Origin of the sequence: Halorubrum saccharovorum DSM 1137, assembly GCF_000337915.1 — an archaeon.
Lineage (GTDB): Archaea > Halobacteriota > Halobacteria > Halobacteriales > Haloferacaceae > Halorubrum > Halorubrum saccharovorum.
Genome location: NZ_AOJE01000016.1, coordinates 1 through 55705 on the forward strand (window position 1 = coordinate 1; position 55705 = coordinate 55705).

Genomic DNA, 55705 nt, shown 5'->3' on the forward strand with positions numbered 1-55705 from the left:
ACGATGCTCCGGCGAGGAGACAGGACGATGCTCCGGCGAGGAGACAGGACGATGCTCCGGCGAGGAGACAGGACGATGCTCCGGCGAGGCGACGGGACGATGACCGGTCCCGACGCGGGGGAGCGTCCCGACCACGCCAACGCCGGTTTCCGGCAGCTGTTCGGTGACGACGGACTCACGTTCGGACTCGGCCTCCCGCTGACGGGCGAACGACGCGGAACGCCGGATCCCACCGAGGAGATCCGGCTCGCGGAGCGCGCCGAGGCCCTCGGCTTCGACGGGCTCTGGGCGCGGGACGTGCCGACCCACTGGCCGAAGTTCGGCGACGCAGGCGGGGCGTTCGACCCGTGGGCGCTGCTCTCGCACGTCGCCGCCCGTACCGACGAGGTCGCGCTCGGCACGTCGAGCGTCGTCCTCCCGCTCCGGCACCCGATCCACCTCGCGAAGTCCGCAGCGACCGTCGACCGGCTCTCGGACGGGCGAGTCGTGTTGGGGGTCGCCTCCGGCGACCGCGACCCCGAGTACCCGGCGTTCGGCGTCGACCCCGAGCGGCGGGGCGAGATGGTCCGCGAGCGGATCGCGGCGATGCGCGCGTGCTGGCGAGCTGAGTTCCCCGAGATCGGCGGCGAGTGGGGCGAACTGGACGGCGACCTCGACGTGCTCCCGAAGCCGACGACGGAGACGCTCGCGGTGCTGCCCACGGGCAACGCCCGGCAGTCGACCGAGTGGATCGCGGAGCACGGCGACGGCTGGCTGTTCTACCACCTCCCGGACGAGACGCTCCGGAGCTACGTGGCGGAGTGGCGCGAACAGGCGGGCGCGAAGCCGTTCGCGATCGCCGTCGGCGTCGAGTTCGCCGACGATCCGACCGCGGAACCCGAACACCTCCACCTCGGCTACCGCGCCGGCGCCGAGTGGTTCCGCGACTACTTTCGACGGCTCGACGAGTTCGGCGTCGACCACGTGATCGTCGGCCTGCGCGGCGACGACCCCGAGGCGGCGATGGAGACGTTCGCGGACGAGGTGTGTGGAGAGATCGGTAGGTAGCGGAGCGATCGGTCGCACCCAACGGGACTCAGTAGCCGGTTCCGACGCCGGTGACAGCGTGGCCGCGGTCGAGGGCTCGTTCGCGATTCGGTGCCCTGTTCGCCCGCTCGCACCGAGGAGGGGTACGCCCCTCGCGCTTGGGCGACCGCGAGCCGTCTGTCGACGCGAAGCGAGGGGCCGCGAAGCGAGCGGTCACCGTCCGATCGGCGAGAACGACCATCGCGGTTGCTTTATAACCTCCAGCGAGTATCTTCGAGCGTGGTGGCCATGACGATCCGTTACCCCCTCTGAGCCCCTTGTGACGATCAGTTTCCACCGAGCCACCACGTTCAAGCCGCCGAGCGACGGCGCTCGCGAGATACGTTTGCGGCCTCGTCGCCCGCGGCCGTGGCAACCGTGTCACGTCCGCGGTGAAAGTGGTTAAAAATGCCGATGAGCCGCCGCTGTCCCGCGGTCTCGACGAGAAACGGGAGGGTCGACCGCTCAGTACGACGCGGCGCGTTTATCGAGGCCGGCGGCCTCGATGTCCTCGCCGTCGACGGAGGTCCGGAGGGCGTCCATCCCGTCGTCGCGGTCGATGTCGAAGTTGCGCGCGTACAGCTCCTGGACCCGGTCGTACTCGGCGTCGGAGAGGGACGGTACGTCGCTCGCGGCGCTCCACTCGGCGATGTCGTCGCCGTCGCGGAACGTCGGCGTGACGGAAGCGACCTCGTCGTGCGCGAGCAGCCAGCGGATCGCGGCCTGCGCCATCGTGCGAGTCCCATCGGCGTGGTCGGGGTCTTCGAGGAAGCGGATCGCCTCGACCTTCTCCCAGCCGGCTTCGTACCACTCCGCCGGGCGGTGCGAGCGGTGGTCGCCGTCTTCGAGGACGGTGTCGGGCGTCACCTGCTCGTTGAGGAGGCCGGAGGAGTGCGGGACGCGGGCGATGACCGAGGTTTCCGAGTCGCTCTCGCGGACGGTGTCGACGAAGTGGCGCCCCGGCTCCTGTTCGAAGAGGTTGAAGACGGTCTGGACCGCGTCGAACTCGTCGTACTCGACGGCGGCGTCGCCCTCGGCGAGCCAGCCGATCGAGGGACCGAGAGCCCACCCGAGCGCGCGGACGCGCCCGTCGGCCTTCCACTCGCGGAGGAGGTCCCGAACCTCGGGGGTGACCTCGTCGACGTTGGCGTTGTGGAGCTGGAGCAGGTCGACGTGGTCGGTGTCGAGCCGGTCGAGCGAGGCCTCGAACGCCTCGGTGAGGTACTCCTCGGTCAGCTCCTTGGGGAGTTCGCCGTGGCCGGCCTGCGGGTTGTCGTAGAAGTCGTAGCCGATCTTCGTCGCGAGCGTCACCTCGTCGCGCCGGCCGTCGATCGCCCGCCCGATGATCTCCTCGCTGTCGCCGTGGCCGTACACGTCGCCGGTGTCGACGTAGGTGACGCCCGCGTCCAGCGCGTCCTCGACCATGCCGACCGCCTGTTCGTCCGAGCGGTCGCCCCACCAGTCGGTGCCGACGACCCACGCGCCGAAGCCGATCTCCGAGACCTCGACGCCGGAGTTCCCGAGTTCGCGGTGCTGCATACCCGTCCTTCGGGATCGGGACACTTAGCGGGTGCGGTCTCCCCCACGCGCCGGGACCGCGGATCGGATTTATAAGACCGACCGCTCCCGGATAGGACCGGCGTGACGCGCACGTCGCACAACCGAATCCCTTTGGGGCACGGCGACGAAGAAGCGACGATGACAAAGCGACACGTCTCCCTGCCCGACGGTGCGGAGGCCGGGGTCCGAGGGTTCATCGATGAGGTAGATGAGCGGCTCTCCTCGGAGGAGGACACCTGTGAGGTCGTCCGAGACACGCTGATCGACCTCCACGGCGACCGCGAGCGCTGGGAGGCGTGGCAGGACGGCGAGTCCGTGTCGAAAGCCGAGCGCGTGCGCCTGCAGGGGTACGACCCGTGTAACGCCACGCTGGAGTCGGAGTACTACGCCGAGAAGGACGAGGACCGGTTCCAGCGCTCGAAGCACCTCCAGTGGCTCTGGCGGCAGTTCGACGCCACGCCGATGGCCGACAACGTCGAGTTCGCGCTCCGGTTCCGCCAGATGCTCGGCAACCACCTGTTCGCCGAGTGCGGGGACGACTGCCGCTTTTTCAAGGGGATCTCCGTCACCTACGGCCACAACATCGAGATCGGTGACAACGTCGTGATCCACGACGACGTGCACCTCGACGACCGCGGGAAGCTGACGATCGGCGACCGCGCGTCGGTCTCCGACGGGGTCCACCTCTACAGCCACGACCACGACCTCGTCGACCAGACCGAGGTCCGGAACTTCCACACGATCGTCGAAGACGACGCGCGCGTCACCTACGACGCCATGGTGCGCGCCGGCTGCCGAGTCGGTGAGAACAGCGTCGTCGGCGCGCGTTCGGTCGTGCAGGGCGACGTGCCCGACCACCACGTCGTCGTCGGCTCTCCCGCCCGGAGCGTCCGCGTGAAACCGGGCTGGGAGGAGGTCGCCGACGAGCTGGAGGACGGCCGGCTCCCGGACAACCAGGACGAGCGCGAGATCGAGTACGACCTCCCCGACGACCTCGACCGGTTCGACGAGTTCCAGCGCGATCTGCAGCCGCCGACCCCGTCGCGGTGAGCCGGACACCGCTCCGCCGGTGACGCGCCGCGCGGGAACCCACTCTTAAGTCCCGGTCGCGCGCACGTCTCGGTATGCACGTCGACCTCGGCAACGCCTTAGACACGACACCGGGGCTCACAGAGGAGACCCTGGAGCGCCTCGACTCGCGGGTCGCAGGCGCACACGACCGGATCGCCGCCGGCATGGCCGACGACGAGTTCGGCTACGCCGCCCTGAACCTGCCGGAGACGACCGACCCGGACGCGATCCGGGCGGCGACCGACCGGTTCGACCGCCCCGAGGCGGTCCTGACGGTCGGGATCGGGGGGAGCGCGCTCGGGGCGGCGACGCTCGCGAACGCCCTCGACAGCGACGTGGACGCGTACTTCCTCGACAACGTCGACCCGGACGCGGTCGACGCGTTGCTCTCCGACCTCCCGCTCGCCGACACCGTCGTCAACGTCGTCTCGAAGTCGGGAACGACCGCGGAGACGCTCGCGAACTTCCTCGTCGTCCGCGAGGCGATGACCGAGGCGGGCGTCGACTGGACCGAGCGCACCCTCGTCACGACCGGCGAGGAGGGGAACCTCCGCGCGCTCGCCGACGCCCACGACCTCCCCGCGCTCGACGTGCCCGACGGGGTGCCGGGGCGCTTCTCCGCGCTCTCGACGGTCGGGCTCGCGGTGCCGGCGCTGCAGGGCCACGACGTCGAGGCGGTCCTCGCGGGCGGACGCGACGGGATGGCGAGCCTGTCGGGGTCGCTGTTCGAGACGCCCGCGTACGCCTACGGCGCGGCGGCGTACGCGCTCGCCGAGCGCGGCGCGCTCACCAACGCCGTGATGCCGTACGCGGAGTCGCTGGAGACGTTCGCGGAGTGGTTCGCCCAGCTGTGGGCCGAGAGCCTCGGGAAGGACGGGCTCGGCCAGACCCCCGCCCGCGCGCTCGGCGCGACCGACCAGCACTCGCAGCTCCAGTTATACCGCGCCGGCCCGCCGGACAAGCTCGTCTCCCTGATCCGGCCGACCGAGCGCGCCGAAAGCGAGATCCCGGAGACCAACCTCGACGGGCTGGCGTACCTCGGCGGCTCGTCGCTCGGCGACCTGCTCGACGCCGAGTTCGAGGCGACCGAGGCGAGTCTCGCGGCCGCCGACGTGCCGAACCTCCGAGTCGAGATCGACCGCGTCGACGAGCGGGCCCTGGGGGAGCTCCTGTACGGGATGGAGGCCGCCTGCGTCCTGTACGGCGAGCTCGCGAGCGTCTCGACGTTCACCCAACCCGCGGTCGAGTGGGGGAAGAAGGCCGCCCGTGGACTGCTCGGCGGCGGCGACTTCCCCGAGGCCGACGCCGTGGCCGACAAGCGCGAACTGCGCATCGACGGCTCCTGAAGTAGAGGTGGTCGATCCGATGCAATCGCGTGGGCTTCCGGAGCGCCTAACACACCGTGCGTCTAATCATCGCCGATGACAGACGACCTCTCGGTTCCGGCCGAACTGATCCACGCCGCGAGCGCCGTCTTCGCGCTCGTTTTCGGGCTCGTCGTGGGCGGCCTGATCGGCCAACTGGCCACTTCTGTCGCGGTCGGCGTCGGGATCGTCGCACCCGAGACGAACGCGTTCACGCTCCTCCAGACCGTCGCCAACTTCGTTGGATTCCTCCCCGCCGTGGTCGGCTACCTCGTGATCACGGACCAGCAGGACCTCGTGTCGGTCTCCCTCCCGTCGCTCCGGGAAGCCGGGCTCATCGTGGGGTCCGCGGTCCTCCTCTACGGCCTCCAGATCGGCCTCCTCCTCACGCTCCGCGAGTTCGGGTTCCGGACCGGAGAGAACCCGGCCACGATCGCCGCCGGCGACCCGGTGGTCTACTACACGGCGATGATCGTCGTCTCGCTTTTCGTCGTGGGCCCCGCGGAAGAGTTGCTGCTCCGCGGCGTCGTCCAGGGCGGGCTCCGACGGTCGCTTGACGCCGCTCCGGCGATCCTCATCGCGGCCCTCATGTTCGGAGTGCTCCACGGGAACGTCGAGGGAAGCACCGTCGAACAGGTCGCGTACATGGGCGTGACGGTGATCCTCGGCGCGATCCTCGGCGTGCTCTACGAGCGGACGCAGAACGTCCTAGTGCCGGGGCTCGCGCACGGCCTGTATAACGCGATAATCTTCGCGGGGCTCCTGCGGGGCGTGCTGTGACCCCTCGCTGAGAGGCCCCCGCCCGATTCAGTACGGCTCCTTTCCCCACCGCCGGTCGTCGTACGTCGCCTGCTGGTCGCTGTCGAAGCGCTCCTCGAACTTCCGACGGAGCGCGGCCTTCTCCGTCGCCGATATCCGCGCCAGTTCGTCGGCCTTGCCGACCGCCTCCGGCGGCCCCCGCGTCGTCGCCACGTCGGCGAGGACCTGCCGGGTGAGCCGGTCGCGGACCTCGGGGTTGCGTGCGAACGCGTACGGCGCCTCCAGCTTGTAGGTCACGTCGGTCCGGGGGTCGTACACGACCATGAACGTCGGCTCGTACAGCTCCGGGTCGAGCTCGCGCTCGATCCCGAGCGCGTCGCCGTCGGCGGCCATCGTCGCGTCGGCGCCGCCACGACTGCGGAACCACGTGGTGAAGGTGAGCTCGTCGTCGACGCGGTCGGGTCGGCCGTCGCGGGCGCCGTCTCCAGGGGCGCCGCCGTCTCCAGAGGCGCCGCCCCGCTCGCCCTCCCCGTCGCCCTCGCGGCGCTCCAGGAGTCGGGTGAAAAGCGCCGTATCGTCGGGCCACGGCGGTTCGACCCCCTTCCGGGCCAGCGCACGGACGATCGTTCCGCTGGAGGGGTTCTTCACGAAGCCGGCCAGCGGCACGTCGCGCTCGACGAACCGCTCGACGAGTCGGACGTACTTCTCGACCACGGCGCGGGGCTTCGCCTCGCGGGCGAGCGCGCCGAGTTCGGGGTTGCGGTCGTCCCACGTGAACAGCTCCTTCGGGTATATCGGACCGTCCAACACGAGCAGGTCGTCGACCTCGTTGGCGTGGTCGAGCGCGTGCGTCCCCTCGGCCAGGTACAGGGCGAGCGCGTGGACGACTCCCTCGGCGTACCGGTTCACCCGCGGGGCGTGGAGCACCCGCTGGCGGGTGTGGCCGTCGTCGCGCTCGCGCCACTCGCCGTCGAAGCTCGCGGTCGAGTCGCCGGCGTGGACCGTCGCGACGATCGTCCGGTCGCGGTGGAGATCCAGGTCGCTCGGCGCGCTCGCCATCGCGGCGTGGGCCACGTCGACGACGAGGCCGTTCTTGAACGTGGTCGGGTTGATCGTGCCGGAGTCGAGCCCGTGGACCGTCTCGAACGGGCGGTCGGCGAGGGCGGCGTCGTCGATCGGCGCCCGCCGGCGCTCGTGCCCGTCGACGGGTTCGATCACGACCCGGCCGTCGCGGCGGAGCTCGGGGAGCCAGTCGCGCCACACCCGTCCCGCGAGGTCGTCGTGATCGGTCGTGTCCACGTCGCCCGCGATGCCGTACGCGAGCCGCGCGATGTTCTCGACGTGGATCGGATCGAGCGTCACGGCCGTACTGCGGGCCGAGGTGACTTAAAAGCGTTCGGCCGCGGCTCCGTCTCGCCGATAGACACGGAACCGCCTAAACGCGTTTGAGAGCGCCGGTCTCGGGATATCAGAATGAATACTCGGGCACCAACCTTCTTTGCCGGATCCGCGCTCTCACGATCATGGCCGAATCAACGGTCGGGTCGGAGGGGGGGAACCACAGCCCGTCGGGAATGAAGGAAGGGGGGCCGTCGGGGCCGGTAGCGAAGGTCCGAGAGATCATCCGGTACGTTCCGGACGGCACGTCCATGCCGTCCGCGATGTGGCGCGGACGCCACCGGAACATCCTGATCGCGATCGCCGTCCAGGTGCCGCTGCTCATCGCGCTGGGACTCTACTCGGGGACCGAATCGTTCACCGGCGCGCAGATCCCCGCGACGCCCGCGTGGATGCTCGGCGGGTTCACCGCCCTCATCTTCGGCACCGCGGCGCTGGCGAACTGGTCGCGGCTGGGGCGCCGTCAGCGGACCGTGCTCGCGGCGTTCAGCGCGATGACGGTGTCGATGGCGCTCGTCAAGCTCTCCGGGGGGTACATCGAGGCGCACTTCCACTTCTTCGTGTTCGTCGCCGTCCTCGCGCTGTACGAGGACTGGCTCCCGTTCGCCGTCGGCATGCTGTACGTCGCGCTCGGCCACGGCGCGTTCAGCCTCATCGACTCCAGTCTCGTGTACAACCACCCCGCCGCGATCGCGAACCCGATCGTCTGGGGCGGGATCCACGCGGTGTTCATCACCGGGCTCGCGCTCGCGCTGATGGTCAACTGGTACTCCATCGAGAAGTCGCGCGAGGAGGCGCAGCGCCAGCTCGATCTGGTGTCCGAGCAGAAGGCGGAGATCCAGGACGTCGAGGCGGCGAAGGCGGAGGTCGAGAAGCGCCGCGAGGAGGTCGAACGGCTGAACCGACACCTCGAACGGAAGGCCGACGACTACAGCGCGACGATGGAGCGCGCGGCCGACGGCGACCTCACGGCCCGGCTGGACGCCGACGGCGAGAGCGAGGCCATGGAGCAGATCGGCGCGGCGTTCAACGGGATGATGGACGACATCGAGGCGACGATGCGAGACGTGCAGTCGTTCGCCGGCGAGGTGTCCGCGGGCAGCGAGAAGACGGTCGCGGGCGTGGACACGGCCGAGGCGCGCAGCGAGGACGTGAGTCGGTCGGTCGCGGAGATCGCCGAGGGCGCCGCCGACCAGCGCGAGATGCTCGAACGGGTCTCCGGCGAGATGAACAACCTCTCGGCGACGATCGAGGAGGTCGCCTCCTCGACCGAGACGGTCGCCGACGCGGCCCAGGAGACGGCGTCGATCGCCGACGAGGGACAGGACACCGCCGGCGAGGCGATCGACAGCGTCCGGGAGTCGCAGGACGCGATCGGCGAGACGGCCGAGAAGGTCAGGGTCCTCGACGAGCGGATGGAGGACATCGGCGAGATCGTCGACCTCATCGGCGACATCGCCGAGCAGACGAACCTGCTCGCCTTGAACGCCAACATCGAGGCCGCCCGCGCCGGCGGCGCTGGCGGCGGGAGCGACGGGTTCGCGGTCGTCGCCGACGAGGTGAAACAGCTGGCCGAGGAGACCCAGGAGGCGGCCCAAGAGATCGAGGAGCTCATCGCCGGCACGCAGGCGCAGACGCAGGCGACCGTCGAGGAGGTCCGCACCGCCGAAGAGCACATGGAGGCCGGTGCCGGTGCGGTCGAAGACGCCGCCGACGCGTTCGCCGAGGTGGCGGCAAACGCCGGCGAGACCGACGACGGGATCCGCGAGATCAGCAAGGCGACCGACGACCAGGCCGCGAGCACCGAGGAGACGGTGTCGATGGTCGAAGAGGTGGCGGGGATCAGTCGGTCGACCGCCGACGAGGCCGACGAGGTCAGCGCGGCGGCCGACGAGCAGCTCGCCGCGATGTCGCAGGCGACCGCCGAGGCCGGCTCCCTCGCCGAACAGGCCGAGCGGCTTCGGGCGCTGCTCCGGAAGTTCGAAGTCGGCGGGGAGTCGACCGACGACCCGTCGGCGGCGGGCGCGCGCAACGTCGCGATGGGCGACGGCGGGCGGTCGGACTGAGGCGCCGAGCCGCGGCGTTACTCCCGGTTTCCGGTCGCGTCGACGACGGCCTCGAACACCGGCAGCGCCCGCTTCACCTGCGCGCCGTCCTCGACGAAGACCAGCGTCCGGGGCGGCCGGACCGCCTTCGGTCTGACCCGGAGGCCCTCCCGCTCGGCGGCGTCGGCGGCGACTGCGGGGAGGCCGGGGGCGTCGTCCGCATCGCGCGCGGCGGCTTCCCCACCGGCGCCCGCGACGAACTCGATCCGGAGCCGGTCCGGCTGGACGTACGCCTCGGCGACGAGGTCTCGGTCGGCCTCGTCGCCGTCCCCCGCGCCTCCCTCGCCGCCGCGGACCACCCGGTACGCGAGCGCGCCGTCGGCCGTCGGCTCCACGTCGGGGTCGGCGTCGGCGAGCGCGAGGTCCCGCAGGCGTCCCTCGTTGCCGGACACCTCCGAGGCGAGCAGCTGTCCGATCCGGACGCCGTCGGTCAGGCGGTCCGCGACCATCAGGCGTCACCCGCGGGATCGACCGCAGCGCTGGCGTCGTCGACGCTGCCGTTCCCGCTTCCCTCGGCGGCGGCCGAAAGCCCCTCGCGCACGTCGGTCGCGAGGTGATCGACCGCGGCGCCGTGCTCCTTCGCGACGAGGACCGCGGCCGCCTCGATGGTGATCGCGAGCGCGCGCTGCCGCTCGTTGATCTCGGCGACGGCGCGCTGCTTTTCAATCCCGGCCGCGACGACGGCGTCGAGGGCGGTCTCGAAGGTTGACTGCTCGCGGAGGATCGACTCGTCGGGCGTGAACCCCTCGGGAACGAGCACCTCGTCCGGGTCGAACCGCGCGACGAGGTCGCCGTCCTCCTCGTCCACTAGCCCGCGACCGACCGCGACGTCGACGAGCCGCTTCGCCTGATCCGGCGAGAACCAGTCGCGATCGAGCGACAGCGCGACGACGAACTCGCCCTCTCCCAGCCGCTCCTTGGCGCGGTGTTTAAACGGAACGGCGACGGCGACCTCGAGGCTCATGTGCGAATGGCGGGGCGTCGACGGCGGTAAACCTACCGGACCACTCGCCGGCGCGGGAAGGGGATCCGAAGTCGGGCGGGCGGACGCGCGGTCTCGCGTTTCGGTCCCCGTGAAGATCCCGGGGCCGAGGATCTAGTCGGCGGCGGGCATCAGTCTGAGCCGGTTTGCCAGCCGACGAACTTCTCGAACACTACCGTGACTCCGAGGAAGAGAACGGCGAACACGAACCAACGGAACGCGTCGAACGTGCCCGTGAAGGCGAGGACGTTGAAGATGTACGATAACGACGCCCCGACGAACGCGGCCAGGTAGAGGTTTCGCCGGGTGTCCATGGGAGACACTCGACGGAGTTCGGCTTAACTCCTTTCCCGAGCGCGCTCCCGTCTATCCGAGCCGCCGAGCGCCGCGACCACCCGTCAGTCGTCGTCGGTCGCCGCGGTCGGCTTGTCGGCGGCGGGCGCCTCGGTCGGCTTGTCGGCGGCGGGCGCCTCGGTCGGCGTCGGCGTCACGTCGAGCGAGTAGCCGGTCGCGGCCATGGCGAACAACACGAGCGGCGAGAGAAACGCGAACAGGTAGTACGGCGCGTACTCCAGCGTCGGGACCCCGGTGACGCCCGCCATGTAGACGGCGCCCGCGTGCCACGGGAACAGCGCGCCGGTCGGCGTCCCGGCGGCCTCGACCGCGCGGGAGAGCTGGTCGGTGTCGAGCCCGAACTCGTCGTAGGTGTTCCGGAGCGTGACGCCGGGGAGGACGATGCTCATGTACTGCTGGGCCGTGAGCGCGTTGATGGCGATCGCCGAGACGCCCGTTCCGGCGACGAGCGCGCCCGGGCTCTTCACGGACGACGTGAACGCGTGGGCGATCACCGCCAGCACGCCCGTCCGCTCTAAGATCCCGCCGAGCGACAGCGCGGCGACGACGACCGTGATCGTCCACGCGGAGCCGGTGAGCCCGCCCGTCGCGAGCAGTTCGTTCACCAGGTCGGAGCCGGACTCCGGCGCGGTGCCGTACATGAACGTCTCCCACGCGGGGACGAAGCCGGACCCCTGTACGAGCAGCGTCGTGAGCACGCCGGCGAACACGCCGGCGACGAGGGTCGGGAGCGCGGCGTACCCGCGCAGCGCCAGCCCGAAGGTGACGGCGAGCGGGACGAACGCGAGCAGCGTGATCGCGTACGTCTCGCCGAGCGCGCCCTGGATCTCCGCGATCCGGCCCGTCGGGATGTCGCCGCTGGCGCGGAGACCGAGCGCGAGGAAGCCGAGTACCGCGAGCCCGAAGGCGACGGCGGTGCCGGTCCGCATCCGGCGGATGTGCGCGTACAGATCGGTGTTGGTGACGCCGGCGGCGAGGTTGGTGGTGTCGGAGAGCGGCGACTGCTTGTCGCCGGCGTACGCCCCCGAGAGGACGGCCCCGACCGTCATCGGGGCGGGGACGCCGAGCCCCGCGCCGATGCCGACGAAGGCGACGCCGAGCGTCCCCACCGTGGTCCACGAGGAGCCGATGGCGAACGCGACGACGGCGGCGACGACCGCTGCCGCGGGGAGGAACGTCGTCGGCGAGAGGATCTCCAGCCCGTAGTACATCAGCCCCGGAATCGTGCCGGCGCTGACCCACGTCGCGATCAGCCCGTAGATGGTGAAGATGATGAGCAGCGCCTGCAGCCCCATCACGAGGCCGTTCGCGATCCCGTCGAACAGCTCCTCCCAGTCGTAGCCGAGCCACAGGCCGAACCCGCCGACGAAGGCGATGCCCCAGAGGAGCGGCGGGTGTGGATCGAGGCCGAGGACGGCCGAGCCGATGCCGAGGAACGCCACGACGGCGAGGACCGGGACCAGCGCCAGCGCCAGGCTCGGGCGGCGGTCCGGGTCGAGGTCCTCGTAGGTCGTCGGCGTGAACGAGCGTGCCATGGCCGGGGTTATTCCTTTGAGGCATAAATATATCTCGGAATATGAGCGGGAAAGATAATGATCGTTCATCGCCGTTCGCGGCCGGAGGGGGAGAACCGAGCGCTCGTCGCCGACACCCGCGCGTCCGACCGTGTGCCGCCGTGTCGCGGGGTCGCCGAACGGACGGTCTTATACGCGTCGGCGGTCAAGTCGGGGCAACATGATATTTGAGGGCCTCCCAACGACCCCCCGCTCGGAGGAACTCGTCGACAAGGCGTTCTCGCGGGCGGCGCGCGCGGGGCGCGCCAAACACGGACACGAGGCGCAGGAGTCGATGCTGCGGACCGCCGGCAACGTGCTCTCCGACAACTTGGAGAACGTCGTCGTGTCGTGGCCCGACTTCGGCTTCGACGTGGACCCGTTCTACTACGAGCTCGCCGACGCCATCGTCGACGTCGACCGCCTCCGGCAGGCGCTCTCGCAGGTGATGTGGGCCAGCCGGCAGATCGAGGACCTGCGCGACGAGTACACGACGAAGGTCCGCAACTCCGACGTCGACACCGCGCGGAAACATCGCAAGCAGGCGTTCGCGCGCATGGCCGACGTGATGGACCAGATCGAAGAGGACCTGCGGTACATCGGCGACTCGCGCGACCAGCTGAAGGTGCTCCCCGACGTCAAACCGGACGAGCCAGCCATCGTGGTCGCCGGCTACCCCAACGTCGGGAAGTCGTCGTTCGTCAACCGGGTCACCCGCGCCTCGAACCAGATCGCGGAGTACCCGTTCACCACGAAGGGCGTCCAGATCGGCCACTTCGAGCGGGACCACATCCGGTACCAGATCGTCGACACTCCCGGCCTGCTCGACCGGCCGGCCGACGAGCGCAACGACATCGAGCGGCAGGCGGTCAGCGCCCTCGAACACCTCGCGGACGTGGTCGTGTTCGTGCTCGACCCCTCCGGAGACTGCGGCTACCCACTCGACGTGCAGCTCGAGCTGCGCGAGGAGGTACGGGCGCTGTTCGGCGAGGAGGTGCCGTTCCTCACGGTGGCGAACAAACACGACCGCTTCGACGCGGTACAGGCGGAGTCCGTCGACGCGACGATGAGCGTCACCAACGACGAGAACGTCGAACGCGTGCTCGACATGGCGGTCGAGGCGGCCGCGTTCGAGCCCGATCTCCCGACGCGCGACGGCGAGGAGTGAGCGGTCGCTCGTAACGGTTAGCTGTCGAAAAACGGGGAGAATTACTCAGTCTTAGTGTTGACCTCACGGTCTTTTTGCTCCTCGTGTTTTTCCGAGAGATCGGTGGCGGAAGCCGCGGTATCGTTGGTGTGTTGGTCGTCGTTTTCCATGCTCTCGATTTCTTCTTGAAGTTTTTCCAGAAGCTTGCGCTGTTGTTCCTCGGTGAGACGTATCGATGAATCTGAGAAGGGGTTGCTGGTGGACGTTCTTTGGTACCTCACAACGGACCCCTGTTTTTCCTCGAGTCTGACAGCGCCGGCCCTGAAGACGACAGTGGCGATCCCGCCGGAGATCATCGCCCAAGAGGAGAGTTCAGGGAGACCCGCGAATTGGAACACCATCGCTATGACGAGGGCAAAAGAAAAGGCGAGTAGCGAAGTGTATCTAAGATCTGCGGGGCTGACCATATTGGAATCCCGCGACGAAGCTGATATAGAGTGCAGCGACAGCGAAGACGATGAACAGAATGCTTTCTAGAGTAAGGAGGCCCGTGAGGCGGAGTACGCCGATGAGGGCGAGGGCAAGCCCGGCGAGTATCATGCCGAGGTCCTCAGTCGTCATGGCGTTCAGCATAACTGGGCGTTACTCGGGAGCGGTTATAGATTTATTGGTGGATTTGAGGGTTGCGAGTGCAATTCAGGTGTTTCTGGAAGAGCGTTGTTAGAGGGGCTGTTGCGTCCGGTTTCAAAAGTCCCCCGAGCACCGCGTCAGGCCTGCTCGGCGGCGTAGACGACGTTGACGCTGACCTGCACGCTCACGTCGCCGGTCTCGATGCCGGTGGCGGCGCCGGCGTCCCCGCCCTCGGTCTCGGCCATCATGGCCGCGTCGGACACCCGGTACGGCGTCACGCCCGCGTTGGCGGTGGAGACGCTGTAGGCGCCGGCCAGCTCCAGTCCGCTGGAGCTCGCAAGCACGGTGGCGTCGTCCTCGGCGTTCGCCATCGCGTTCTCGATGGCGGCCTCGCGGACTTCGCGCTCCCGTTCCTCGCTCAGTCCGAACTCGATCCGCTGGACCTCGTCGGCGCCGGCGCCGACCGCGACGTCGATGACCTCGCCGACCGCCTCCACGTCGTCGAGCGCGATCGCGTAGCGGTGGACGCCCTGATACCGCGTCAGGTCGGGGTTGTCGCGCGTCTCGTAGGACTCCCGCACGTCGTACTGGTCGGTCCGGATGTCGTCCTCGTCGATCCCCCAGTCGGTGAGCGCGGCGCGGAGCTCCTCGTCGCCGGCGGAGAGTTCGTCGCGAACGGCCGCGGAGTCGTTGCCGGTCGCGGTCACCGCGACGCGGATCGTCGCGCGGTCGGGCTCGGCCGTGGCCTCGCCGTCCGCGACCACTTCGATGTTCCTGTCGAGTGTCGGTTCGTCGCCCGCGTCGACGCCGGGGCTTCCGGTCGAGCCGACGAGCCCCGAGCAGCCCGCGAGCGCCACGAGCAGCGCGACGCCGACGGCAGTCGCCAGTTTCCTGTTCATACCCGACTCGTGGACGGGAACCGTCAAATAAGTCGCTGAAAGGACAAAGAGACGTTTGCGCTATCGGGCGCGGGAGCAGTGACCGCGATCAGGCGGACCCGGTGTCGTCGTCCACCTCGTCGTCGTCAGCTCCCTCGTCGTCGCGATCCTCGTGATCGGTGATCACCGCGGGTTCAGGCGAGAGGTCGTTATCTCCCCCCTCCTCGTCTTCGTCCCCCACCTCGGGAGCATCGTGATCCGCGATCACCGTCCGGTCCGCGTCGTCGCGCTCCTCGCCGTCGCCGTCGCTCTCGTCCCCGCGATCGGCGGCGCGGGTGTCGCCGTCGTCAGCGCCGGGACCACCCTCGTCGTCACCGTCGCCGTTCCCCGACGTGAGATCGTCGGGGATGGATCCGGCGTCGTCCCACCCGTCCGAACCGCCGAGCTCCGCTCCGCTCGACGCGTCCGGGTCGCGCTCGACGCCGCCGTCCGGTGGCCCGGTTGCCCGCCGTCCCGAGCCGAACAGCCGATCTCGGAGCGAGCGGCTGCTCGGCCGCTCGGCGAGCAGCACCGAACAGTCGACATCGTGTATCACGTCGAGATGGAGGGAGTTCGAGACGAGCCGCGAGAGCAGCCCCTTCTCCGTCGCGCCGATGATGACGAGAGTGCTGTCCGCGGACTCCCGAGCGATGGCGCCCTCGACGTCGCCGGTGTCGTCGACGATCCGCTCCGCGTTCGAGAGCCCGTGCTCCGCGGCCCACGCGGTGAGGAACTCCTCGCCCTCGGCGCGGTCCTCGGGACCGTCGACGACGTGGAGCAGGCTCACCTCGGCGCCCGCGGTCCGAGAGAGCACGCTCGCGACCTCCGCGCCGAGCGTCGAGTCCGGGCCGCCGGAGGTCGGGAGGAGCACCCGCGAGGTGTCGAGGTCGCTCTCGCTCAGGATGAGGAAGTCGCAGGGGAGCTGGTTGGTCAGCTCGTCGATGGGGCGCTCCGCGCGGGCCGCGCTCCAGAGCTGGTCTTCGCCCCACCCCATCAACACGGCGTCGGGACGGGTCCGACGGGCCATGTTGAACACCTCCTCGAAGGAGCGGTGCGAGACGACCGTGGAGGTGGAGACGTCCACGTCGTACCCCTCGGCGGTCTCGCGGAGCCCGGACATCCCCTCCTCGGAGACGTCGGCGATCCGACCGGCGCCAGCCGACAGCGACATCCGCTCCGGCGCCTGCACGACGTGGACGATGTGGACGAGCCCGTCCTCGTGGTCGCTCGCGATCCGGCTCGCGAGTTCGACGATCGGGCCGTCAGTTCGCGGGTTCGTGATGGGGACCATGATCCGGTGGCCCTCGTTGGCGAACAGCGTCGCCTCCGTGGCGTCCAATATCGGGACGTACGAGCGCCCGGCGGCGCGGCCGAGCACCCACTCGGGCACCGTGAGCCGACGGGTCATCCCCTCGAAGCGCGCCTCCTCCAGCCGCTCCTCGCTGGTCTGGAAGTAGTTCACCAGCGTGACCAGGACCACCCCGCCGATGGTGTTCCCGAGCAACACCGGGATCACGAAGCCGACGATCCCGGAGTAGAGACTGATCTCAGCGCCGTACAGCGGGATGCTGTACTCGAAGAACAGGTAGAGGACCTCCGTGAAGGAGACGACCACGTGGAACAGGTCGCCGAGCGGGATCGCGAGGAACGCGAGGTAGACGACGAGCATCCGGCTCACGGAGTCGGTGGAGGCGAAGCCGACCCAGACGACGCCGGCGACGATCAGCCCCGCCATGGCGGCCTTGAAGAACAGCGGGACGGCGCCGACGCCGAATCCGCCCTCGGAGATGTACCGCGCCGCGTCGACGGTGTCGCCGGTGAAGACGCCGCCGTACGAGAGCACGAGCGCCCCGATCCCGCCGCCGACGAAGTTGCCCGCGAGCACGATCGTCCAGTGGCGGAGGAGCGTGGGGAGGCTCGCGAGCCGCTCTAAGGTCAGCGCCACCGGCGGCAGCGTGTTCTCGGTGTACAGCTGGTAGCCGCCGATGATGATGTAGATGAACCCGAGCGGGTAGAGGAGCACGCTCAAAATGGAATGGGAGTCGGTCGCGGCGGTCAGGGAGGCGTACAGCATGAAGGTGATCGTGATCGCCAGCCCCGCCGCGAGCCCGCTGAAGAAGAGTTCGCGGCTCCCGGACGTCACCTCCTCGTCCGCGGCCGCGATGATCCGCTGGAACACCTCGTCGGACGAGAAGCGGTCCCGAACGGCCTCGCCGACCGCGGGCGCGCCGCTGCGGGAGCGCTCGACGACTTCGCGCATCGAATCGTCGTCGGGTCGCTGTGAGTCGGTCACTGCCGGATCACTGTCGGGGCAATAAAAAGTAGTTCCTCTTTCGGCATACGGGACAGAAAACCCGGAGGCGGCAGTTATTTCGAGGAAAGCGAATCGAGCGTCGAAAGGGATTGGTCAGATCGCCACGCCCGTCACGTCGATCCCCCGGCGGCGACATCTCGGGCTCGCCGATCGCGTACCGGACTCGTGGACCGCGTCTCAGGCCCGGTCGATCGTCACGAGACGCACCTCGACGCGCACGTCGGTCCCGATCGTCGCCTCGATCCGGCGGTCGAGCGCGTCGGCCACGCCCTCGACGCCGCCGCCGGGCGGCGCCCCCACGGTGACGATCACGCGCTCGGTGGTGAGCGGCGGGACCGTCCCGCTGCGTTCGACCTCCAGCTCCAGCAGTTCGAGCCCGGGATCGAGCGCGGCGAGCTCGTCGCCGGCGGCGGCCCGAATGTCGGCCTCGGTGGTCGAGGCGACGTACGAGTCGTAGGTGACGCCGCCGAGGAACACCGAGAGCACCGCGATGGCGGCCGCGAGCACCGCCGCGCGCTTCAGGAACGCCGCGCGCGCGTCGTCCTCGCGGAACCAGTTCCGGGGTCGGTACCCCTCGTACCAGAGCACGACCAGCGCGGAGAGGTTGATCGAAAGGACGTTCACCGCCACGATCACGCCAGCGCCGAGCACCAGCCGCGGAATCCGGAAGGCGATCCCGATCCCGACGGCGGCCGCGGGCGGGATAAGCGCCACCGCGATCATCACGCCGACCAGCGTCGCGGAGACGCCCGTCATCAGCGAGACGATCCCGGCGACTCCGGCGCCGATCGCCACGACGAGCACTAAGACGTTGGGCGCGAGCCGCTCGGAGACCTCCGCGAGCTCCAACGGGTCGATCCCGGGCGGGACGAGCGCGAACCACCGCAACGCGAACGCGAACAGCGTCGCGGCCGCGATCGCGACCGCGACGCCGAGAACCTGCATCCGAACGCCGCGTCGGAACATCTCCTCGTCGTCGACGACCGTGCCGATCGCGGCCGACATCGCCGGGCCGATCAGGGGGGCGATCACCATCGAGCCGACGACGGTCGCCGGCGAGTCGAGCAGGAGCCCGGCTGTCGCGATCACGGCGGAGATCACCGTCATCAGCACGTACGTCCGGAGCCCGGAGGCGAGGTCGTCGGCCTTCGCCTGCAGCTCCTCCCGGGAGATCCGGTCGCTCCCGTGCTCGGCCTCCTCCTCGTACTCGTCTTCGAGCGCCTCGAACCGGCGGGAGATGACCGTCTCGGCCGCGACGATGACGGTGTACGTGCTCTCGTCGATCCCCGCCTCGCGGAGCCGTTCGAGGACCGGCTCGACGGCGGCGGTCGGGAGCGGGAACGTCGCGACCGCGGTGTACTCGCGGCCGCTCGTCTCGTCGGTGACGACGTAGTCGACGCCCTCGTCGTCGAGCGCGCGGATCACGGCGGCGCGCTTCCCCGCCGGGATCATGACCTGAACGAGTCGCACGATCGGTCGTCTCGTCCCCTCGACTTATAAGGGACGGTGACCGCTCGGGGACCGAACCGTCGCCCGTCCCGCGCGAAACGGAACTTTAATGCGCGAATCCCTCGCACGTTCAGACAAGAATGCTCTCGCCGCTGTTCATCGACACGTTCCTGCTCGATTACCACCTCGGGCACGTCATACTGCTCGGGCTCATCGTCTCGCTTCTGGCGGCCGCGCCCCTGAAGTCCCAGAAGGTGATCGCGTCCATCGTCGCCGGCTTCGGGACGATCCTCCTGGTCGCCCCGTACACGACGATGCCGCAGGTGTACATCCTCGCGGGAATTCCGATGATCCTGATCGGCGCCCTGCTGTGGACGATGGCCGGAAACTGACGCCGTCCCCCGCTTCCGACTCCCGCTTTCTCCGTTCCCCCTCCGTTTTCTCTTCCCCGACAGCGCCGCCGCTCCGTCACCCCCGCCGCTCCGTCACCCCCGCCGCTCCGTCACCCCCGCCGCTCCGTCACCCCCGTCGTTCGGCCTCACCGCGCCGCCGCTCGATCCGGCCTCTTTTTGCACCCCGAGCGACACTCCCCGCCATGGTCACGGTACGGGCACCCGCCACGAGCGCGAACCTCGGCAGCGGGTTCGACGTGTTCGGCGCGGCCCTCACGCGGCCGGCGGACGTCGTCACCGTCGAGAAGGCGTCGGAGACGACGATCGAGGTCACCGGCGTCGGGGCCCAGTACATCCCCGAGGACCCCGAGAAGAACACGGTCGGCGCCGTCGTCGAGGCGCTCGACGCGCCCGCGCGGATCCACATCGACAAGGGTGTCCGCCCGGCGTCCGGGCTCGGCTCCTCGGCGGCCAGCGCCGCCGGCGCCGCGGTCGCGCTCAACCGGCTGTACGACCGCGGGCTCTCCCGCTCGGAGCTGGTCCCCATCGCCGCCGAGGGCGAGGCGGTCGTCTCCGGGGTCGCGCACTCGGACAACGTCGCCCCCTCGATCCTCGGCGGGTTCACGGTGACGACGAGCGAGGGGACCCACGCCGTCGACGCCGCGATCCCCCTCGTGGTCTGTCTCCCCGACGTCGCGGTCTCCACCCGCGACGCGCGCCGGGTCGTCCCCGAGACGGCCTCGATGGACGACCTCGTCGAGACGGTCGGTAACGCCGCCACCCTCGCGGTCGGGATGTGCCGATCCGACCCCGGCCTCGTGGGCGCCGGCATGAGCGACCCCGTCGTCACTCCCGAGCGCGCGCGCCTGATCACGGGGTACGACGACGTGCGCGCGGCCGCCTTCGACGCCGGCGCGGCCGGGGTCACCGTCAGCGGCGCCGGTCCCGCGATCCTCGCCGTCTGCCGCGACGAGCGTCGCCGCGGTGTCGCCGCCGCGATGCTCGACGCCTTCTCCGAGGCCGGCATCGACGCCCGCGCCTACCAGACGCGGATCGGGAAGGGGACGACGGTGCTGGAGGAGTGAGGCGACGATAGCGTAGCGGTGCCGTCACTGCGCCACTCCTCTCCCAGTCCATCCAAATATTGATTCCCGCAGAGCGTCAACGCTGTCAACGAGAATGTCACATCAGGTTCGCTTAGAAGACGACGTGTACGAACGGATCAAGGCGAACAAACGCGACGACGAGTCGTTCAGCGACGCCGTTTCGCGGCTCATCGGAGGCCGATCGCTTCGAGATCTCCGGGGCGTCTTCGACGAGGAGCAAGTGAGCGAGATGCGAGACGCCATCGAGACCGCGGACCAGAGAGACCGTGAGGAGGTCCGCGAGGTCGCGGACCGGTTCGAATGATCGTCGACACGAGCTTCGTTTTGGACGTTATCGACGGCAACGACGCGGCCGTCGCGAAGGAACGAGAACTCGAAGCCGAAGGCGTCCCGCTCGTCATCCCCTCGATGACCGTTCTGGAGCTGTACATCGGCGTCGGGAAAGTGGCGACCACCCGAGAAGAGCGACGGAAGGTGGGATCCGTACTCGACTCCTACCCGGTGGTGGAGATGACGCCGAGCATCTTTCGGCGCGCCGGCCGGCTACTCGGGGAGCGCATGGCCGACACAGACGACGGCGAGGGACCGGGGATCGGAAAGAGTAACGCGGCGATCGCTGCGACAGCGATAGAACGCGACGAGCCCGCTCTCGCCGGCGACAGGCACTTCGAGGCCATTCCGGGAGTCGTCCACGAGAGCTACGGTGAACGCACCGCAAGACGATGTATAGAGAAACAGCACTGTTGAACTCCGCTTTTTCAGACAGGTTCTCGTCCGAAACGACAGATCGGTGAAGAATTCTCGATCGCGCTACGGCGCGCGGGCGATCACGGCGAACGTCTCGGTGCGCTCGGAGGCGAGAAGGACCTCGAACCCCGTCGCCTCAAGCGCCGCAGCCGCGTCGCCCGCGTCGAACCGCTCGTCGGTCGAGGGGCCGTGCTCGCCGTCGCCCGCGGCCGACCAGTCGAAGAGCGCGAGCCGGCCGTCGGACCGGAGCACGCGGGCCAGCTCCGCGACGGCCGCGTCGCTCGCGAACTCGTGGTACGTCATGGTCGAGAACGCGGCGTCGAGCTCGCCGTCCTCGAAGGGGAGCGTCGCCACGTCGCTCTCGACGAGCTCGACGTTCTCGGGGACGCCCTTCTCGCGGTAGAACGCGTGCATCTCGGCCTGCACGTCGACGCCGTAGACCGTCTCGACGTGGGGCGCGACCGCGTCGGCGTAGAAGCCGGTTCCGCTCCCGAGGTCGGCGACGGTCGTCGCCTCGCGATCGGCGCGCTCGGCCGTCAGCGCGCCGATTACCTCCTCGGCGGACACCCAGCGGTACCGGGCCGCGGGACGCTCCAATCGGTCGGCCTTCTCGGCGTCGAACGTGTGATATCCCATGCCCAGTCTTGTGCGCAGAGCACTAAAACGCGTCCGGTCCCTCGCTCACCACTCGGCGGCGAGGGCGTCGATCAGCCGGTCGATCTCCGACTCGGTGGAGACGGCGTGGACCGAGGCCCGGACGCCGTCAGGGTGCGGCAGCGAGCGGACGACGATCCCCCTCTCGGCGAGCCGCTCGACCGTCGCCTCCGGGTCGTCGACGTCGACCGTGACGAGCCCCGACTCGTACTCGCGGGGGCTCAGCAGGCGGTCGTCGGGGACCCCGTCCTTGAGCCGGTCCGTGAGCGACGCGATCCGGTCTTCGATCGCCGGGAGGCCGACCGCGTCGATCGCGTCGAGCGCCTCGGACAGCCCGGCGTGGGCGGCCGGAGTCGTCGTCCCGACCTCGAAGCGCCTCGCGCCGGGCTTGAACGCGATCGCGTCGCCGTCGGGGTCCTCGACGCTCCGGTAGCCGACCGCGCGCGGCGCCAGCTCGGCCGCCGCCTCGCGGTCGACGTAGAGGAATCCGGACCCCCACGGGCCGAGCAGCCACTTGTGGCCCGCCGCCGCCACCGCGTCGGCGCCCCACGCCGACACGTCCATCGCGACCTGGCCGGGCGACTGGACCGCGTCGACGAGGGTGAACGCGCCCGACTCGTCCGCGATGTCGACGAGGTCCGCGACCGGGAGCCGCGTCCCGTGAGTCCACGTGATCGCGCTGAAGCAGACGAGCCGCGCGTCTGCCACGGCCTCCGCGTACGCCTCGCGGTCGACTCGACCGCCCTCCGTCTCGACGACGCGCACCTCGACGCCCTCGCGTTCGAGCCGCTTCCACGGGAGGACGCCGGCGGGGTGTTCGAGGTCGGTCCGGACGACGGCGTCGCCCGGCTCCCAGTCGATCGCGCCCGCGATCCGGGTGATCCCGTCCGTCGTGCTCTCGGTCAGCGCGATCTCGTCGGGGTCGGCGCCGACGAAGTCGGCGACGCGCTCGCGCACCGTCTCGTACGTCCCGAAGGCGTGCTCGTACGGGTCCGTCGTCGCCGAACCGAACTCGTGGTCGGCGACGAAGTCTGTCGCGGCCTCGACGACGGACTTGGGGCTCGGCCCGTGCGCGCCGAAGTTGAAGTACGCGGCCTCGCCGAGCGCCGGCACGTCCGCGCGCAGCTCGCGGGGGGCCATCCCGTCGTCGGCCTCGGAGTCGGTCATCAGGCGGTGTGTTCCGCGATCGCGTCGGCGAGCGCCTCCTCCGTCTGCGCGCCGACTATCCGATCCGCCAGTTCGCCGCCGGCGAACACGAGCAACGTCGGGATGCCCTGCACGCCGTACTCGCTGGCCAGCCCCTGGTGCTCGTCGACGTCGACCTTCAGGACGGTCGCGTCGGTGTCGCTCGCGACCGCTTCGACGGCCGGCTCCATCATCTGACACGGGCCGCACCAGTCCGCGTGGAAGTCGACGAGGACCACGCCGTCGGCGACGTAGTCGTCGAACTCATTGGGGTCGGCCAGCTGAATCGGTTCCGTGGGAACGGCGTCGGTTGAACTCATCGCGTCAGTCTACGTGTCCGACGCGGATAATGGTTTTGAACAGGACACACAATACCACGGGGTCGGCCGAACGGGAGGGCGGCGCGGGTCCGAGGCTTCAAATCCGGGGGCGACGAACCGCGTCCATGTACGCGGTCGTCGGCTGCAACGAGTGCGCGGCGATGTGGCTCCTCACGGACCCGCGGGCGAGCGACAGCGCGCGGTGTCCCCGCTGCGGGAAGACGCATCAGACGGCGAAGCTCAAGCGGTTCTTCGAGTCGGAGGACCGCGACGCGGCCCGCGAGGCCCGGGCCGCGCTGCTCGCGAAGAAGCGCGACGAGAGCGCGGCGTTCGCCGAGCTCGACCACGTCTCGGAGCTGGAACGCGCCGTCGAGGACGCCGGGATCGACGACCGCGAATATCTGGAGGCGTCCGGGATCGACGCCGACGCCGTCGACGAGGCGGGCGCCCGAGCCGAGGGCGGCGGCTCGGGCTCGCGAAGTCGGACCGAGATCGTCCGCGACGCGGTCGAGGCCGTCGACGAACCTACGGAAGGGAACGTGGTGGCGCACGCGAGCGAGCGCGGGGTCCCCGTCGAGGCGGCCCGAGAGATCCTGACGCGGCTCGCGCGTCGCGGGGAGCTCTCCGAGTCGGGCGGGCGGTACCGGACGCTCTGACCGAACCGACGCGCCGAGCGGTGCTGCCCTTCGACCCCGATGCCTGACAAAGCACTTATGTTGTCGTTTCGACGTTCCAGGTATGGACACCCGAACTGCCCTCCTGGCGGCCGCCGCCGCGCTCTTACTCGCGGGCGCGATCGGTGCCGTCGCCGCGCCGGACGCGATCGTCGACCCGCGCGAGGACGACGAGCGCCCCGGCGACGTGCGCATCGTCGACACGGTCGTCTCGCCGGGCGAGGTGCGCGGCGAGACGGCTGAGCTCCGGCTCGGAGTCGACCTCCGACACCGGGGGTCGACCGTCGAGAACGTCACGGTCCGCCACCGCGCGATCGGCGCCGACTCGGGGCTGCTCGTCGACGAGACGACGGTCGACGTCGGCGATGTGGACGGCGGCGGCGAACGGACGATAAACGGCTCCGTCGACGTGGAGCGCGAGGGGAGCTACCGGATCGAGACCGTCGTCTTCGCCGACGGCGAGCGGCGCGCGGCCCAGACGACCCGCGTCGGGGGCGTCGCGGCGCTCACTCCGGACTACGCCGACTCGCGCGTCGGCTTCACCGAAAGCAACGTCTGGCCGACCGTCGCGGTCAGCGTGAGCGAGGCCGACAACGAGACGGCGACGCTGTCGGTGTCGATTTCGGTGACGAACCGCGGCGACGCCGTCTCGGAGCCGATCGACCTCCGCGTACTGGTCCGGCAGGCGGAGTCGAACGTGATCGCCGACGAGGCGAGCGAGACGGTCGGGGAGGTCCGGCCCGGTCGGACCGACACCGTGACCACGACCGTCGAGGTGCCCGCGAACTACAACTACTACGTCGACGCCGCGCTGTGGAGCGACGACGTGCTCATCGACGAGACGCAGGGCGTCGCCAACCTGAACCCCCGGGAGACGATCAGCACGAACCAGACGACCGAGGAGGTGGAGTTCGCCGTCGAGGACTTCACGCGCGGCGAGGGCGGCGACGACGTGGGGGGCGACGGCGCCGACGCGCCTGATCGGGGCGCCGACGGCGCCGGAGACTCGACGCCCGGCTTCGGCCCCCTCGTCGCGCTCGTCGCGCTCGTCGCCGCGGCCCTCGTCGCACGGAGGCGACAATGACCGACGAGCGCGACCGCGGCGGCGCGAACGACGGCCCGGACGCCACCGACCGCAGCGGCACCGATCACAGCGACACCACGGACTCACCCACCCGACCAATGACCGCCACCGACACCGACGACGACCGCGCACCGCGCACGACCGACCCCGAGAGCGACGCGGACGAGACCGCGAACGAGGGAGGCGGTCGCTTCGACCGGCTCTCGACCGACGACCTCCGAGGGCTCATCGACCGGATCGGACTCGCGGCGCTGATACTGCTCGCGCTGATCGCCGGCTGGAGCTTCTACAGTCAGGCGGGCCGCGCGATCCGGACGTGGCTCGACCCGGCGTACCATCCGATCGCTCTCGCGGCGTTCAACCTCGCGGTGCTGCTCGTCGCGCTCGCCGGCGTCACCCACCAGCTCTACCGGATCCGCCGGAGCGAGCGTGGCGACCGAGGAGGGACCGAGTAGCGGTCACGTCGCCCTCGACGGCGCCTACTCCTCGGGCAGGTCCTCGGTGCTGGCCGGGATCCGCTCGACTTGGCCCGCGAGCGTCGCCGCGTCGCCCGCGACGGTGGAGGCGTCGACGCCCGCCTCGTTCGCGACCAACCGGACGTGCGCGGCCAAGAGCGCGAGCGCCCGAAGCCCCTCGCCCTCGCCCCCCGAGTCGCCGTCGCTCCGCTGGGCGAAGGTGGTGTCGACCTCGCCGTCGCGGACGACGCCGACGTGAACCGCCTCGATCCCGTCGCCGTCGAGGAGGTCGCGGGCGCGGTCGATCTCCGCGGCGAACGGGTCGTCGTCGGCCGTCGATCCGTCTGCGGGAACCTCGTCGTCGCTCATGGGGGACCGTACGCGAAGCGGGGAGAAAAGCGCGGCGCCCGTCGGGGCGCGCGGTTTCGGCGGTTTCGGCGGTTTCGCTGATCCCGCCGGTCGCGTCGGTTACTCGTCCGGACGGGGCCGGGCGATGAACAGCGACTCTTCGAGCGTGAACGGGTCGTACGTCGACTGGTGACAGACGCAGTAGGTCCCGTTGGCGGCGTCGTAGCGGGCGGACTCTTCGAGTACCTTGTAGTCGGGGATACAGCAGAAGTGCGTACAGACGTTGAGGTACGCGACGAACCCCTGGTCGGTGGATGCCTGGAGCCACTCGTCGTCCGAGTTCTGGACGGCTTCCTCGATCCGCGGCGAGCGGATGACGATGGCGTTGAGGTCGGCGTCGGCGTCCTGGGAGCGCCACGAGACCGATGCCGGCTTCCCGACGCCGTCGTCGCCGATCCCGTTGCCCCACTCGGCGTAGTTCTCGAAGTCGTCGATGTGGATCCGGTCGCCGTCCTCGTACGTCTCGTCCTGCCAGTCGTACTTGCCGGGGGCCGCCCGGAACAGGTTGTCCGACTCGAAGTCCGGGGCGATGTTCTCCTGCGACTCGACGCCGCAGTACTGGAACCACGCGCCGGAGTACGTCCGGCCGCCGAGTTGCTGTTGTGCGACCTGGATCTCTTGGCCCTCCTGCGTGACGGTCTGCGTCTCTGGCCAGATACCGCGGATGTACCCGTCGTCGGTTACCTCTACCGGGATCTGGGGGAGCCCGCGCGGCGCCGGGCCGCCGGTCTGGGCGATCGACATCGCGACGGTCGACCCGCCGCCGACACCACCGGAGGTCGTCAGGGTGTTCACCGTCGCCGACCCCATCGCACCGACCCCCGCGAGGGCCGCGCCGCCGACGACGCCCTTGACGAAGCGGCGCCGGCCGGACTCGGCCGGATACTTGTCGGACTGACTCATACCCGTTGTTCGGGTTGGGCCGGTAAAAAGGGTGACGAACCCTCCACCCGAGCGGAAGACGCGGGGATCGCCGGCGATCACCGCTCGGGCTCGTCCGCGGGGTGTCGAACGATCGATCGAGATGTTTACTCAAAACCGAGGCAAACATTCGTTCGGGCACCGGCTTTAACCCATCCCGACGGGTGTATCTGTGGTATGGTGTTGCACAATCGAGACGTGCGGACAGACGTGCGCGAGCTCGGTGCGCTCGTGGGAGACGTCTTAGCCGCGCAGGCCTCGACCGAGGCGTACGAGACCGTCGAGGAGCTCAGAAACGCGGCGATCGACTATCGGCGCGGCGACGCGGCGAGCCGGGAGGCGCTCCACGAGTCCGTCGACGGGCTGTCGACGACCCGAGAGGGGATCGTCGCCCGCGCGTTCACGACGTACTTCGAGCTGATCAACCTCGCCGAGGAGCGCGAGCGAGTCCGCGCCATCCGGGACGCCGACGAGGAGGGATCGCTTCACGACTCCTTCGACGCCACGATCGCCGAGTTCTCCGAGGCCGGCGTCGAGGCCGACGAGCTACGGGAGCTGTTGCAGGACGTGCTCATCGAGCCGACGTTCACCGCCCACCCCACCGAGGCCCGGCGGGCCACCGTGAAAGCGAAGCTCCGGTCGATCGCCAATCACCTGGAGGAGCTCGACGAGCGCAACCTCACCGAGCGCGAGCGCGACGGGATCTGGCGCGACGTCACCGCCGAGGTGACCAGCCTCTGGGGCACCCGACAGGTGCGCCAGCGCAGCCCGGAGCCGGAAGACGAGGCGCGAAACGTCCAGTGGTACCTGGAGAACACCCTCTTCGACGTGGTGGGCGACGCCTACGAGGAGTTCGAGGAGACCATCTCGAAGGAGTACGACGACGTGGACTGTCCCAAGCTCTTCGAGTTCCGCTCGTGGGCGGGGTCGGACCGCGACGGCAACCCGTTCGTCACGCCGGAGGTCACCGACGAGACGCTGGCGCGCCAGCGCGAGGTCGCGATCGAGAAGTACCGCGACCGGTGTAAGCGTCTCTCGGCCGTGTTGAGCCAGGACGGCGAGCGCTACGCGGTCGACGACCGGCTCGCCGACTCGCTGGCGGCCGACGCCGAGCGGTTCCCAACGGTGGTCGAGGAGGCTCGCGAGCGCTACCCCGACGAGCCGTACCGCCAGAAGCTGCGCCTGATGCGCGAGCGACTCGACCGCGTCGACGACGTGCGTCCCGGCGAGTACCCCGACGGCGACGCGTTCCTCGCGGACCTGAACGTGATCGCCGACTCGCTGGCGGCGGACGGACAGGACGCGGTCCGCGAGTCGTTCGTCGAGCCGCTCCGCCGGCAGGTCGACACGTTCGGGTTCACGCTCGCGTCTCTCGACCTCCGCGACCACCGCGAGAACCACACCGAGGCGGTCGCCGAGGCGGTCGCGACGGAGGGCGTCGACTACCGCGAGATGGACGAGGACGCCCGGCAGGAGTTCCTTACCGAGGCGATCCTCCAGGACGACCCCGTCGTCGACGCCGACGAGCCGGGCGATGTCTCGGAGACCACCGAGCGGGTGCTCCGCCGGTTCCAGGAGCTCGCCGACTGGCAAGAGGAGTACGGCGCGCAAGCGATCGACACCTACTGCATCTCGATGACGGAGGAGCCGAGCCACGTGCTCGAAGTGCTCTTCCTGGCCGATCAGGTCGGCGTCGTCTCGCTGCCGGACCACTGCGGGCTCGACGTGGTCCCCCTGTTGGAGACCGAGTCCGCGCTCAACGGCGCCGAGCGCATCCTCGGCGCGCTGTTCGACAACGAGGCGTACGCGACCGCCCTCGAAGTCCGCGGGGAGGTCCAGGAAGTGATGCTCGGCTACTCCGACTCCAACAAGGAGAACGGGTTCCTCGCCGCGAACTGGGACCTCTACGAGAACCAGCGCCGGATCGCGCGGTTCTGTCGCGAGGAGGAGGTCACCCTCCGGCTGTTCCACGGCCGCGGCGGCTCCATCTCGCGCGGCGGCGGCCCGATGAACGAGGCGCTGCTCGCGCTCCCCAACGAGACCGTCACGGGACAGGTGAAGTTCACGGAGCAGGGCGAGGCGATCGCCGAGAAGTACGCCAACCCCCGGATCGCCGAGCGCGAGCTCGAACAGATGCTCGACGCGCAGATCCGCGCGCGCCAAGAGGCCAACGAGGAGCCCACCGAGGACGTGCCCGAGGAGTGGGTCGACGCGATGGAGACGATGGCGCCCGCTGCCCGCGAGACGTACCGCGATCTCCTGAACACGGACGGGTTCGTCTCCTACTTCGGGCAGGCGACGCCCATCTCGGTCGTCGAGGACCTCAACCTCGGCTCGCGGCCCGCCTCGCGATCCGGCGAGCGCACCGTCGAGGACTTACGCGCCATCCCGTGGGTGTTCTCGTGGACGCAGACCCGGCTCATCCTCCCGGGCTGGTACTCGCTCGCGTCCGGGCTCGACGCCTACCTCGACGCGGTCGGCGAGGAGGAGGGCGTCGAAACGCTCCAGGAGATGTACGCGGAGTGGCCGTTCTTCCGCACCACCCTCGACAACGCCGCGCTCGCCCTCGCTCGCACCGAACCGGAGATCGCCGCCGAGTACGCCGACCTCGCCGATGACGACCTCCGGGAGCGGTTCTTCCCCGAACTGATCGGCGAGTACGAGCGCGGCCGCGAGCTCGTCTTGGCGATCAGCGGGCGCGACGATCTGATCCGCCGCGAGTGGCTCGAAGAGAGCCTCGACCGACGGAACCCCTACGTCGACCCGCTGAACCTGTTGCAGGCGAACCTGCTCGGGCGGACTCACCGCACCGAAGAGGAGGAGCGGACCCTCCGGCTCACCGTCAACGGCATCGCCGCCGGGATGAAGAACACCGGATAGCTCGATCGGGGGCTCGATCGACCCGGTTCGCCTGACGTACCGCTTGCACCGGTTTTTCTCGGACGCACCGATAGCCGAGGCCCTGCGATCCGATCACGACGGCCGATCGCCGCTCGACAGATTCTATATAGCGATACGAGATATATGTCGGCGAGCGCAGGAGAACCGGCACGGATCACCGACACGAGAGAAGAACCGCCAGCGTCGGCGATATCGGACAGAGAGAAGCCCGACGGGGCCGCGGCTCACGGTGCGAGCGCGACGTACAAAAATCGAATCGGCGATCTACGCGTAGCGTTCGAGTTCCGGCCGATCGAGGTCCTCGAAGACCTCAGTGGCGACCTCGGAGAGGAAGGCCTCGCCCTCGTCGGAGACGCGGCGTCCCTCGCCGGCGGCGGTCGTGACGAGCCCCTCGTCTTCGAGCGCCTGCAGCGACGTGCGGATGAGCTTGCGGGAGCCTCCCTCGTGCTCGCCGGGGCGGACGGAGTAGCGGTTCGAGCCGCGCTTCTTCGAGCCGTACTCGGTCGCGAGCCGCTCGATGCCGATCGGCTCGTTCTGGGCGACCTTCCGGAGGAGGCTGGCGGAGCGCACGTACCAGAAGTCCTCCTGTTCCGGCGGGAGCTCCTTGCCGGCGCCGCTCTTGGTGAACTCGACCCAGTCGGGCTCGTCGATCCGGTCTTCGAGTCGTGCGGCGACCTCCTCGATGAGGGCGTCGGCCGGCACGTCGTAGATGGTTACCATTGAGGTGAATTTCAGCCTAACGTCGTTTAAACCCATCGTATTCGAGAGGCGTCGTGTGACCCGTTTTCACGGGCCAGCGGCGCCACGGAACCGGAGGGCGACTCCCGCTGGCTCCCGGCCGAGCAGCTACTCGACGTACTCGTACTTCCGCTCGTTCATCCGGCCCCAGCCGGTGAAGACGAACTCCGCCTCCGGCTGCGTGAACTCCTCGATCTCGCGTTCCACGTCCATGTCGTACTCGTGAACGTCGTGTACGTCCTCGTACTCGTCCCAGGTGAGGTCGTAGCGATCGGCGAGCTGGCCGTCGATATCTAGTTCCTCGATCTCCGCGCGCCAGCCCTCACGGACCGTCTCCGAGTGGATCTCCGCCTGCGCACCGGAGCCGTAGGAGGCGACGAGCAGCGTGTCACCGACGAAAGATCGGTCGCGGGTCAGCGCGTCTCGCAGCGCGCTGACGCGGGCGATATGGACCGAGCTGGTGTACCAGTTGCCGACCTCCCGCGAGAGCCCGAGCGTCGGCTCCACGGCGGTATCGTACCACGTCTGGTACTGCTCGGTGGTCTTCAGGTCGTCCATGTAGTCTCTGATAGCCCCCTCGTAGGCCTCGCGGTCGGCGAAGTCTGCCTCGCGAGGCTGGCGGCCGATCTCGTCGGCGAGCTCGTCTTCGTACTCCGTGTCGCGGATGACGTGTCTGTACGCTAACAGCGCCGCCTTCCGGACCATGCCGGGGAACGGCGTGTGGAAGGGGGCGTACGCGAAGTCGTCGAGCGAGATGTCGTCGGTGACGGATTCGTAGTCTTCGAGGGCCTCGCGCATTCGGGAGAGGTACACCTGCACGGAGCGTTTCCCGTCGACGCTGGGGAACTGCTGATTCGGCTTCAGAAAGTCCGTCTCGTCCTTCGAGCCGTACCCCTGATCGGTCGAGAGCGCGACGATCGAGGGGTCCTCGTCGATCAACATCGCGACGGCGCCGGCGCCCTGCGTCGCCTCGCCGGGGTCGCCACGAGCGTAGAGGGCGGTGTCCGTCGTGATCACGATCGCCGGACGGTCGCGGTTCCGCCCCGCTCGAATCCAGTTGTAGGCGTCGTCGATCGCCTGCGTACCGGCCAGACAGGCGAACTTGCGCTCGCCCTTGTTGGCGTGGGTGAAGTCGCCGTCGTACACCTGTTCGAGGCAGCCGGCGATGTACGTCGACACCGGCTTCGAGTGGTCGAACGCCGACTCGGTCGCCACGTCGATCCGGCCGATGTCCGCCGGCTCAAGCCCCTTCCGGTCCATCAGCCGCTTCGCGGCGTTCGCGCCCATCGTGACGATGTCCTCGTACACGTCCGGGAACGAGGAGTTGTTGAGCCCGAGCCCCTTGGTGTACTTCTCCGGGTCGTCGCCCTTCTCCGGCGCGAACGTGCCCGGCAAGTCGAGCTTGAGATTTCCGGTCCAGATCTCGACGGCGTCGATCCCCACTGCAGTCATACACGGACCTTCATGCGGCCGCCATATGGCTTTGTCGATGGGCGTTTACGTCGATCGTTGTACTATCGGTCGTTCGACTCGACCGTCTGATCCGGGTCGAAGACCGCTCCGGTCGCGGTGACGGTCCCGCCGCCGTGAACGTCTCGCCGACAGAGCCGGCTATCGCTGTTGGACGAGCCGCTGGTAGTCGATATCGAGGTCGTCGTTCTGCCGGTTGCCCTCGTACCGGACCGTGATGTCCTGTTCGGGGTCTATCGTCCCCAGATCGAGGGTAACGTCGCTGTTCGAATCCGCATTGGTAAGCGTCGTCGAGCCGAGAGCCGTCCCGTCCTCCCCCTCGACGGTGACATCGATGCCGGCCGAGCCGCCCTGAAGGCTGACCGTCTCGATCCCCAGCTCCAACGTGTAATCGCCGCTCGGGACGGACTGAGTCGTCGTCTCGACGTCGAACGCGTTCGGTCCGGAGCCGTCCAGAACGGCGACCGTGCCGTCCTCGTTTTGCATGTTGGGGAAGTCGCTGATCGTTCCCGCGTTCTGCGCGGCGGTGTCCGGATAGAGCCTCGTGAGCGTCCCCGGCTCGACGATGTTCACCACGATCCGGTCCACGTCGTCGCCGGCGGTCGCGTACAGGTCGAACGAGTCCCCGGCCGCCGCCCCGTTGGGGTCGAAGGTGTCGACCGTCGTCATCCCGTCCGGACCCGTTTCGGGCGGGTCGGGAACGCTCGGGAGGTCGCTCACGCTCCCGCGAGGGGCGAAGGAAGCGTCGACCGCGGCGCCGTCGATCCCCGTTCCCGACGCCGCGTCGGACACCCGTACGTCGAGCGGCCGGCTGGACCCCTCTTCGATAACTATCGGGTCCGCCTCGTCCCACTCGACGTCGAACGCTCGGTTCGTACCCGCACCATCGTCGATCTCGAAGCTCACCGACTCGTAGTCCGGCCCCCCTGTCCCGTTGATCGCGGCGAGAAGCGACCCCGTCTCGTTCGGCGTGAAAGCGGCGCGCCCGTCGTCGCCGGTCGTGCGGTTCGTGCGGGTCGTTCCGTCGAAAAGGACCGTCGCGTCCGGGACCGGGTTGTTGTATCGGTCCCGGACCTCGACGCGGACCTGCTCGCCGGGAGCGACGTTCCCGTCGCCGACGGGGACGACGTACGCCGGTTCGGTCGTTCCGCTGGTGTCGAGCGACACCTCCGAGAGTCCCAAGCGGTACCGGAGCGGATCTGAGCCGTTGGCCAGCGTGATCCGCACCGTCCCGTTGGCCTCGGCGGCGGCCGCCGTCGCGCCCGCCGGAAGCCGTTCCTCCCAGCGGGTCGCGAGCGCGGCCGGGTCCGCCACCGCCGTCGGGAGTTCGAGGGTGATCGGCCCGTTATCGGGGACGATCGGGACGGTGGTGTCGCTCGCCGAGACGGCCCGCGCGTCGACGCTGCGTCGGGTGATCCCGTTCTCGGAGACGGTCCCAGTCAGCGCGGTCAGGGAGATCTCCCCGTCCTCCGACAGGACGGTCTGTCCCGAGCGCAGGAGGAGCGCGTCGTCGAACTCGGCGGCGACGACCGAGTGCTCGTAGGTGAGCCGCGGAGCGTTCCGGAACTCGTTGTATCTCGCGTCGTACCGGAGCGATCGCGTCTCGTACGCCGGGTTCGTGCCCCAGTACAGACCGACGTTCTCGTGGGGGCCTCCGCCGATCGTCGCGTTCCGAACGCGTATCTCGCCCGTCTCCTGCGTCGTGAGCGACCCGGAGACGGGCGGGGGGTTCACGAAGAACGTCCGGGAGGGATACCGCGTCCCCAGCGGGATCTGCGTCGATCGCGTCGACCCCGTGGCGGCGGCGTCCAGGACGGCGTTGCGGAGGTCGCCGAGCCCGTCTTCGACCTGCTGGCTGTGTTCGTACTCGACGTCCGCGTTCTCGGTCGGGACGACCTGTACCTGATAGATGCCCAGCGCGAGGATCAAGAAGCCGAACAGGATCACGGTCCCGACCACGACCGACTGACCTCGACGGTCGCGACTGAAGCGCATTACGAGGTGTCGGCGTCGGACAGGTATAAAATCCTCCGTCCGACCTCTCAGTGGCGATAACCACCGCAGTCGAGGGCGAAATCGGCGGCCTCAGTCGGCGGCCGTCCGCCGCGCCGTCAACCACGACGACGCGACGGCGACGGAGCCGGCGAACCCGCCGATCAGCACGGCCTGCGTCCAGTTGTACCCGAGCAGGGTTCCGGCGATCGGCGTGACGAGGAGGAACGTGACCGCGAGCGCGCCGATCGACGACGCGAGGGAAACGGCTGCTTCGTCGGAGTCGCTCATGGCCGCCCCTGGCGGGGACCGGCGATAAACCGGGCGATCCGGCGGCGTCGACGTCACCGTGGGAATGACCGGCTCGGTCGTACTGCGCCCGAGATAAATTACATTCCGCGATATCAAATCCGATCCGCACCGCTACCCCGCCGCCCGACCGGTCCGTTTTTGCGCGCGGCGCGTGGACCCGCTCGTATGGCGAAACAGCCGCATCTGCTGGTCGAGGAGGGCGACGTCCACGAGATCGCGATCATCCCCGGCGACCCGGGGCGCGTCGACCGGATCGCCGACCTGTGTGACGACAGCGAACTCGTCGCGCAGAACCGCGAGTACAAGGTCGTCAACGCGAGCTACGAGGGCACCGACCTCACGATCTGCTCGACCGGGATCGGCTGCCCGTCGGCGGCGATCGCGGTCGAGGAGCTCTCGCGAGTCGGCGTCGAGACGTTCCTCCGGTGTGGCACCTGCGGCGCGTTGCAGGCCGACATGGAGGTCGGCGACATGGTGGTCGCGACGGGCGCAGCCAAAGAGGAGGGGACGAGCAAGCGCTACGAGTCGGTCGAGTACCCCGCGGTCCCCGACTACGACGCGCTCACCGAGCTCGTCGGCGCCGCCGAGGACAACGGCGAAGAGATCCACGTCGGCCCGATCGTCTCCGACGACGCGTTCTACAACGAGAGCGACGCGTACATCGACGACTGGGAGGACGCCAATCTGCTCGCGATCGAGATGGAGGCGGCAACCGTCTTCGCGCTCGCGCGCCGCAAGGGGCTCCGCGCCGGCGCGATCTGCACCGTCGACGGCAACCTCGTCGCGGGCACCCAGAAGGGCGCTGACTCGGACGACGAGCTCCCGGAGAAGGCCAAGGACAACGTCGAGCGCGCGATTCGGATCACGCTGAACGCGGTCACGGAGTTATAGAAGCGGCCGCCTGCGTCCCGCTACCCGTCTTCCGCCCGGAACTCCACCAGCGTCAGGTCGCGGTCGAGCGCGCACTCGTCGTGTGGCGGTTCGCCGAGCACCTGATCGATCACGCGCTCGTCGTCGAAGTCGGCGCCGTCGGGGACGCAGTACCCGTGGCTCGGGCACTCGGTGTGCGGGCACGGGCCCGCGAGCGACACGCGTCCGCCGGCGTACGCCTGCTTCGACGGGACGTTCGCGGGGACGGGCGCGGGTTCGACCTCGACCGCGCGGACCCCGGAGTCGTGGACGGCGCAGTCGAGCGTCTGCGCGTTCTCGCGGATCCCGGTCACGCGGTACCGGGTCCCCTCGGAGAGGTTGAGGCACTGACTCCGGTAGGGACATCCCTCGCAGTCGGGCGACTCTCCCTGATAGACGAACTCGCGCCCCGTGTCGGCAAGCCGCGTGCCGATGAGCGTGACCGTGGTCATACCCGGAGAGACGCGCCGGGCGTCCGTAAGCGTCCCGCCTCGCGCGGCGGGTGAGAGCGCCGGCGCGGAACGCGGTGCGCTCCGGAGAGTAAGACACATCCGCTCCCCACGGTAACGACGAGCGAACGATGATCGCGGCGCTGGCGCGGGACGCGAAACGGGAGGCGGAGGCGGCGAACGAGCGGCGCGTCCTGGTGCTCGCCGGCGACCGCGACCGCGGGTTCGACGCGGCTTACGACGCGATCGAGGCGGTCGACCCCACGTCGACCGCCGTCGTCTCCACGCGCGATGGGTTCCGGTTCGAGGAGCATCGCCCGCGAAGCGCCGACGAACTGCTCGGCCGCACCCGCGAGGTCGTCGTCCTCGATTGCCACGAGCAGTTCGTCCCGAACGCGGTCGGTCGGTGCGTCGGCGCGGTCGACGGCGGCGGGCTCCTGATTCTCCTGACGCCCGACCTCGACGCCTGGCCCGCGGTCCGCGACCGATTCGACGACTCGCTCGCGGTCCCGCCGTACGGCATCGAAGACGTGACGGGGCGGTTCCGCGAGCGCTTCGTCGGAACGCTTCGGTCGCATCCGGGGATCGCGCTCGTCTCTCTCGGAGCGGACGGCCCGGGGGGTGACGCGATCGAGCGCGACGGCCTCACCGGCCCTCCGGACGACGCGACCGCAGATTCGGGGGGTCGGAGCGCCGAAACCCCGACCGCTCCGCCGAACGCGACGTTCCTGGAGACGGCCTACGAGGCGTGTCTCACGGGGGATCAGGTCCGGGCGGTGACGGCGTTCGAGTCGCTCGCGACGCCCGGCCACGCGGTCGTCGCCGAGGCGGATCGCGGGCGCGGGAAGTCGAGCGCGGCGGGGATCGCGGCGGGCGCGCTCGCGCTCGCCGGGAGGGACGTGCTCGTGACGGCGCCGGCGTTCCGCAACGCGGCTGAGGTGTTCGCGCGGGCGAGGGAGCTGATCGAGGGGAGAGCCCGGGACGGGGACGAGGACGGGGACGGGGACGAGAACGGGGACGGGGACGGGGACGAGAACGGGGACGGGGACGACGCCCATCGCCTCGACGCGCCGGGCGGGGGGCGGGTGCGCTTCCTCTCACCGGCCGACTGCGCGGACCTCCCCGACGACCCGGACGCGGTGATCGTCGACGAGGCGGCCGCGCTCCCGGTGCGGCTGCTCGAACGGTTCCTCGACGCGCCGGCGGTCGCGTTCTGCACCACCGTTCACGGCTACGAGGGGGCCGGTCGCGGCTTTTCGATCCGGTTCAGAGAGCGCCTGCGCGCGAGCCGGTTCGCGGTGCGGGACGTGCGCCTCGACGAGCCGATCCGGTATGCCCGGAACGACCCGGTGGAGGCGTGGGCGTCGCGGGCGCTCCTGTTGGACGCGCGTCCGGCGGTCGACGAGGCGGTCGCGGGCTCGGCGGTCGGGGACGCGACGTACCGAAGGCTCACTCCCGGCGACCTGCTCGCGGACGAGCCCCTGCTTCGAGAGACGTTCGGGCTGCTCGTCGCCGCCCACTACCGGACGGAGCCGAACGACCTCGCGCGGCTGCTCGACGCGCCGAACCTGACCGCGCGGGCGCTCGTCGCCGAGGGGCGGGTGGTCGCGGTCGCGCTGCTCGCGCGGGAGGGCGGGCTCGACGCCGACATCCGCCGGCGGATGTACGAGGGCGAGCGCGTCCGGGGCAACATGGTGCCGGACGTGCTCACGAGCCAACTGCGCGACGAGGCCGCCGCCGAGCCGCGGGGGCTGCGGACGGTCCGGATCGCGTCCCACCACGCGCTCCGAGACGAGGGGTTCGGGTCCCGCCTGCTCGACGAGGTACACGGGGAGTTCGCCTCCGCCGTCGACTACTTCTCGGTCGGCTACGGCGCGACGCCGCGCCTGCTCCGGTTCTGGCGGCGCGCGGGCTACCGGACGGTCCACCTCTCGACCTCCCGCAACGACGCCTCCGGCGAGTACTCCGCGATCATGCTCCGGCCGACCGGCGACGACGGACCGGGGAGGGATCTCCTCGACCGCCACGCCGCCGCCTTCCGCGACCGCGAGCGCGACGGGCTCTCGGACGCCCACCGCGACGTGGACCCCGACGTGGTCGCCGGCGCGCTCCGCGCCTGTCCCGCCCCCGCTCCGATCGACCTGACCGAGGCCGAGTGGCGCTCCGTGGTCGGCGCGTCGTCCGGTCCGGGTATGTACGACAGCGCGCCCGGCGCGTTCCGGGACCTTGCGCTCGCGGCGCTGATCGACGGGGCCGAGAGGGGCGAGAGGGGCGAGACGAACGACGCCGAACTCCTCGACGACCGCGAAGAGCGCCTGCTCGTCCGGAAGGTCCTGCAGGGCCGTCCGAGCGATTCGGTCGCCGACGAGCTCGGGTACGTGTCGCCGGGCGCCTGCATGCGCGCGCTCGGCGACGCCTACGAGCCCCTCGTCGAGCGGTACGGGACCGACTTCGCGCTCCGAGAGCGGGAGCGATTTATAAGCGATTGAACCGAAGGCCGGGAGCGAATACATAAAAACCGCCTGCGGTGGCGCGCGCCTCCGAGCGGGCCGTCGGCCCGTGAGGAGCGCGTGCGAGGTCGCCGGCGCGTAGCGCCGGCTGCCAGAGGGACCTCTGGTCCCTCGCTGGAGTCGGCCGACCGGAGCGAAGCGACGGGAGGCCGACGAGGCTGGGGCTTTGGCGGTGTTCACCGTCGATCGCTTATAATCGCGCGGCTGGAGATTTGACGGTTTTCATCGCCGATCCGTCGGTGGCCGCTTATAAACAAGCGACGGAGATCGTGAAGAATCCCACCGCGCCACCAGCGCCAACATCAGCCTGAGAGCGTCGATCTAGATCCGGTTCTCGCGGCCGGGATCGACGTCGATCGCGTCGACGGGACACACGTCCACACACAACATACAGTCGATACACTGGTCCTCGTCGGCGGGGTTCGCCTTCCGCTCCGACTCGGGGTGACCGGGGGTGTCGACCCACTCGAACACGTCGACCGGGCAGTCCTCCAGACACGCGCCGTCGGCGAGACAGATGTCGAAGTCGACCGCGACGTGCGTGCCGCGGATCCCCTGCTTCTCCGGCGGCTCGACGGGCCCCCAGACGGCGACGCCGTCCTCCTCGCCGACCTGCTCCCGGTTCTGTTCGAAGTTCGAGTCGATGGCCATCTTGCCCGTAGTTCCGGGGCTCGCTATTTAACCCCCGCGGCAGCCGGCCGATGAGGCGCTCCGCGGACCGCGCGACGCGCCCGGAAACGCGGACTACGGATGCGCGTAGTACGCGAGCAGGTCCTCCGAGCCGCCGGGGCCGTCCGGCTCGTCGGTCGCCTCGGGGTCGAACCCGTCGATCCGGGCGAAGCCGACGCGCACGAACTGGACGACCGTGTCGGGGTCGACCTCGGCGAGCGCGGGCTCCGCGATCCCCCGCACGTCGCCGGAGACAGTCCGGAGGAGCGTGTCGAGCCCCTCCTCGGCCGGCGCCCAGTGGACCACGTCCACGTCGCCCTCGCGGACCACGTCGATGTCGGCGTCGACGAAGACCAGCTCGTCGCCCTCGTGCCGGACGCAGCCGTACCCCTTGAGCCAGACGCGCTCGCCCTCGCTCGGGAGGTCCGGGGACTCGATCGCGATCCGGCCGGCGGGCACCTCGCGGTCGCCGCGGTCGTCGTGGTCGGGGTGGAGCGGCGGGTGGCCGGCCGCCGGCGCGGGCGCGTCGCCGTCGACGACCGGGAGCTCCACGGCGGGAGCGTCGTCGCGATCGCGCACGAGGAAGTAGCGGTTCGCCTCGTCGTCGACCAGGTCGCGGTTGTTGGCGTACACCGACGACATCGCGAGGTCGACGTCGGAGGTGGACATGCCGAGCTCGGTCATCGAGTCGACGAGGGCCTGGCCCCGAATTCCGCGGCGGCGCATCGACCGAATGGTCGGCGCGCGCGGGTCGTCCCAGCCGGTCAGCTCGCCGGTCTCGATCAGCTCCTTGATCGTCGACGTGGAGAGTTTCACGTCGTACTCGTCGACCTGGACGTGGCCCCAGTGGAGCACCTCGGGGTACTCCCAGTCGAAGTAGTCGTAGACGAACCGCTGGCGCTTCGCGGAGTCCTGCAGGTCGATGCCGCGGATGATGTGGGTGACGCCCGTGAGGTGGTCGTCGACGCCCGACTGGAAGTCGAGCATGGGCCAACAGCGGTAGTCGGCCGCCGCCTCGCGCGGGTGCGGGGTGTCGATCATCCGGAAGGCGACCCAGTCGCGGAGCGCGGGGTTCTTGTGCTCGATGTCGGTCCGGACGCGGAGGACCATCTCGCCGGCGGAGAACTCCCCGTTGACCATCGCCGAGAACTCCTCGTGGACGGTCTCTGCGTCCTTCTCGCGGTGCGGACACGCCTCGCCCGCGTTCTTCAGCTCGGAGAAGCCGTCACCGGAACACGAGCAGGTGTACGCGCCGCCGGCGTCGATCAGGTCGCGGGCGTGGTCGTAGTAGGTCTCCAGCCGGTCGGAGGCCCGGAGCACGCGGTCGGGCTCGAACCCGAGGTACTCGATGTCTTCGAGGATCGCGTCGTACGCGTCCAGGTCGGGCCGTTTCGTCTCCGGGTCGGTGTCGTCGAACCGGCAGATGAACTCGCCGTCGTAGCGCTCCTTGTACGTGCCGATGACGGCGGGCATGCGCGCGTGGCCGACGTGCCACGGGCCGTTGGGGTTCGGCGCGGCGCGCATCACGACCTCGCCCTCCTCCGCGTTCGGGAGGTCGGGAAGGACGCGCTCGTCCTCCTCCTCGTCGGCGTCGAGCTCCGCGAGCTTGTCGGGCGCGAGCTCGCCGAGCCGCTCGCGGCGCTCGGCCTCGTCCATGCCGGCGACCCGGTTCACGACCGGCGCGACGACGCCGGGAATCTCGTCGCCGTGCGGTCGGAAGTCGGGGTTCTCGCCCATGAGCGGCCCCATGATGGCGCCCACGTCCGGGTCGTTGCCGTGTTTGAGCGCGTTGAACAGCGCGGCGGCCTCACCGGCCGCCTCGACGCGCTCGCGGAGTTCGTCGTCCATGCCCTCCGGTTGTCGGGGTCGGCTCAAAAGCGCCGCGGAACGGCGGCCGACGAGGCGACTCGTCGGGACGCAGCCGGCGCAGTCCGAACCGGTTCGGCCTGCCCGGCCGGTTCGGACTGCGTCGAGGAAGCGGGGCCGCGGCGGAGGGATCCGCGCGGGTAGGGGCACGTGACACCTGCGCGCGGACGAAGTTAAACGGCCGAGACCGTTCACGACGTGAGACGGCGGTACCGCCGCGAACGGTCGATATCTTTATTGGGATGCGAAGACAGAGGTGTGCGGATAGTTCTCGAATAACACCGACGCCCGACCGGCTCCGCCGGGTTGATATCGGGGCGAGCCGTGGGTCGCCCATGGACACGGGAGCGATCGGACGCCGAGCGCGGACCGCGGGGTGGTCGACGTGGTAGGACCCATGTCGGAGGCGGAGCGCGACGCCGGAAACCGGCGGATAAAGGCCGTCATCCTCTGCATCGTGGCGGTGTCACCGCCGCTCATCGCGCTCCAGTTCGGCCCCTCTCCGATCGAACTGCTCGCGGCGCTCGCCGGCGGGACGGCCCTGGGTCTGCTCGTCGTGTGGTATCTCGGACGGTTGGGCAAGGAGTTCACCGGCGGGTCGCGTCGGTCGGGCCGACGGCGCTGAGACGGCGTAACCGCGGAGGGGTCTTCCCGGTCAGTCCTGTTCGACCCGTGAGGCCGCCGACTCGGGTGCCGCCGGGCCCTCGACGACCTCGCCGGCGCGGTCGCTCGCGACCGACCGCGACGACGACAGCGGCGAGATGCTCACCTCGCCCTCGACGGCCGCGAGCCGGTCCGATCCGGGGTCGTCCGGAACGTCGCCGCGGAGGAACTCCCGCCAGAAGCGGTCGCGGAGCTCCATCCCCATCTCCCCACGCCGCTCGCCGAACTCCCAGCCCTCGGGGACGTTCTCGTCCTCCGGACCGTCCTCCCCCGGCCGGAACTCGATCACGTCGAAGCCGCGCGCGGGCTCGGTCAGTCGGTAGGTCGGGTCCGTGGCCGCCTCGTCGTCGGCCGCGGGGACATTGACGTTCAGCACGTCCGCCCCGAACGGGAGGGAGAGGCCGTCGTCTCCGTCGCCATCGCTCGCGGTCTCGGCGCGGTCGAGCAGGTCGGCGACGACCTCGCCCGCGACCGCGAAGTCGTCGTTGTCGAGCGTCGGCGGGACGGGGAGGTTGCCCCGGTCGTACAGCGACACCGCGATCGCCGGGGTGCCGAGAAACGACGCCTCCATCGCGGCGCCGACCGTCCCGGACTGCCCGAGGATGTGCGCGCCGATGTTCGGCCCGTGGTTACAGCCGGAGACGACGGCGTCGGGGTCGAGCCCGAGCGCCACGTCCGCGACGGCGACGCAGTCGGCGGGGGTCCCCTCGACCGCGTAGCCGAGGTCGGTCTCGGCGTACTCAACCGTCGTGTCCCACCACGAGCGCGCGCCGCCGACGCCGGACTGGTTGCTCTCGGGCGCGACCACCGTCACCTCGTAGTCGTGCGAGAGCGCGTCGGACAGCGCCCGGATCCCGACGGAATCGATACCGTCGTCGTTGGTGAGGAGGATCTCCGTCGTCATGAGTGTCCCTGCGAAGGGGCGGGGGAAAACGTCGCCGGTCGCGGACGGACCGCGAGCGACGGGCGGGCGTGAAAGGGGTGAGAAGGGACCGCGGGCGTCGGGCGGGCGTGAAAGGGGTGAGAAGGGACCGCGGACGTCGGCCGGATGGTACTCGGGTGGTCAGCGAGAGGGCTCGGAGAGCGGGACGAGTGGTTCGCGGAAATTGGTACTTCGCGGGGCGCCGAAGGCGGCGTCAGTCGGCCGCGACTGACGGCGCCGATCGTGCCAGCTCCAGCACCTCGTCGAAGAAGCCGAGCGAGTCGTGCGGGCCGGGGTTCGCTTCGGGGTGGTACTGGCGAGTGATGACGTCGAGGGCATCGCTGTCGAGCCCCTCGACGGTGTCGTCGTTGACGTTCACCTGCGTCACCTCCAGCGGACCGGTGTCGTCGACCGTGTAGCCGTGGTTCTGGGTGGTCATCACGACCTTGTCGGTGCGGAGGTCCTTGACGGGCTGGTTGACGCCGCGGTGACCGAACGCCATCTTCTCGGTCGAGCCGCCGAGCGCGCTCGTGATCACCTGCTGGCCGAGGCAGATGCCGGCCATCGGCAGGTCGCCGGCGACGGCGTCGACGACCTCCTGCGCAGCGACGAAGTTCTCCGGGTCGCCCGGGCCGTTCGAGACGAACAGCACGTCGGGGTCCACGTCGGCCACGTCCTCGGGGGTCGCGTCGTACGGGAGGACGTGGACGTCCGCGCCGCGCTCGGTGAGCGAGGAGATGATCGAGCCCTTCGCGCCGCAGTCGAGCAGGGCCACGTCGGCGTCGCCGCCGCCCTCGTGGACGGTCGGCTCCGTGACGGAGACCTGCGCGCCGATGTCGACGTGGTCGCTCATCGGCTTGCACGCCTCCATCTCCTCGACCGCGTCCTCGGGGGTCGCGTCCGGGCCGGCGGCGATCCCGCAGGCCATCGCGCCCTCCTCACGGACGGTCGTGACGATCTCGCGGGTGTCGACGTGGTCGACGGCGGGCACGTCCTCGTCGGCGAGCCACTCGGCGACGTCGTCGGTCAGCTCGCGGGCGATCGCCGCGCGCGGCTGGACCGACTCCGACTCGAATCGTTCGCTTCGGACGCCGTAGTTCCCGATCAAGGGGTACGAGAAGGTGAGAATCTGTTCGGCGTAGGAGGGGTCGGTGAGCGACTCCTCGTAGCCTGTGTACGCGGTCGTGAACACCAGTTCGCCACGGGTGCGCCCCGGCGCACGAGCGCGCGCTTCGAGCACGCGTCCGTCGGCCAGCGCGATGTAGGCGTCCGACATTACGAGATACGTACGCGCAAAGGGTAATAAATGCGTCGTTCGTAGCTTCGTTACGATATTCGTAACGAGTAAGTCGACCGGGTGAAACAGACGGATATGGACGACCTCGATCGCCGGATCCTCTCGATACTGCGACGGGACGCGCGAACCCCCTACACGGAGATCGCGGACCGCGTGGGCACCTCGGAGGGGACGGTGCGCAACCGCGTCGACCGCATGACCGACGAGGGGATCATCGAGCGGTTCACAGTCACGACCCGCACCGGCAACGTGAAGGCGATGATCGAGATCTCGGTGGAGATGAACGTCGACACCGCCGCCGTCGGCGAGCGGATGGTCGACTGGGAGGAGGTGGACTTCGTCTGGCAGGTCTCCGGCGAGGACGACATCGTGCTCGTCGTCGACGCCGTCGACACGCGCGCGGTGAACGAGCTTATCTCCCAGGCGAGGGAGATGGACGAGGTCAAGTCGACGAAGACGCGGCTCATCCTCGACGAGCGGTTGGGGTGAGCGCGGCGGCGAACGAGGTCTCCGGCTCCGTTCCCGAGACACGCTGACTGCGGTGGGTCCCCGGCGTCACCGGAGGGGATCGAGTCCGAACTGACGGCCAAAAATTCCGCTCGAACCGAGAGCGCCGATCAGGTCGACTCCGACCCGGCGGCGGTTTGGGTCGATCGCGTCGTCCCGTCGGTTCCCGTCGCTTCGCCGCCCTCGGCGTCGAACTTCCGTCGGTTCCGGAGCGTGAACAACACGAACAGAACCAACCCGACGCCGCGCAGGGTCACGTCAAGCAGGAGCGCGTTGACGGAGACGGTCACGTCGACGAGCGCCAGCGCGTCGAAGACGGCCGTGGAGAGCATTCCCGGCGCCATCAGAAGCAGGGAGCTGAGCGCGAACGCGACCCGGCCGAATCGGTCGACGCGGGCGTACAGCGTCCCGATGATGGTGGCGCCGAGCGCGATCACGCCGAGGAAGACCCCGACGATGGGGACGAGGATCTCGGGAACCGAGTACGACAGCTCCGCGAGGTCGCTGAAGTTGACCACGCGGTATCGGTCGCGGAGCGGGAGATCGGCGGCGTTCGCCTTCTCGCGCAACAGGACGATCCCCGGCGCGAGCACGAACGCGAAGGGAACGATCGCCTTGTTCAGCGACAGCGAGAACGCCTTCACCCCGGTCTCGAACGGGTCCGACTTGGCGACGCCGCTCGCGGCGTACGCCGCCACGGCCACCGGCGGCGTGATGTCGGCGATGACGCCGAAGTAGAGGATGAACAGGTGTGCGGCCAGCTCCGGGATACCGAACTCGACGAGCGGCGTCGCCAGCATCGAGATGAGGATGATGTAGGTGACCGTCGTCGGCATCCCCATCCCGAGGATGATGCTCGCGACGGCCGTCACGAGCAGCATGACGACGATCGACCCCCCGGAGAGCGCCAAGAGGAGGGAGGTGAGGTTCGGACCGAGCCCGGAGACGCTGATGACGCCAGGGATGATCCCGGCGGCCGCGACCGCGACGACGACCGGGACGGCCGTTCGCGCGCCCTCCTCCATCGACTTGACGACGAACGTGCCGACCCGGAACAGCTGATTGTCGCCGACGTCTCGTCCGGCCGTCGAGCCGGCCGATTCGGCCGCGCTCTGGACGGTGGGATTGAGGTCGAGCACCTTGGACTGGACGTCCGAGTACACGAGCATTGTCACCGCGCCGGCGAGCATCGCGTACCAGCCGATCCGCGGACCGACGATCGCGACCGCCTCCGCGAGCGGGACCCCCGCGCCGGCGTTCCCGCCAACCAATCCGCTAACCGGAACGCCAGCGACGACGTAGGTCGCTAGCTCGACGCCGAAGATCACCGCGATCGAACTGAGGAGGAACGTCCGGGTTTCGTCGCTGTACGCCGCGATAAACGTGATCAGCGAAACCAGCGCCACGAGCGTGAACCAGGCGGATCGAGACACCGAGAGCCGCGCACCGATGAGGTAGTAGAGGAGGAGCACGATCGGCACGAGGTAGAACCAGCCGCGCGCCAGGTGCGTGGCGAGCGACTCGGAATCCGCGTCGTCGATCCCCCCGATACCCTCCTGGACCGCCTTGAGGTGGACCATCACCCAGACGCCGAAGAAGAAGACGACGGCGGGAACGGTCGAGAGGATGATGATCTCTCGGAACGGCGTGCCGGTGTACTGGACCATGAGAAACGCCGCCGCCCCCATCACCGGCGGGAGGATCTGTCCGCCGGAGGAGGCCGAGGCCTCGACCGCGCCGGAGAACTCGGGCGAGTACCCCGATCGCTTCATGAGCGGTATCGTGAACGCGCCCGTGGTGACCGTGTTCGCGATCGACGAGCCCGAGATGGTCCCCATGAAGCCGCTCGCGAGGATACTCGCCTTCGCGGGGCCGCCCTTCCGGTGGCCGGTGACGGCGTACGCGAGGTCGATGAACCACTGGCCCGCGCCGCTCATCTCCAGGAACGACCCGAAGAGGATGAAGATGTAGATGAAGCTGACGGAGACGGTAACCGGAATACCGAACACCCCGTTTTCCGTGTTGTACCAGAGGTTCTGGACGATATCCGGCCAGGTCAGTTCCGGGATCGCGAGCAGGCCGAGGAACGGCGTGTTGCCGCTTATCAGGTAGCCCCACCGGGCGTAGACGATGAAGCTGGCGACGATGAGCATGAGCGGAAGCCCGAGCGTCCGACGAGTGGCTTCGAGCACCAGAAGGACGCCGAGAACGCCGAGAATCATCGCGTACGAGTACTCGCTGACGAACGGAACCCCACCGAGGATCGGTTCGAGGAAGGGGTAGACGCCCGTGATCGGGCGCCCGCCTTCGAGGCCGAAAAAGCGCATGTCCTGGATCTCCGAGAACTCCGTCAGGAAGTAGAACGCGGAGAGCCCGGAGGCGATCATACAGAGCACGTCGAAGGGGGTAACGCGGCTCCGATCGGGATCCAGGAACATCCAGCGGAACGCACCACGAAGCCCGTCGAACGCGGTCGCGACCGGGTTGTCGGACCCGAACGCGTCCTCGACCGCGTCGACGAAGCGACCCAAGTTCCGCGAGACGAACCCGTCCCCCATGCTGGCGGGGAACATCAGGAACGTGAGCACGAGCGCGAACGCGACGTGGATCGCGTTCGCCTGCAGCAGCTGTAACGACACCTGAAAGCCCTCGACGAACGGGAGGGGGATCACGAACGTGAAGCTCCGCGCCGCGAGCGCCAGCTGGAACAGCGAAAAGCAGATCCCGATCACGGCGACGGCGAGGGCGGCGAGTCCCTGTAGCGACCGCCGGCGCTCGATCTCGTCGATGATCTCCTCGGCCTCTTCTCTGGAAATCTCCTCGTCTCCGCCGGGTTGTGCGTTGTTCGTGCTCATTGGAATACGTCCGTTAGCGTCCGGTGCTCGACGTGAATGCGAACGTCGGTGGCGTTCGTCTCTGCAACCAAGTCATACTGCTGGTCCTCAACGACGAGGGTGTGGTTCGCGATTCGGCCGGGTGAGACCGAAAGCGCTTCGAGCGTCGTGATCGGTCCCGGCGGATCGTACACGAAGGTCCCGTTGACGTTCGTCACGTTCACCCTCGACGGAAGCCCCCAGCCGTACGACTCGAACTCCATGCGCGTGTTTACGAGGGCGTCGCCCTCCACGCGGTACTTGTCGTACACGGGCGTCTTCTCGACGCTGTGGGTGTACTCCAGCGCGACCGTGCTTCCGTCGTCGACGGGTTGCGTTACGTAGCGTTCGCCCGTGTCGATGTCCTCGACGACGAGGACCTGCCCGGTCGGCGCAGCGACGGCGACGCCGGCGAGCGCCACGACCAGCGCGATCGCTACCACCGCCAGCGCCGGGGCAAGACGGTCTCGTGAGAGCGTGTGACGTGTCACCACGTATAGCTAGTTGGGTGTGATAGTGAGTATTGCGGCATCGAGCGGGATGCAGGTGCGCCGCGTCTCGCGGTCGAGGCGCGGGCGCGAAACGGTGCGTCAGTGCGGATCGATCGCCGCCGATCAGGCGTCGAAGTACGCCGCCGCTCCCTCGTGAAGCTCGATCGACATCCCGTCCTGCGCGCTGTCGGCGGTGATGAAGTCCGTCTTGATCGACAGCTCGCCGAGGTTGTCGAAGAGGGCCGCCGTCACCGTCTCGACGGTGTCGGCGGGCACGCCCGAGTGCGTGGCGATCATCGCCTGCACCGCGACGGTCTCGACGGCCTCGTCGATGCCGGTGTACGTGCCGGCGGGGATGGTGTCGTCGGCGAACCACGAGGCGGCGTCCTTGACGGCCGCGCGGTTATCGCCCGCGATGGGAACGATGTTGACGTCGTTCGTGTTCGCGAGGTCTTCGATGGCGCCGACGGGCCAGCCGCCGACGACGAACGCGGCGTCGATGTCGCCGTTCGCGAGCTGCTCGGAGGCCTGCGAGAACCCGGCGTTCTGCTCGTTGTAGTCGGTGATCCCGACCGCTTCGAGGATCTGGTTCGCGTTGACCTGGGTCCCGGAACCGAGGTCCCCGGTGTTGATCGTCGCGCCGCTGAGGTCGCTCAGGGTCTCAATTCCGGAGTCTTCCAGGGTGACGACCGTGATCGTCTCGGGGTACAGCGTCGCGACGCCCTGGAGGTTGTCGATCGCGTTGTCCTGGAACGTCTCGATCCCGGTCCCGTTCTTCGCAAAGTACGCGATGTCGTTCTGGATGAGCGCGAAGTCCGCGGACGAGTCCGCGAGGCTCCCGACGTTCTCGACGCTCGCGCCCGTCGACTGGACGTTCAGCGAGAAGTCCGTGTTCGCCTCGACGATGGTCTTGATCTCGTTCGAGAGCGGGTAGTACGTGCCACCGGTACCGCCAGCGTGCCAGCTCAGTCGGCTTGCGGTGTCGCCGCCGTCGCTGCCGTCGGACCCGTCGGAGCCGTCCATCCCGTCTCCGCCGTCGGAGCCGTCGCTCCCGTCGCCGCCGTCGCCGCCGTCGCCGCCGTCGCCGCCGTCGCCGCCGTTTCCGCTACAGCCGGCGAGTGCGACCACGCTAGCGACGCCTGTCGCTTCAAGGAATCTACGTCGTGTTCGGTGTGATGACATACGTTACGCAAATGAGAACACGAGTATATATATCTGAGGATATCGCAGACGGATCTTCTCATCTACACAGTAATCGAGAACATATTAGTATGAAGACATAATGCAGTTAATAATAATTAACAATGTGCACTCTCGATGAGATTTCACCCGGTCGAAGCGCCTGATTCGGGCGGTTTTCCGGGCGCCCGAACGCTCGCTTAGGCGAGTTCGTCGATCTGCTCGACGACGGCGTCCGCGAACTCGCTCGTCGCGAGCTTCTCGCCGCCCTCGATCTGCCGGTGGAGGTCGTAGGTGACCTTGCCGGACGAGATGGTCTCCTCGACGGCGTCGCGCACGAGATCGGCGGCGTCGGACCAGCCGAGGTAGTCGAGCATCTCGCGTCCGGAGAGGATCATCGCGGTGGGGTTCACCTTGTCCTCGCCGGCGTACTTGGGCGCGGAGCCGTGGACCGGCTCGGCGAGACAGCGACCGTGCCCGAAGTTGGCGCCGGGCGCGATACCGAGACCACCGATCTGCGCGCCGGCGGCGTCGGACATGTAGTCGCCGTTGAGGTTCATCGTCGCGATGACGGAGTACTCGTCCGTCCGGGTCAACAGCTGCTGGAGCATGTTGTCCGCGATGCGGTCCTTGACGACGACGGTGCCCTCGGGCCGCTCGCCGTCGTACTCGTCCCACAGCTCGTCCTCGGTGATCACGTCCTCGCCGTACTCCTCCTCGGCGACCTCGTAGCCCCAGTCGCGGAAGGCGCCCTCGGTGAACTTCATGATGTTGCCCTTGTGGACGAGGGTGACCGAGTCGCGGTCGTTTTCGAGCGCGTAGTCGATCGCCTCGCGGATGAGGCGCTTCGAGCCGAACTCGGAGATGGGCTTGATGCCGATGCCGACGGGGCCGTCGTGGATCACGTCGGCGACCTCCATGTCGTCCTCGAGGAAGTCGCGTACCTCCTCGACCTCGTCGGTGCCGGCCTCCCACTCGATGCCGGCGTACACGTCCTCCGTGTTCTCACGGAAGGTGATCATGTCCATCGCCTCGGGGTTCTTGACAGGCGACGGCACGCCGTCGAGGTGGTAGGTCGGGCGGACGTTCGCGTACATGTCGAGCGTTTGCCGGAGCGCGACGTTCAGCGAGCGGAAGCCGGCGCCGACGGGCGTCGTCAGCGGGCCCTTGATCGCGACGCGGTGGCTGCGGATCGCCGAGACGGTGTCCTCGGGGAGGTTCTCGTCGTACTTCTCCCGGGCGCTCTCGCCGGCGTAGACGCGCATCCACGCGATGGAGCGGCCGGTCGCCTCCGCGGCCGCGTCCAGTACCTTCTGGGCGGCCGGTCCGACGTCGGTGCCGATCCCGTCGCCGTGAATGATCGGGATGATCGGGTTCTCGGGAACGTTCAGCTCGCCGGTCTCCTCGTCGGCGAGCGTGATCGCCTCACCGTCGTCGGGGACGTCGACCTTGTCGTAGCTCATGAACGTCCCTGCGTTGTCGGACCCGCGTAAAGTGCCTGCCGCTTTGCCGCTGGCCGCCAGATCCCCCGGAATCGGCGGATGTTGCCGGACTTACGCGGGAGCCGGACGCACCGGAAACGCGCCCTCACACGGGGAGCACCTCCACGTCGAACAGCGACCGCCACCGGTAGCGCCGCCCGCCCCAGACGAACGTCCGGCGCGCCAGCGCGTACGCGAGGAACAGCGGCAAGACGATCACTGCCGGACCGGCGAGCAGGAACGTCGCCCGGCGGACTCCGAACCGGGCGTAGACGGCGGCCGAGACGGCGGTGGCGAGCGCCACGCCAACCACCGGTGCGAACAGGCACAGCGCGGCGAACGCGACCGCGAAAGCGACGTCGAACGCGGCCGCGCGGGGGGCGTGGAACCGCACGATGTGGAGGAACCGAACGAACCGCTCCAGCGATCCGCGGAGAGAGCCGCCGCACGGGACGGTCCGCGTCCGGTCCGCGGCCGTCACGTCGACGTGTTCCGTGAGGGTCCCGTCGTCGCTGACGGTCCGGCGGAGGTCCGCGAGGAACGCGTCCTCTCCGTGCCGGAAGTCGTCGCGCTCGAAGACGACCGCGCCGCCCCAGGCAATCTCGCCCGCGGACACCGCCGCGGTCCCGCCGAGCGCGTACGCGGGCTCGAACAGCCGAGCGAGGGGATCTCTCCCGACGAAAACGGGAATCTCCGTCGTCGGGCCCTGTCGCTCGTAGTCGGCATTGAGCGTCGCGAGCCAGCCGTCCGGGTGGGCGAAGTCGTCGTCGGTCCAGACGATCCGGTCGTGGTCGGCCGCCCCCATCCCCGCGGCGATGGCGTTCGCCTTCCCGGAGCAGCCCTCGGGCTCGCCGGCGAGGACGATACGGACGCCGTCCGGCGTCGTCCCGCGACGTTCGGCGACCGGATCGCCGCCGGTGTCACAGATCACGAGCAGCTCGTCCCGCTCGCCGAGCTGTCCGGCCACCTCGTCGCAGGCGTCGGTCCAGCGCACGGTCGGGAGGAGGACGGAGGTCGGCGGGCGGTCCTGGTCCGTGCTGGTCACGTCGCCAGCTTCGCGTGGAGGACCCATAAGTGGTCAGTCAGAAGTGTGAGCGCCCAGTCAGAAGCGATCAAGTCGGCCTTCCGGTCGCTCCCCTCGCGACACTCTCGCGCGCCGACCGTCCGAACCCGGACCCCGCCGCTCCCGGAGACGTCGACCTCGACCGACGAGACCGTTACCGATTCCGTCTCCGTACCGGAGAATCCCGCCGCGCGGCCACAGAGGTGCGCGAGCGTCGCGTCGACGCGGTCGGCGTCGTCGGCCGGCAGCAGGGAGAAGTGCTTCCGCCAGCGGGCGGTGGGATAGCCTCGGGCGTCCGAGGGCGGACGGTCGGCCGCGATCGGGTCGCCGTACAGCGCGTCGATCCGGTCGCCGTCGGCGGTCGTCGCCGTCGCGAGCACGAGGTCGTCGGCCGACGGCGGCTCCGGCGCGAACATGTCCCAGTCGCTCTCGGCTGGGTCGGACACCGCCGCGACGGGCTCGGGCGCGTCGACGACCCCGAGCCCCATCGCGGTCCACGCGAGCAGCGAGACGAGGAGGACCGCGGCGACGGCGGAGAGGGCGGGGTCTCGGACGGCTCGGGCGGCTCGGGCGGCTCGGGCGGGGAGCAGTCTGCGACTCGTTGCGGCCGATCCGACGCCCGGGGACGTGGCGCGCCGCTCGACCGCCGACCGGAATCGCCCGATCGCCGGGGCGGCCAGCGACTCGGCTCGGTCCCAGACGAACGGCGGGAGGAAGGGAAGAAGCGCGGTCGCCGACACCGCGGAGAAGACGCCGATCTGGAGCGTGAACGCCATCGAGAGGTGCGCGACGACGAGGGTGCCGGCGAGCGCCGTCCGAATCCGCCCGGCTGCCGCGACGAGCAGCGGCGACGCGACGAGCAGCGCGAGCCAGCCGTAGGTCGCGGCCGCGAGCAGCGCCGGACTTTCGGGCACCAGACCCCCGAGCGGGCCGTGGAGGTACGTGAGCCGGAAGACGGTCTCGACCGCCTCGCCAGCGGGCCACGCCTCGCCGCGGAGCTTCACGACCGCGTTCGAGACGTAGACCGAGAGGACGACGGCCAGCAGGAGGGCCGAGGCGGGACCGGCGAACCGGGAGCGCCCGGTCGGGGATCGGCCTTCCAGCGCGGCACCCCGCCTCCGAACGGCGTCCACCGACCAACGCGCGCCGAGGGGACACAGCAGGCCCGCCCCGAGCGCCTGCCAGAGCAGCGTGTCGCCGGCGTTGAGCACGAACGGGTTCCGCGCCTGCAGCGACGCGAGCAGGACCAGCGAGGCCGCCGCCGCGAGTCGGGTCCGGTAGCCGATCGCGAGCGCGGCGGCGGCGAGCGCGGCGAGGAGGAACAGCAGGCCGACAGCCCACGCGTCGCCCGAGAGCGCGTGCAACGAGAAGCGAGCGAGGGGATACGACTCCGCGAGCAGCGATCGGGGGAGCACGCCGGCGTCGGTGTAGAACGCCGTCAGGTTCCGGGCGCGCAGCGCGAGGTCGACGAGGAGCACGACGCCGAGCGCGATACGGAACGCCGCGAGCGCTCGCGGGTCGATTCCGATCCGGCGCCGGAGCGCCGCGCGGAGGCGGTCGGTGAGCGAGGGCTCGGACGGGGAGTCCGGCATCTCGACACCGGTTCCGGAGTCGGCGGCGGATTCGGCGTCATCCCGGCGTTCGGCCACGATGGTGGGATTCCCCGAGCGGCGTGGATAGGTCTTGCGGCGGGAGGAAGTGAAAGGCCGAGGACGGACCGACCCCACCGCTTTCCGGGCGCTTATTGGGACGCCATGGCGATCCTCGCCTATGCGCGTCATCGCTCACGGCGGCGCCGGGGGGATCCCGGACGAGCCGGCTCCCAGACAGGCGACGCTCGACGAGGCGACCCGCCGCGGCGTCGACGCCGACACGACCCTCGGCGCGGTCGAGGCGGCGCTCGGCGTCCTCGAATCCGACCCGCGCTTTAACGCCGGCGTCGGCGGCGCGGTCCAGTCCGACGGGGTCGTCCGCACCGACGCGGGCGTGATGACTTCGGACCGCGAGATCGGCGCGGCCTGCTCGATGCCCGGCGTCGAGCGCGCGGCGAGCGTCGCCCGCGTCGTCCACTCGGAGACGCCCCACGTCTTCGTCTCCGGCGAACACGCGGTCGACCTCGCCGACGAGTTCGGGATCGAGACGGGCGTCGACCTGCTCACCGACGAGAACCGGGAGCGGTACGAGGAGGAGGACCCGCCGCGGGGCGGTCCCCGCGAGCACCTCGACTGGCTCGCGACGCGGTTCGGCTCGGGCGAGGATCAGGCGGGGGGAACGGGCGAGAAAGACACCGCCCCCGACCACGACACGGTCGGCGCGGTCGCGACCGACGGCGAGACGTTCGCGGCGGCGACCTCCACCGGCGGGCGGTCGTTCGCGCTCGCGGGGCGCGTCGGCGACGTGCCGCAGGTCGGGTCGGGCTTCTTCTGTACCCCGGCCGGCGGCGCGAGCGCGACGGGCGCCGGCGAGGACATCGCGCGCGTCACGCTCTCGCGGCGGGCGGTGGGGTATCTCGAAGACGGAATTGGGGCGCAGGAGGCGGCCGACAGGGCGATCGACGAGTTCGAGGCGATCACCGGGTCGGGCGCCGGCGTGATCGTTCTCGGGGAGGAGGGCGCCGGGAGCGCGTTCAACACCGACGGGATGCAGACGAGCATCGCTTATAAGTAGACGATGGTGTGCTGGTCGATCGTGTATAAACGACCAACACCGCGATGACCACTTCCGAAGCCCCAGCCGCTCGGCTATACGCGATCGGTGACTCGACGGCGAACACGTCCAAAGCCCCAGTCGCGAGGACTCGATGGGCTCGCTGCGGTCCTCGGTCGCTCGCGTTGCTCGCTCTCTGTGGTCCTTGCGTCGCCCGTCTTCGTCCTTCCGGGAGACTCCGTCTCCCGTTTTTCCGCTCGCTTCGCTCGCGAAAATCGCGACTACCCCTTTGAGTCCCGCCCCGCACAGCACCGCAGCCTCACACCTCCCCAGCCTCGTCGGTCGCCCTCCGCGTTGCTCCGGGCGACCGACTCCCTCGCGCCGTCGGCTCGCGGCCCTGCGGGCCGCTCGCCGGGGCGCGCCACCCGGAAAGATCGGCTGGGCATCGCCGATCAGTTATAAACGAATCCGCTGCGTCCACCCCGATCGGCCTCGTCGCTCGCGGAGGCGAGGATACAAATCCGCCCGCCGCCTTGCGCCGGTATGGTCACGTTCCTCGCCGGCGGTACGGGGACGCCGAAGCTCCTCGACGGGGCGACCCGCGTGTGGGACCCCGCGGAGGTCGCGGTCGTCGCCAACACGGGCGACGACGTCGAGCTCGGCGGCCACCTCGTCTGTCCCGACGTCGACACCGTGCTGTTCGCCGGCGGCGGCGTCCTCGACCGCGAGACGTGGTGGGGGATCGCGGACGACACGACGGCGACTCACGAGGAGCTCCGCCGGCTCGCCGACGAGGTCGGGCTCGAAACGGGCCCCCGCTACCTCGACGACGAGGCGCAGACGGCGGGCCGCGAGATCGCCCGCTGGCGGCGCTTCTCGGGCGTCGGCGAGTTCATGGAGATCGGCGACCGCGACCGCGCGGTCCACGTCGCGCGCACGAGCCTGCTCGACGAGGGGAGGTCGCTCACCGAGGCGGTCCGGACCCTCGGGGACGCGTTCGACCTCGACGTCGACCTCCTCCCGATGTCCGACGACCCGGTCGCGACGCTGATCCACACCGAGGCGGGCGAGACGATCCACTTCCAAGAGTACTGGGTCGCGCGCCGGGGCGAGCCAGCGGTCGCGGACGTGGAGTTCCGGGGCGCGGACGACGCAGAGCCGACGAATGCGGTCCTGGAGGCCCTCACCGATCCGGTCGTTATCGGCCCCTCGAACCCCGTGACGAGCGTCGGTCCGATGCTGGCGCTCCCGGGCGTCGAGGCCGCGCTGTCGGCGACCCCGGTGGTCGCCGTCTCCCCGTTCGTCGGCGAGGAGGTGTTCTCCGGGCCCGCCGCCGACCTGATGGCGGGCGTCGGTCGCGAGCCCTCGACCGCGGGCGTCGCCGACGCGTACCCGTTCGCGGACGCGTTCGTCCTCGACGACGCGGACGGCACCGACCTGCGCGACCGGCACCCCGACCTGCACGTCGAGCGCACCGACACCCGCATCGACGACGAAGACGACGCAGAGCGCGTCTCGCGTGCCTGTGAGCGCGCGCTGGGGGCGGTCTCGTGAGCGACCCCGCGTCCGGCGGCGACCCGTTCCTCGCCGCGGCCAGCCTCAGCGGCGCGGCCGACGCCGACTGGGCGCGGGCCGCGGCCCCGCACGTCGACGCCGCGATCCTCGGGGGGATCGCGCTCGACCCGGCGAGCCGGTCCGCGGCGCGCGATCTCGTCGCCCGCGACCGCTCGGAGTTCCTCCCCGCGGACCCGGTCGCGTGGATCGACCGCCAGCTCGGCCGGCTCGCCGACGCCCCCCTGCGCCCCGGCGTCAACGTCCGGAGCGCGACCCTCGCTCCGGTTCGCGAGGCGGCGGCGGTCTGCGCCGAGCGCGGCGCGGTCTGCGAGGTGAACGCGCACTGCCGACAGCCCGAACTGCGCGCGGTCGGGTGCGGCGAGTCGCTGCTCCGGGACGCCGACCGACTGGCCGCGTACGTGGCCGCGGCCGCCGAGACCGGCGCGGCGACGAGCGTGAAGGTCCGCGCCGAGGTCCCCGGCGTCGACCTCGTCGCCGTCGCGGACGCGGTCGCCGACGCGGGCGCCGACTGGCTCCACGTCGACGCGATGGACTCCGAAGGAGTCATCTCGGATCTGACCGCCGGGCGGGAGCGCGAC

The 55705-nt window shown here is 69.7% G+C and carries 52 protein-coding genes (1 of these 52 cut by a window edge); 21 read left to right on the top strand and 31 right to left on the bottom strand.

What is annotated here, in order from left to right; genetic code table 11:
* Positions 1-99 precede the first annotated feature (99 nt).
* Complete coding sequence (locus C471_RS05490) at positions 100-1047, top strand: LLM class oxidoreductase (RefSeq protein WP_049909015.1); 948 nt, start codon at positions 100-102, stop codon at positions 1045-1047.
* 483 nt (positions 1048-1530) lie between these two features.
* Here C471_RS05490 and C471_RS05495 read toward each other — a convergent pair whose 3' ends face one another.
* Positions 1531-2604, bottom strand: coding sequence for an aldo/keto reductase (locus C471_RS05495; protein ID WP_004047052.1), 1074 nt, complete (start codon positions 2602-2604; stop codon positions 1531-1533).
* A gap of 159 nt (positions 2605-2763) precedes the next feature.
* Between C471_RS05495 and C471_RS05500 the strand changes: the two genes are divergently transcribed.
* The 3 genes from C471_RS05500 to C471_RS05510 all read left to right on the top strand — a co-directional run bounded on the left by C471_RS05500 (position 2764) and on the right by C471_RS05510 (position 5840).
* The gene (locus C471_RS05500; protein ID WP_004047053.1) at positions 2764-3675 is read left to right on the top strand and encodes an acyltransferase; all 912 of its coding nucleotides are present in this window, start codon (positions 2764-2766) and stop codon (positions 3673-3675) included.
* Between the two features lie 74 nt (positions 3676-3749).
* Positions 3750-5042, top strand: coding sequence for a hypothetical protein (locus tag C471_RS05505; RefSeq protein ID WP_004047054.1), 1293 nt, complete (start codon positions 3750-3752; stop codon positions 5040-5042).
* 75 nt (positions 5043-5117) lie between these two features.
* On the top strand, positions 5118-5840 hold the full coding sequence (locus tag C471_RS05510; protein WP_004047055.1) for a CPBP family intramembrane glutamic endopeptidase: 723 nt from the start codon (positions 5118-5120) through the stop codon (positions 5838-5840).
* A gap of 27 nt (positions 5841-5867) precedes the next feature.
* Here C471_RS05510 and C471_RS05515 read toward each other — a convergent pair whose 3' ends face one another.
* Positions 5868-7181 carry a DNA double-strand break repair nuclease NurA gene (locus C471_RS05515; protein WP_004047056.1) on the bottom strand — a complete coding sequence of 438 codons (1314 nt, stop codon included), beginning with the start codon at positions 7179-7181 and terminating at the stop codon, positions 5868-5870.
* Between the two features lie 287 nt (positions 7182-7468).
* On the opposite strand from C471_RS05515, the gene C471_RS05520 reads away from it, so the two are divergent.
* A complete protein-coding gene (locus tag C471_RS05520) occupies positions 7469-9283 on the top strand; it encodes a methyl-accepting chemotaxis protein (protein ID WP_004047058.1) in 1815 nt (604 codons plus the stop codon).
* Positions 9284-9300: 17 nt separating this feature from the next.
* Here the strand turns inward: C471_RS05520 and C471_RS05525 are convergent, their stop codons facing one another.
* From C471_RS05525 to arcD, 4 genes are all read right to left on the bottom strand, one after another.
* Complete coding sequence (locus tag C471_RS05525; RefSeq protein WP_004047059.1) at positions 9301-9771, bottom strand: hypothetical protein; 471 nt, start codon at positions 9769-9771, stop codon at positions 9301-9303.
* On the bottom strand, positions 9771-10286 hold the full coding sequence (locus tag C471_RS05530; protein WP_004047060.1) for a DUF2240 family protein: 516 nt from the start codon (positions 10284-10286) through the stop codon (positions 9771-9773). The genes C471_RS05525 and C471_RS05530 overlap by 1 nt, the downstream gene beginning before the upstream one ends.
* A gap of 149 nt (positions 10287-10435) precedes the next feature.
* Entirely contained in the window at positions 10436-10618 is a 183-nt protein-coding gene (locus tag C471_RS05535) for a hypothetical protein (RefSeq protein WP_004047061.1), read from the bottom strand.
* A gap of 84 nt (positions 10619-10702) precedes the next feature.
* Positions 10703-12193, bottom strand: coding sequence for an arginine/ornithine antiporter ArcD (arcD, locus tag C471_RS05540; protein WP_004047062.1), 1491 nt, complete (start codon positions 12191-12193; stop codon positions 10703-10705).
* Positions 12194-12392: 199 nt separating this feature from the next.
* Between arcD and C471_RS05545 the strand changes: the two genes are divergently transcribed.
* Entirely contained in the window at positions 12393-13379 is a 987-nt protein-coding gene (locus C471_RS05545) for an NOG1 family protein (RefSeq protein ID WP_004047063.1), read from the top strand.
* Positions 13380-13420: 41 nt separating this feature from the next.
* On the opposite strand, the gene C471_RS05550 is transcribed toward C471_RS05545, so the two are convergent.
* The 5 genes from C471_RS05550 to C471_RS05570 all read right to left on the bottom strand — a co-directional run bounded on the left by C471_RS05550 (position 13421) and on the right by C471_RS05570 (position 18671).
* On the bottom strand, positions 13421-13825 hold the full coding sequence (locus C471_RS05550) for a hypothetical protein (RefSeq protein WP_049909004.1): 405 nt from the start codon (positions 13823-13825) through the stop codon (positions 13421-13423).
* Complete coding sequence (locus tag C471_RS05555; protein WP_049909005.1) at positions 13803-13991, bottom strand: hypothetical protein; 189 nt, start codon at positions 13989-13991, stop codon at positions 13803-13805. Before C471_RS05555 ends, C471_RS05550 begins: the two co-directional genes overlap by 23 nt.
* 134 nt (positions 13992-14125) lie before the next feature.
* On the bottom strand, positions 14126-14887 hold the full coding sequence (locus tag C471_RS05560) for an SIMPL domain-containing protein (protein ID WP_004047065.1): 762 nt from the start codon (positions 14885-14887) through the stop codon (positions 14126-14128).
* An 88-nt stretch (positions 14888-14975) separates the two neighbouring features.
* Positions 14976-17198: a formate/nitrite transporter family protein gene (locus tag C471_RS05565; protein ID WP_004047066.1), complete on the bottom strand. Its 2223-nt coding sequence runs from the start codon at positions 17196-17198 to the stop codon at positions 14976-14978.
* 198 nt (positions 17199-17396) lie between these two features.
* Positions 17397-18671 (bottom strand): TIGR00341 family protein, encoded by a 1275-nt coding sequence (locus C471_RS05570; RefSeq protein WP_004047067.1) that lies wholly within the window; start codon positions 18669-18671, stop codon positions 17397-17399.
* 137 nt (positions 18672-18808) lie between these two features.
* On the opposite strand from C471_RS05570, the gene C471_RS05575 reads away from it, so the two are divergent.
* The 4 genes from C471_RS05575 (at position 18809) to C471_RS05590 (ending at position 20913) form a co-directional block, all read left to right on the top strand.
* The gene (locus C471_RS05575; RefSeq protein WP_004047068.1) at positions 18809-19060 is read left to right on the top strand and encodes a hypothetical protein; all 252 of its coding nucleotides are present in this window, start codon (positions 18809-18811) and stop codon (positions 19058-19060) included.
* A 203-nt stretch (positions 19061-19263) separates the two neighbouring features.
* Positions 19264-20145, top strand: a complete 882-nt coding sequence (locus C471_RS05580; RefSeq protein ID WP_004047069.1) for a homoserine kinase — start codon at positions 19264-19266, stop codon at positions 20143-20145.
* A gap of 94 nt (positions 20146-20239) precedes the next feature.
* Positions 20240-20470 (top strand): antitoxin VapB family protein, encoded by a 231-nt coding sequence (locus C471_RS05585; protein WP_004047070.1) that lies wholly within the window; start codon positions 20240-20242, stop codon positions 20468-20470.
* Positions 20467-20913 carry a PIN domain-containing protein gene (locus tag C471_RS05590; RefSeq protein WP_004047071.1) on the top strand — a complete coding sequence of 149 codons (447 nt, stop codon included), beginning with the start codon at positions 20467-20469 and terminating at the stop codon, positions 20911-20913. The genes C471_RS05585 and C471_RS05590 overlap by 4 nt, the downstream gene beginning before the upstream one ends.
* 63 nt (positions 20914-20976) lie before the next feature.
* Here C471_RS05590 and C471_RS05595 read toward each other — a convergent pair whose 3' ends face one another.
* The 3 genes from C471_RS05595 to trxA are packed head-to-tail and all read right to left on the bottom strand — an operon-like array spanning position 20977 to position 23072.
* Positions 20977-21549 carry a class I SAM-dependent methyltransferase gene (locus C471_RS05595; protein ID WP_004047072.1) on the bottom strand — a complete coding sequence of 191 codons (573 nt, stop codon included), beginning with the start codon at positions 21547-21549 and terminating at the stop codon, positions 20977-20979.
* A gap of 45 nt (positions 21550-21594) precedes the next feature.
* Positions 21595-22734: an aminotransferase class V-fold PLP-dependent enzyme gene (locus C471_RS05600; protein ID WP_004047073.1), complete on the bottom strand. Its 1140-nt coding sequence runs from the start codon at positions 22732-22734 to the stop codon at positions 21595-21597.
* Positions 22734-23072: a thioredoxin gene (trxA, locus tag C471_RS05605; protein ID WP_004047074.1), complete on the bottom strand. Its 339-nt coding sequence runs from the start codon at positions 23070-23072 to the stop codon at positions 22734-22736. The genes C471_RS05600 and trxA overlap by 1 nt, the downstream gene beginning before the upstream one ends.
* A 125-nt stretch (positions 23073-23197) precedes the next feature.
* Between trxA and C471_RS05610 the strand changes: the two genes are divergently transcribed.
* The 3 genes from C471_RS05610 (at position 23198) to C471_RS05620 (ending at position 25285) form a co-directional block, all read left to right on the top strand.
* The gene (locus C471_RS05610; RefSeq protein WP_004047075.1) at positions 23198-23728 is read left to right on the top strand and encodes a DUF5817 domain-containing protein; all 531 of its coding nucleotides are present in this window, start codon (positions 23198-23200) and stop codon (positions 23726-23728) included.
* 82 nt (positions 23729-23810) lie between these two features.
* Entirely contained in the window at positions 23811-24830 is a 1020-nt protein-coding gene (locus C471_RS05615; RefSeq protein ID WP_004047076.1) for a DUF7490 domain-containing protein, read from the top strand.
* Positions 24827-25285 (top strand): hypothetical protein, encoded by a 459-nt coding sequence (locus C471_RS05620; RefSeq protein ID WP_004047077.1) that lies wholly within the window; start codon positions 24827-24829, stop codon positions 25283-25285. Before C471_RS05615 ends, C471_RS05620 begins: the two co-directional genes overlap by 4 nt.
* A gap of 24 nt (positions 25286-25309) precedes the next feature.
* On the opposite strand, the gene C471_RS05625 is transcribed toward C471_RS05620, so the two are convergent.
* Together C471_RS05625 and C471_RS05630 are read right to left on the bottom strand one after the other, a co-directional pair.
* Positions 25310-25654: a hypothetical protein gene (locus C471_RS05625; RefSeq protein WP_004047078.1), complete on the bottom strand. Its 345-nt coding sequence runs from the start codon at positions 25652-25654 to the stop codon at positions 25310-25312.
* A 99-nt stretch (positions 25655-25753) separates the two neighbouring features.
* Positions 25754-26596 carry a hypothetical protein gene (locus C471_RS05630; protein WP_004047079.1) on the bottom strand — a complete coding sequence of 281 codons (843 nt, stop codon included), beginning with the start codon at positions 26594-26596 and terminating at the stop codon, positions 25754-25756.
* A gap of 195 nt (positions 26597-26791) precedes the next feature.
* Between C471_RS05630 and ppc the strand changes: the two genes are divergently transcribed.
* The gene (gene ppc, locus C471_RS05635) at positions 26792-29494 is read left to right on the top strand and encodes a phosphoenolpyruvate carboxylase (protein ID WP_004047080.1); all 2703 of its coding nucleotides are present in this window, start codon (positions 26792-26794) and stop codon (positions 29492-29494) included.
* Between the two features lie 285 nt (positions 29495-29779).
* On the opposite strand, the gene C471_RS05640 is transcribed toward ppc, so the two are convergent.
* From C471_RS05640 to C471_RS05655, 4 genes are all read right to left on the bottom strand, one after another.
* Positions 29780-30235: a 30S ribosomal protein S19e gene (locus C471_RS05640; protein WP_004047081.1), complete on the bottom strand. Its 456-nt coding sequence runs from the start codon at positions 30233-30235 to the stop codon at positions 29780-29782.
* A gap of 126 nt (positions 30236-30361) precedes the next feature.
* On the bottom strand, positions 30362-31705 hold the full coding sequence (gene hmgB / locus C471_RS05645; RefSeq protein ID WP_004047082.1) for a hydroxymethylglutaryl-CoA synthase: 1344 nt from the start codon (positions 31703-31705) through the stop codon (positions 30362-30364).
* Positions 31706-31864: 159 nt separating this feature from the next.
* Positions 31865-33718 carry a hypothetical protein gene (locus tag C471_RS05650; RefSeq protein ID WP_049909007.1) on the bottom strand — a complete coding sequence of 618 codons (1854 nt, stop codon included), beginning with the start codon at positions 33716-33718 and terminating at the stop codon, positions 31865-31867.
* Positions 33719-33808: 90 nt separating this feature from the next.
* Positions 33809-34006, bottom strand: a complete 198-nt coding sequence (locus C471_RS05655) for a hypothetical protein (protein ID WP_004047084.1) — start codon at positions 34004-34006, stop codon at positions 33809-33811.
* Positions 34007-34192: 186 nt separating this feature from the next.
* Here C471_RS05655 and C471_RS05660 point away from each other — a divergent pair, with 186 nt between their 5' ends.
* Positions 34193-34918, top strand: a complete 726-nt coding sequence (locus C471_RS05660) for a nucleoside phosphorylase (RefSeq protein ID WP_004047085.1) — start codon at positions 34193-34195, stop codon at positions 34916-34918.
* Positions 34919-34938: 20 nt separating this feature from the next.
* Here C471_RS05660 and C471_RS05665 read toward each other — a convergent pair whose 3' ends face one another.
* Complete coding sequence (locus C471_RS05665; protein ID WP_004047086.1) at positions 34939-35388, bottom strand: UPF0179 family protein; 450 nt, start codon at positions 35386-35388, stop codon at positions 34939-34941.
* A 128-nt stretch (positions 35389-35516) separates the two neighbouring features.
* On the opposite strand from C471_RS05665, the gene tmcA reads away from it, so the two are divergent.
* A complete protein-coding gene (gene tmcA, locus C471_RS05670; protein WP_004047087.1) occupies positions 35517-37874 on the top strand; it encodes a tRNA(Met) cytidine acetyltransferase TmcA in 2358 nt (785 codons plus the stop codon).
* Between the two features lie 342 nt (positions 37875-38216).
* Here tmcA and C471_RS05675 read toward each other — a convergent pair whose 3' ends face one another.
* Together C471_RS05675 and C471_RS05680 are read right to left on the bottom strand one after the other, a co-directional pair.
* Positions 38217-38546, bottom strand: coding sequence for a 4Fe-4S dicluster domain-containing protein (locus tag C471_RS05675; RefSeq protein ID WP_004047088.1), 330 nt, complete (start codon positions 38544-38546; stop codon positions 38217-38219).
* A 93-nt stretch (positions 38547-38639) separates the two neighbouring features.
* Positions 38640-40412 carry a glutamate--tRNA ligase gene (locus C471_RS05680; protein WP_004047089.1) on the bottom strand — a complete coding sequence of 591 codons (1773 nt, stop codon included), beginning with the start codon at positions 40410-40412 and terminating at the stop codon, positions 38640-38642.
* Positions 40413-40827: 415 nt separating this feature from the next.
* On the opposite strand from C471_RS05680, the gene C471_RS05685 reads away from it, so the two are divergent.
* Positions 40828-41055, top strand: a complete 228-nt coding sequence (locus tag C471_RS05685) for a hypothetical protein (protein WP_004047090.1) — start codon at positions 40828-40830, stop codon at positions 41053-41055.
* Positions 41056-41085: 30 nt separating this feature from the next.
* Here C471_RS05685 and surE read toward each other — a convergent pair whose 3' ends face one another.
* Positions 41086-41997 carry a 5'/3'-nucleotidase SurE gene (surE, locus tag C471_RS05690; protein WP_004047091.1) on the bottom strand — a complete coding sequence of 304 codons (912 nt, stop codon included), beginning with the start codon at positions 41995-41997 and terminating at the stop codon, positions 41086-41088.
* Between the two features lie 232 nt (positions 41998-42229).
* Positions 42230-43291 carry a glutamine-hydrolyzing carbamoyl-phosphate synthase small subunit gene (gene carA, locus C471_RS05695; RefSeq protein WP_004047092.1) on the bottom strand — a complete coding sequence of 354 codons (1062 nt, stop codon included), beginning with the start codon at positions 43289-43291 and terminating at the stop codon, positions 42230-42232.
* Positions 43292-43387: 96 nt separating this feature from the next.
* Here carA and C471_RS05700 point away from each other — a divergent pair, with 96 nt between their 5' ends.
* A complete protein-coding gene (locus tag C471_RS05700; protein WP_004047093.1) occupies positions 43388-43801 on the top strand; it encodes an Lrp/AsnC family transcriptional regulator in 414 nt (137 codons plus the stop codon).
* Positions 43802-43929: 128 nt separating this feature from the next.
* Here the strand turns inward: C471_RS05700 and C471_RS05705 are convergent, their stop codons facing one another.
* The 6 genes from C471_RS05705 to C471_RS05730 form a co-directional block, all read right to left on the bottom strand.
* Positions 43930-46674 carry a TRAP transporter permease gene (locus C471_RS05705; protein WP_004047094.1) on the bottom strand — a complete coding sequence of 915 codons (2745 nt, stop codon included), beginning with the start codon at positions 46672-46674 and terminating at the stop codon, positions 43930-43932.
* The gene (locus tag C471_RS05710; RefSeq protein WP_193366113.1) at positions 46671-47135 is read right to left on the bottom strand and encodes a DUF1850 domain-containing protein; all 465 of its coding nucleotides are present in this window, start codon (positions 47133-47135) and stop codon (positions 46671-46673) included. The genes C471_RS05705 and C471_RS05710 overlap by 4 nt, the downstream gene beginning before the upstream one ends.
* A gap of 171 nt (positions 47136-47306) precedes the next feature.
* Positions 47307-48365 carry a TAXI family TRAP transporter solute-binding subunit gene (locus C471_RS05715; protein WP_049909009.1) on the bottom strand — a complete coding sequence of 353 codons (1059 nt, stop codon included), beginning with the start codon at positions 48363-48365 and terminating at the stop codon, positions 47307-47309.
* Positions 48366-48562: 197 nt separating this feature from the next.
* Positions 48563-49825: an isocitrate dehydrogenase (NADP(+)) gene (icd, locus tag C471_RS05720; protein WP_004047097.1), complete on the bottom strand. Its 1263-nt coding sequence runs from the start codon at positions 49823-49825 to the stop codon at positions 48563-48565.
* Positions 49826-49949: 124 nt separating this feature from the next.
* On the bottom strand, positions 49950-50915 hold the full coding sequence (locus tag C471_RS05725; RefSeq protein ID WP_049909010.1) for a glycosyltransferase: 966 nt from the start codon (positions 50913-50915) through the stop codon (positions 49950-49952).
* Positions 50885-52555, bottom strand: a complete 1671-nt coding sequence (locus tag C471_RS05730) for an HTTM domain-containing protein (RefSeq protein WP_004047099.1) — start codon at positions 52553-52555, stop codon at positions 50885-50887. Before C471_RS05730 ends, C471_RS05725 begins: the two co-directional genes overlap by 31 nt.
* Positions 52556-52676: 121 nt before the next feature.
* Between C471_RS05730 and C471_RS05735 the strand changes: the two genes are divergently transcribed.
* The 3 genes from C471_RS05735 to C471_RS05745 form a co-directional block, all read left to right on the top strand.
* The gene (locus tag C471_RS05735; protein WP_004047100.1) at positions 52677-53573 is read left to right on the top strand and encodes an isoaspartyl peptidase/L-asparaginase; all 897 of its coding nucleotides are present in this window, start codon (positions 52677-52679) and stop codon (positions 53571-53573) included.
* Positions 53574-54095: 522 nt separating this feature from the next.
* Entirely contained in the window at positions 54096-55106 is a 1011-nt protein-coding gene (gene cofD / locus C471_RS05740; protein WP_004047101.1) for a 2-phospho-L-lactate transferase, read from the top strand.
* A protein-coding gene (locus tag C471_RS05745) for a tRNA-dihydrouridine synthase (RefSeq protein WP_004047102.1) crosses the window boundary here: on the top strand, positions 55103-55705 show its 5' portion. The gene runs 240 nt beyond the window's last position; the window shows 603 of its 843 coding nt (coding positions 1-603); it begins with the start codon at positions 55103-55105; its stop codon lies beyond the right edge, outside the window. The genes cofD and C471_RS05745 overlap by 4 nt, the downstream gene beginning before the upstream one ends.

What these genes read in the sequence shown, in the direction of transcription:
- C471_RS05525 (WP_004047059.1), bottom strand. Translation starts at nt 9,771, where the DNA reads ATGGTCGCGGACCGCCTGACCGACGGCGTCCGGATCGGACAGCTGCTC.
- C471_RS05560 (WP_004047065.1), bottom strand. Translation starts at nt 14,887, where the DNA reads ATGAACAGGAAACTGGCGACTGCCGTCGGCGTCGCGCTGCTCGTGGCG.
- ppc (WP_004047080.1), top strand. Translation starts at nt 26,792, where the DNA reads ATGGTGTTGCACAATCGAGACGTGCGGACAGACGTGCGCGAGCTCGGT.
- C471_RS05625 (WP_004047078.1), bottom strand. Translation starts at nt 25,654, where the DNA reads ATGAGCGACGACGAGGTTCCCGCAGACGGATCGACGGCCGACGACGAC.
- trxA (WP_004047074.1), bottom strand. Translation starts at nt 23,072, where the DNA reads ATGAGTTCAACCGACGCCGTTCCCACGGAACCGATTCAGCTGGCCGAC.
- C471_RS05500 (WP_004047053.1), top strand. Translation starts at nt 2,764, where the DNA reads ATGACAAAGCGACACGTCTCCCTGCCCGACGGTGCGGAGGCCGGGGTC.
- C471_RS05600 (WP_004047073.1), bottom strand. Translation starts at nt 22,734, where the DNA reads ATGACCGACTCCGAGGCCGACGACGGGATGGCCCCCCGCGAGCTGCGC.
- C471_RS05575 (WP_004047068.1), top strand. Translation starts at nt 18,809, where the DNA reads ATGCTCTCGCCGCTGTTCATCGACACGTTCCTGCTCGATTACCACCTC.
- C471_RS05530 (WP_004047060.1), bottom strand. Translation starts at nt 10,286, where the DNA reads ATGAGCCTCGAGGTCGCCGTCGCCGTTCCGTTTAAACACCGCGCCAAG.
- C471_RS05640 (WP_004047081.1), bottom strand. Translation starts at nt 30,235, where the DNA reads ATGGTAACCATCTACGACGTGCCGGCCGACGCCCTCATCGAGGAGGTC.
- carA (WP_004047092.1), bottom strand. Translation starts at nt 43,291, where the DNA reads ATGTCGGACGCCTACATCGCGCTGGCCGACGGACGCGTGCTCGAAGCG.
- C471_RS05535 (WP_004047061.1), bottom strand. Translation starts at nt 10,618, where the DNA reads ATGGACACCCGGCGAAACCTCTACCTGGCCGCGTTCGTCGGGGCGTCG.
- C471_RS05680 (WP_004047089.1), bottom strand. Translation starts at nt 40,412, where the DNA reads ATGGACGACGAACTCCGCGAGCGCGTCGAGGCGGCCGGTGAGGCCGCC.
- C471_RS05510 (WP_004047055.1), top strand. Translation starts at nt 5,118, where the DNA reads ATGACAGACGACCTCTCGGTTCCGGCCGAACTGATCCACGCCGCGAGC.
- arcD (WP_004047062.1), bottom strand. Translation starts at nt 12,193, where the DNA reads ATGGCACGCTCGTTCACGCCGACGACCTACGAGGACCTCGACCCGGAC.
- C471_RS05620 (WP_004047077.1), top strand. Translation starts at nt 24,827, where the DNA reads ATGACCGACGAGCGCGACCGCGGCGGCGCGAACGACGGCCCGGACGCC.
- C471_RS05595 (WP_004047072.1), bottom strand. Translation starts at nt 21,549, where the DNA reads ATGGGATATCACACGTTCGACGCCGAGAAGGCCGACCGATTGGAGCGT.
- C471_RS05610 (WP_004047075.1), top strand. Translation starts at nt 23,198, where the DNA reads ATGTACGCGGTCGTCGGCTGCAACGAGTGCGCGGCGATGTGGCTCCTC.
- C471_RS05630 (WP_004047079.1), bottom strand. Translation starts at nt 26,596, where the DNA reads ATGAGTCAGTCCGACAAGTATCCGGCCGAGTCCGGCCGGCGCCGCTTC.
- C471_RS05700 (WP_004047093.1), top strand. Translation starts at nt 43,388, where the DNA reads ATGGACGACCTCGATCGCCGGATCCTCTCGATACTGCGACGGGACGCG.
- C471_RS05725 (WP_049909010.1), bottom strand. Translation starts at nt 50,915, where the DNA reads ATGGGTCCTCCACGCGAAGCTGGCGACGTGACCAGCACGGACCAGGAC.
- C471_RS05685 (WP_004047090.1), top strand. Translation starts at nt 40,828, where the DNA reads ATGTCGGAGGCGGAGCGCGACGCCGGAAACCGGCGGATAAAGGCCGTC.
- C471_RS05490 (WP_049909015.1), top strand. Translation starts at nt 100, where the DNA reads ATGACCGGTCCCGACGCGGGGGAGCGTCCCGACCACGCCAACGCCGGT.
- C471_RS05655 (WP_004047084.1), bottom strand. Translation starts at nt 34,006, where the DNA reads ATGAGCGACTCCGACGAAGCAGCCGTTTCCCTCGCGTCGTCGATCGGC.
- cofD (WP_004047101.1), top strand. Translation starts at nt 54,096, where the DNA reads ATGGTCACGTTCCTCGCCGGCGGTACGGGGACGCCGAAGCTCCTCGAC.
- C471_RS05650 (WP_049909007.1), bottom strand. Translation starts at nt 33,718, where the DNA reads ATGCGCTTCAGTCGCGACCGTCGAGGTCAGTCGGTCGTGGTCGGGACC.
- C471_RS05545 (WP_004047063.1), top strand. Translation starts at nt 12,393, where the DNA reads ATGATATTTGAGGGCCTCCCAACGACCCCCCGCTCGGAGGAACTCGTC.
- C471_RS05660 (WP_004047085.1), top strand. Translation starts at nt 34,193, where the DNA reads ATGGCGAAACAGCCGCATCTGCTGGTCGAGGAGGGCGACGTCCACGAG.
- C471_RS05665 (WP_004047086.1), bottom strand. Translation starts at nt 35,388, where the DNA reads ATGACCACGGTCACGCTCATCGGCACGCGGCTTGCCGACACGGGGCGC.
- C471_RS05615 (WP_004047076.1), top strand. Translation starts at nt 23,811, where the DNA reads ATGGACACCCGAACTGCCCTCCTGGCGGCCGCCGCCGCGCTCTTACTC.
- surE (WP_004047091.1), bottom strand. Translation starts at nt 41,997, where the DNA reads ATGACGACGGAGATCCTCCTCACCAACGACGACGGTATCGATTCCGTC.
- C471_RS05585 (WP_004047070.1), top strand. Translation starts at nt 20,240, where the DNA reads ATGTCACATCAGGTTCGCTTAGAAGACGACGTGTACGAACGGATCAAG.
- C471_RS05570 (WP_004047067.1), bottom strand. Translation starts at nt 18,671, where the DNA reads ATGATCCCGGCGGGGAAGCGCGCCGCCGTGATCCGCGCGCTCGACGAC.
- C471_RS05705 (WP_004047094.1), bottom strand. Translation starts at nt 46,674, where the DNA reads ATGAGCACGAACAACGCACAACCCGGCGGAGACGAGGAGATTTCCAGA.
- C471_RS05580 (WP_004047069.1), top strand. Translation starts at nt 19,264, where the DNA reads ATGGTCACGGTACGGGCACCCGCCACGAGCGCGAACCTCGGCAGCGGG.
- tmcA (WP_004047087.1), top strand. Translation starts at nt 35,517, where the DNA reads ATGATCGCGGCGCTGGCGCGGGACGCGAAACGGGAGGCGGAGGCGGCG.
- C471_RS05495 (WP_004047052.1), bottom strand. Translation starts at nt 2,604, where the DNA reads ATGCAGCACCGCGAACTCGGGAACTCCGGCGTCGAGGTCTCGGAGATC.
- C471_RS05590 (WP_004047071.1), top strand. Translation starts at nt 20,467, where the DNA reads ATGATCGTCGACACGAGCTTCGTTTTGGACGTTATCGACGGCAACGAC.
- C471_RS05550 (WP_049909004.1), bottom strand. Translation starts at nt 13,825, where the DNA reads ATGGTCAGCCCCGCAGATCTTAGATACACTTCGCTACTCGCCTTTTCT.
- C471_RS05555 (WP_049909005.1), bottom strand. Translation starts at nt 13,991, where the DNA reads ATGCTGAACGCCATGACGACTGAGGACCTCGGCATGATACTCGCCGGG.
- C471_RS05715 (WP_049909009.1), bottom strand. Translation starts at nt 48,365, where the DNA reads ATGTCATCACACCGAACACGACGTAGATTCCTTGAAGCGACAGGCGTC.
- C471_RS05520 (WP_004047058.1), top strand. Translation starts at nt 7,469, where the DNA reads ATGCCGTCCGCGATGTGGCGCGGACGCCACCGGAACATCCTGATCGCG.
- C471_RS05735 (WP_004047100.1), top strand. Translation starts at nt 52,677, where the DNA reads ATGCGCGTCATCGCTCACGGCGGCGCCGGGGGGATCCCGGACGAGCCG.
- hmgB (WP_004047082.1), bottom strand. Translation starts at nt 31,705, where the DNA reads ATGACTGCAGTGGGGATCGACGCCGTCGAGATCTGGACCGGAAATCTC.
- C471_RS05675 (WP_004047088.1), bottom strand. Translation starts at nt 38,546, where the DNA reads ATGGCCATCGACTCGAACTTCGAACAGAACCGGGAGCAGGTCGGCGAG.
- C471_RS05505 (WP_004047054.1), top strand. Translation starts at nt 3,750, where the DNA reads ATGCACGTCGACCTCGGCAACGCCTTAGACACGACACCGGGGCTCACA.
- icd (WP_004047097.1), bottom strand. Translation starts at nt 49,825, where the DNA reads ATGAGCTACGACAAGGTCGACGTCCCCGACGACGGTGAGGCGATCACG.